We start from the raw sequence: 57,671 nt of genomic DNA on the forward strand, positions 1-57,671 counted from the left end.
AATGGTTTAGCGCGCTAATGCGGCCGTCAGCGCAGGCAGGATCTTCAGCGCATCGCCAACGATGCCAAAGTCGGCGTACTGGAAAATCGGGGCATTCTTATCTTTATTGATGGCAAAAATCGTCTGTGCGCCGTTCGCGCCAACCATGTGCTGGATCTGCCCGGAGATCCCCACCGCCAGATACAGGTCGGGCTTGAGCATCAAGTTGGAGATCCCAACGTAGCGTTCGTGCTCCATCCACTTCTCGTTTTCAGCCACCGGACGGGAGCAAGCCAGCTCAGCGCCCATGGCCTGGCACAGCGCTTCCGCCAGCGAGATATTCTCTTTGCTGCCAATACCGCGTCCCACGCTGACTACCAGTCGCGCTTTGTCGAGATCGACGCTGTTGCTCTTGCGCGCTTGCGTGGCGGTACGGGTGACCGCGACGGCCGGAGCCTGCCACTGCACCTCATGCTTCTCACCGATACGGGATGCCTCTGGCTGCATCGCGTCAAACGTTCCGCTGCTGAGCGTGATCACCGCAAATGGCGAGGCGATGGTTTCCGCCCCCATTGCCAGACCGCCATACACCATATGTTTGACCGCCACATTGCCGTCCTGCAACGTCACCGAGCTTGCATCGTTAGACACCGCAGCCGACAAACGAAAGCCCAGCTTTGCTGCCAGCAGTTTGCCGCGACGAGTATTCGGCAGCAGTACCGCGCCACCTTCACTGTGCTGACGAATGGTCTGGGCCATCACATCCGCATAATCTTCGATCATACGGTCATCGGGTTTACCGCTGAGCAGCCAGACATGGTTGGCGCCCAGCTGGATTGCTGCCGCACTGTCAGCCTCGCTCAGTACGAACGTGTTGATTGACTCACCTAAAGCCTGCGCACCCTTCATCAGCTCCGGCAGACGAGAAGGGGTATCGCTGAATACCCAGACACTGGAAAACTTGTTCATAACATCCCCTGATAATTAAATGATTTTGCGCAGGTTCTCGACAAACGCGGCAATCTGTTCTTCACCGTCACCTTCAATCACAACGCGCTGACGCTCGCGTTGCTTCGGTGCAGCAACCTGTTGGGCGGAATACACATCCACGTTATTTAGCGCAATATCCGCTGGCGACCAGACCTGAACCGGTTTTTTCGCCGCGCCAAGAATGGCTTTCATGGAAGGGATTTGTGGGGTGTTGATGTCGGTAGAGACCGCAATCACCGCTGGCAGCGGGATGCTCAGAGTTTCAATTTCATCTTCCAGCTCACGTTCTACCGTGAGGGTGTTATCCGCCAGTGAGAGGATCTTGCTCACACCGTTAATCGCCGGGATATTCAATGCTTCGCCCACCAGCAGCCCGACCTGCTGGGCATAAAGATCGGAAGATCCATCACCGCAGATAATCAGATCAAAACCGGATTTTTGTGCCGCGGCAGCCAGTGCTGTCGCCGTCTGCTGAGGCAGCGCCTGTTCGAATTGATCGTCAATCACCACGATCAGCTCATCCGGACCGCGAGAAAGCACATCTTTGCGCCCTTTAGCATTGGTCAACGCTTTGCCACCCACGCTCAGTGCAACAACCTGAGCCTCTCCCAGCTGCTGTTTTAACTGGCAAGCAGCCTCAATCGCATTCAGGTCGTACTGACTGATTTTGGCATCAGCCTTGCTGAGATCCAGCGAACCATCAGCATTATTAATCGCAATATCCTGTTCGTCAGGCACGCATTTGTAGCAAGTAATTATCTTCATTGCATCTCCAGAAATCATGAAGGAAACGTTATTCATATCGGCTGTGTTAAATACAGATATCACGCTCTTTAATTCGGAAATAAAACATTAATCACCAATATTGAAAATGTCACACATTCATATTCGTAACTTTCAATAGTGTTATGCATCTCAACAATATTGAAAATCACCTGTCAAACATGAAAGTTTTCAATATTGTTTGCTGGTTCAACAATATTGAAAGACAACGACTTATAAAACTTAAAAAACAAACATCAAGATACTGATTTAAAACAATAAATAACAAAAAATCCAACAAAACAGCCAGCATAAAAAAGTGTGACACACATAACAGAACCACCGCTAACGAATACCCATTATGAGTTACTCACAGAGGCGCCCCAGAGGTTAAATAGTTATCAACAAATTATTAATAATAAATATACAAAACAGCACAATCGGGAACGCTAAATAAATTTCGTTTTCACACTGGAATTCACTTATGAAAAATGAAAAGAAGAAATCTGGAATAGAACCAAAGGTTTTTTTCCCGCCATTAATAATTGTCGGAATACTTTGTTGGCTAACAGTAAGAGATCTTGATGCCGCGAATGTGGTTATTAATGCGGTATTCAGTTACGTCACCAATGTCTGGGGCTGGGCATTTGAATGGTACATGGTGATCATGCTGTTCGGCTGGTTCTGGTTGGTCTTTGGCCCGTATGCCAAAAAGAAATTAGGTGATGAAAAACCGGAGTTTAGCACCACCAGCTGGATATTTATGATGTTCGCCTCCTGTACATCGGCTGCCGTGCTGTTCTGGGGTTCAATAGAGATTTACTACTATATCTCCACCCCACCCTTTGCTCTCGCGCCTAACTCCACCGGCGCGAAAGAACTCGGTCTGGCGTACAGCCTGTTCCACTGGGGGCCGCTGCCGTGGGCAACCTATAGCTTCCTTTCTGTGGCCTTCGCCTACTTCTTCTTTGTGCGCAAGATGGACGTCATCCGTCCCAGCTCCACACTGGTACCGTTAGTTGGCGAGAAACACGCTAAAGGGTTATTCGGCACCATCGTCGATAACTTCTATCTGGTCGCGCTGATCTTCGCGATGGGGACCAGCCTCGGTCTGGCTACACCGCTGGTGACCGAGTGTATCCAGTATCTGTTCGGCATTCCGCATACCCTGCAATTAGACGCCATCATCATTACCTGCTGGATCATTCTGAACGCCATTTGCGTGGCCTGTGGTCTGCAAAAAGGGGTGAAGATCGCCAGCGACATTCGTAGCTACCTGAGTTTCCTGATGCTGGGCTGGGTGTTTATCGTCAGCGGTGCCAGCTTCATCATGAACTACTTCACCGACTCCGTCGGCATGCTGATGATGTATTTACCGCGCATGCTGTTCTATACCGACGCTATCGGTAAAGGCGGCTTCCCGCAGGGCTGGACTGTCTTCTACTGGGCATGGTGGGTGATTTACGCCATCCAGATGAGCATCTTCCTCGCCCGTATTTCTCGCGGCCGTACCGTACGTGAACTGTGCTTCGGCATGGTACTGGGTCTGACTGCTTCCACCTGGATCCTGTGGACGGTCCTTGGCAGCAACACGCTGCTGTTGATGGATAAAAATATTGTCAACATCCCACAACTGATTGAGCAACACGGCGTGGCGCGCGCCATCATCGAAACCTGGGCCGCATTGCCGTTCAGCACCGCCACCATGTGGGGATTCTTTATCCTCTGCTTTATTGCCACCGTCACGTTGATTAACGCCTGCTCTTACACCCTGGCGATGTCCACCTGCCGCGAAGTTCGCGACGGTGAAGAACCGCCGCTGTTAATCCGTATCGGCTGGTCGGTACTGGTCGGCGTCATCGGTATTGTTCTGCTGGCGCTGGGCGGACTGAAGCCCATCCAGACGGCGATTATTGCCGGAGGATGCCCGCTGTTCTTCGTCAACATTATGGTCACGCTGTCCTTTATTAAAGACGCCAAAGTGCACTGGAAAGACAAGTAAGTTTAATTAACCCATTACTGAAGAGGCTTGAAGATGGATTTCAATTTGAATGACGAGCAGGAACTGTTTGTCGCAGGTATTCGTGAACTGATGGCCAGTGAGAACTGGGAAGCTTACTTTGCCGAGTGCGATCGTGACAGCGTCTACCCAGAACGTTTTGTAAAAGCGCTGGCGGATATGGGCATCGACAGCCTGCTGATCCCGGAAGAACACGGCGGTCTGGAAGCCGGTTTCGTCACCGTTGCCGCGGTGTGGATGGAATTAGGTCGCCTTGGCGCACCGACTTACGTGCTGTATCAATTGCCGGGAGGTTTTAACACTTTCCTGCGTGAAGGCACCCAGGAACAAATTGATAAAATCATGGCGTTCCAGGGCACCGGTAAGCAGATGTGGAACTCCGCTATCACAGAACCGGGAGCTGGATCGGATGTTGGCAGTCTGAAAACCACTTATACACGCAAAGATGGTAAGGTTTATCTTAATGGCAGTAAGTGCTTTATCACCAGTAGCGCCTATACCCCGTATATCGTGGTGATGGCTCGTGATGGTGCATCGCCGGATAAACCGATTTACACCGAGTGGTTTGTTGACATGACGAAAGCCGGTATCAAAGTCAATAAGCTAGAGAAACTCGGCCTGCGCATGGACAGTTGCTGTGAAATTACCTTTGATGACGTCGAACTGGATGAAAAAGACATGTTCGGTCGGGAAGGTAATGGCTTTAACCGCGTGAAAGAAGAGTTTGACCACGAACGTTTCCTCGTCGCCCTGACCAACTACGGTACAGCAATGTGCGCCTTTGAAGATGCGGCGCGCTACGCCAATCAACGCGTCCAGTTTGGCGAAGCAATTGGTCGTTTCCAGCTCATTCAGGAGAAGTTTGCGCATATGGCGATCAAACTGAACTCCATGAAAAACATGCTGCTGGAAGCCGCGTGGAAAGCAGATAACGGCACCATTACCTCGGGTGATGCAGCAATGTGCAAATACTTCTGCGCTAACGCCGCGTTTGAGGTCGTGGACACCTCCATGCAGGTACTCGGCGGTGTGGGTATTGCGGGCAATCATCGCATCACGCGCTTCTGGCGTGACCTGCGTGTTGACCGTGTTTCCGGTGGCTCTGATGAAATGCAGATCCTGACGTTGGGTCGTGCGGTACTCAAGCAATACCGCTAAGTGGGATGCCGGATGGCGCTTCGCCTATCCGGCCTACAACTAACTGCCAGGAGTTACATTATGGACCATTTACCAATGCCTGCATTTGGGCCGCTTGCCGGCGTACGCGTTGTCTTTTCAGGAATCGAAATCGCCGGACCGTTCGCCGGACAGATGTTTGCCGAATGGGGCGCTGAGGTTATCTGGATTGAAAACGTCGCCTGGGCCGATACCATCCGCGTGCAACCCAACTACCCGCAGCTGTCACGCCGCAACCTGCACGCCCTGTCACTCAATATTTTCAAAGATGAAGGCCGGGAAGCGTTTCTGAAGCTCATGGAAACCACCGACATTTTCATTGAAGCCAGTAAAGGTCCGGCCTTTGCCCGCCGCGGTATTACCGATGAGGTTTTATGGGAGCATAACCCGAAGCTGGTTATCGCTCACCTCTCCGGCTTCGGCCAGTATGGCACCGATGAGTACACCAACCTCCCGGCGTACAATACCATCGCCCAGGCGTTCAGCGGTTATCTGATTCAAAACGGCGACGTTGACCAGCCGATGCCAGCCTTCCCGTACACCGCCGATTACTTCTCCGGCATGACAGCCACCACGGCAGCCCTGGCTGCTCTGTATAAAGTGCGCGAAACGGGTAAAGGCGAAAGTATCGATATTGCCATGTACGAAGTCATGCTGCGTATGGGCCAGTACTTCATGATGGATTACTTCAACGGCGGTGAAGTTTGCCCGCGCATGACCAAAGGTAAAGACCCCTACTACGCCGGTTGCGGCCTGTATAAATGCGCCGACGGCTACATCGTGATGGAGCTGGTTGGCATTACGCAAATCAACGAATGCTTTAAGGATATTGGTCTGGCGCACATTCTCGGAACGCCAGAAGTTCCGGAAGGCACACAGCTCATCCATCGTGTTGAGTGTCCGTACGGCCCGTTAGTCGAAGAGAAACTGGATGCCTGGCTGGCAGAACACACTATTGCAGACGTTCAGGCGCGCTTTGCCGAACTGAATATCGCCTGCGCGAAAGTACTGACGATCCCGGAACTGGAAGACAACCCGCAGTACGTAGCCCGTGAATCTATTACCCAGTGGCAAACGATGGACGGTCGCACCTGTAAAGGCCCCAACATCATGCCGAAATTCAAAAATAACCCAGGGAAAATCTGGCGTGGCATGCCGTCACACGGCATGGATACCGCCGCCATTCTGAAAAATATCGGTTACAGCGAAGCAGACATTAATGAGCTGGTCGGCAAAGGCCTGGCCAGGGTTGAGGATTAAACGCGATGCGCTGACCGGCTTTGCGGGTTAGCGCTCACGCCTGATTTCAGTGGATAAGGTAAAATGGATATCGTTGGCAGACAAAACTTACGTCAGATGTGGGACGACCTGGCCGGGGTGTACGGAGATAAAGCAGCACTTATTTTCGAATCCTGCGAAGGAAACGTTCGGCAGTTTAGCTATGCCTCACTTAATGAAGAGATTAACCGTACGGCGAACCTTTTTCATTCATTGGGCATACGCAAAGGCGATAAGGTCGCATTACATCTGGATAACTGCCCGGAGTTCATTTTTTGCTGGTTTGGGCTGGCAAAAATTGGCGCCGTGATGGTACCGATTAACGCCCGCTTGCTGGGGGAAGAAAGCGCCTGGATCCTGCAAAACAGCCAGGTCAGCCTGCTGGTCACCAGCGCTCAGTTTTATCCAATGTACCGCCAGATAAAACGGGAAAATACCACCCCGCTTAATCACATTTGTCTTATCGGAGAACAGGTTCCGGCTGACGATGGCGTGAGCCATTTTTCTCAGCTCAAGGACCAGCAGCCGACAACGCTGTGCTATACACCACCGTTATCCACTGATGACACGGCAGAAATTCTGTTTACCTCAGGCACCACCTCGCGTCCCAAAGGGGTGGTGATTACCCACTATAACCTGCGTTTTGCCGGTTACTACTCCGCCTGGCAGTGCGCCCTGCGCGATGACGACGTCTACCTGACGGTCATGCCCGCTTTCCATATTGACTGCCAGTGTACGGCAGCCATGGCGGCTTTTTCCGCAGGCAGTACCTTTGTGCTGATAGAGAAATACAGCGCCCGGGCCTTCTGGGACCAGGTACGCAAATATCAGGCAACGGTGACGGAATGCATTCCGATGATGATCCGCACCCTGATGGTACAGCCCGCAAGCCCGACTGACAGGCAGCACAAGCTGCGCGAAGTGATGTTCTACCTCAATTTGTCGGTGCAGGAAAAAGATGATTTTATCACGCGCTTTGGCGTTAGGCTGCTGACCTCCTACGGCATGACGGAAACCATCGTCGGTATTATTGGTGACCGCCCCGGTGACCAACGGCGCTGGCCTTCCATTGGCCGCGTGGGCTTTAGCTATGAAGCCGAAATCCGCGACGATCATAATCAGCCGTTACCTGCCGGAGAGATTGGCGAAATCTGCATTAAAGGCGTGCCGGGTAAAACGATATTTAAAGAGTACTACGCACAGCCACAGGCCACGGCCAACGCGCTGGAGCCGGACGGCTGGTTGCATACCGGTGATTCCGGCTACCGGGATGAAGACGGCTTTTTCTATTTCGTTGACCGGCGCTGCAACATGATTAAACGCGGTGGGGAAAATGTTTCCTGCGTCGAGCTGGAAAATATAATCGCTGCTCACCCTAAAATTCAGGACATTGTCATTGTCGGTATTAAAGACGCTATCCGCGATGAGGCGATTAAAGCCTTTATCGTATTGAATGAGGGGGAAACATTAAGCGAAGCGGAATTTTTCAGTTTCTGCGAAGGCAATATGGCGAAGTTTAAGGTTCCCTCGTTTTTGGAGATAAGAACCGACCTGCCGCGTAATTGTTCCGGAAAAATAATCAAAAAAAATCTGAAATAAATCCTCCGCCAGGAATGCCTCCTGTCGGCAAATCTATTTTTTGGAGATGAGCTATGAGTGAATCATTACATCTGACCCGTAACGGCCCGATTCTGGAAATTACATTAGACAGGCCCAAAGCGAATGCCATTGACGCCAAAACCAGTTTTGCTATGGGTGAGGCTTTTCTTCATTTCCGCGATGACCCGGAATTGCGCGTGGCGATTATCACCGGCGGCGGCGAGAAATTCTTTTCTGCGGGCTGGGACCTAAAAGCGGCAGCAGAAGGTGAAGCGCCGGATGCCGATTTTGGTCCCGGCGGTTTTGCCGGTTTAACGGAAATATTTGATCTCGACAAGCCGGTCATCGCCGCAGTAAACGGCTATGCCTTCGGCGGCGGATTCGAGCTAGCGCTGGCGGCAGATTTTATCATCTGTGCGGAAAACGCCAGCTTTGCGCTACCGGAAGCCAAGCTTGGTATCGTGCCAGACAGCGGCGGCGTGCTGCGTCTGCCGAAGCTGCTGCCGCCTGCTATCGTCAACGAAATGGTGATGACCGGCAGACGAATGAGCGCCGAAGAAGCACTGCGCTGGGGGATTGTGAACCGCGTCGTCAGCCAGGTTGAACTGATGGACAGCGCCCGCGAACTGGCGCAGCAGCTGGTGAATAGCGCCCCGTTGGCAATCGCCGCGCTGAAAGAGATTTACCGCGCGACCAGCGAAATGCCGGTAGAAGAAGGCTACCGCTACATCCGCAGCGGCGTGCTGAAGCATTACCCATCCGTACTGCACTCTGAGGATGCGCTCGAAGGACCGCAGGCATTTGCTGAAAAACGCGATCCGGTGTGGAAAGGTCGTTAATGTGCTGAGGCCGGATGGCGCTTTGCTTATCCGGCCTACAAAAAATGCACACTCGTAGGCCGCGTTATCCGGCAAAAACAACTGAGGAATATCGTGAGTTATTATGCGTTTGAAGGCCTGATCCCGGTGGTACACCCACAGGCGTATGTCCATCCTAGCGCAGTGCTGATTGGCGATGTGATCGTCGGTGCTGGCGTATATATCGGTCCTCTTGCCTCGCTGCGCGGCGACTATGGCCGCCTGATCCTTGAAGCAGGCTCGAATCTTCAGGATGGTTGCATCATGCACGGCTACTGTGACACCGACACCATCGTGCATGAGAATGGACACATCGGACATGGTGCAATCCTGCACGGCTGCGTCATTGGCCGGGACGCGCTGGTTGGCATGAACAGCGTCATAATGGACGGCGCAACAATTGGCGAAGAGAGCATTGTCGCCGCCATGAGCTTTGTTAAAGCCGGATTTACCGGCGAGGCAAGGCAAATGCTGGTCGGTTCACCTGCCCGCGTGCTGCGAGAGGTGACAGACCAGGAGCTGCACTGGAAGCGGCTGAACACCAAAGAGTATCAGGATCTCGCGGTTCGCTGTCGGGCAGGGTTACGCGAAACACAGCCGTTAACGCAGATTGATAAAAACCGCCCGCGTCTGAAAGGCACAACGGATGTGAAGCCCAAATCAGCACAGTAATTGATGCCGGATGCGCTCACGCTTATCCGGCCTACGAGTCAATTACCGTTTATGCCGCCATCAGGCAAACTTACAATTAGCGACGCATACTTTTTGACAGCATCATCTGCCATTTCTGCTCGCGATTAAGCTCTGTTGGCGGTACAGCCGACATACGCGGCATTTTCCCTACGCTCACTTTTTTATCCTGCAAATTGTGATTCAATCTGCTGTAGAGATGAGAATCAATACTCACGACTTTCACCAGACGCTGGCACTGACAGCCCCGGCCTGCAATCTGGTTAGGGATCATCTTAACTTCACAAACAATTTCTCCTACTTCAGACAGAATATAGGAGAGCGTATTAATTGCTTTGCAGTGTTCAATATTAAAATGGAGGGAGATTTCTTTTGCCGTGACCCAACGATCTTCAGCCCTGATCCAATCGGCAATTAACAAATAAAGCGGTCTTTCAACATATTCTTCACACATAAGCACACCATTTCACAAATTAAAAATCTGGCTACGGCCTGTCTGGATAAATAAAAACAAAGCCCTATTAAAATTGTGTATATGAGAGATAGTATGCGACTTGAATGTTGATTAGTGTGAGCAACATCTTGCTTATTACATTGAAAATGTGGTTATCACAGCGCTATTTGCCTGTAATGACCTTAATAGATAAAAAAACGGTTTCTTTACAGAAACCGTTTCTTATTAAATTGCAGACCCGACCCGCTCAGAAGCGGGTGGGTCATTGTCGATTACTTCGCGATCTGTGCGTGCATTTCCTGAACGGAGGTCACCTTCTCGGTAGCATCCGCATTCAGCGCCATCGCCGTGGCGAAACCGCCGTTTAGCGTGGTGTCATAATGAACTTTGTACTGCAGCGCGCTGCGGCGAATCAGCTTGGAGTCTTCAATCGCCTGACGACCTTCAGTGGTGTTGATGATATAGGTATATTCGCCATTCTTGATACGGTCCTGAATATGCGGACGACCTTCATGCACCTTGTTTACCAGACGCGGGTTGATACCGGCTTCCCCCAGTGCAATTGCCGTACCGTGGGTGGCGTCCAGCTCGAAACCAAACTTCAGCAGCTTCGCCGCCAGGTCAACGACGCGCTCTTTATCGCCTTCACGCACGGAGAGCAATGCGCGGCCCTGTTTCTTCATGGTGGAGCTGCTGCCCAGCTGCGCCTTGGCGAATGCTTCCGCAAAGGTGCGGCCTACGCCCATCACTTCGCCGGTAGAGCGCATTTCTGGCCCTAACAGGGGGTCAACGCCCGGGAACTTGTTGAACGGCAGCACCACTTCCTTCACCGAGTAGTACGGCGGGATAATTTCCTTGGTGACGCCCTGCTGTGCCAGTGTTTGACCGACCATCACGCGCGCCGCCACTTTTGCAAGCGCAACACCGGTGGCTTTGGAGACAAACGGTACGGTACGCGCCGCACGCGGGTTGACTTCAATCAGGTAAACTTCGTTGTTCTTCACCGCAAACTGGACGTTCATCAAACCACGAACCTGCAGTTCGAAGGCCAGTTTCTGCACCTGCTGGCGCATCACGTCCTGAATTTCCTGGCTCAGCGTGTAGGCTGGCAGGGAACACGCGGAGTCACCGGAGTGAACGCCCGCCTGCTCAATGTGCTCCATGATGCCGCCAATCAGCACCCTTTCGCCGTCGCAGATAGCGTCTACGTCCACTTCTACTGCGTCATCCAGGAAGCGGTCCAGCAGCACCGGCGCGTCGTTGGAGACGCTGACCGCGGTCTGGAAGTAGCGACGCAGGTCGGCTTCGTCGTACACAATTTCCATTGCCCGACCGCCAAGCACGTAGGACGGGCGCACCACCAGCGGGTAGCCAATCTCTTTTGCCTTCTCGACCGCCATTTCAATGGCGGTAACGGTGGCGTTGGCCGGTTGTTTTAGCTTCAGACGGTCAACCGCCTGCTGGAAACGCTCACGGTCTTCAGCGCGGTCAATCGCGTCCGGGCTGGTGCCGATAACTGGCACACCTGCGGCTTCCAGCGCACGCGCCAGCTTCAGCGGAGTCTGCCCGCCGTACTGCACGATAACGCCTTTCGGCTTCTCGATACGCACGATTTCCAGCACGTCTTCGAACGTTACCGGTTCAAAGTACAGACGGTCGGAGGTGTCGTAGTCGGTAGAAACCGTTTCCGGGTTACAGTTGACCATAATGGTCTCGTAACCGTCTTCGCGCAGCGCCAGCGACGCATGTACGCAGCAGTAATCGAATTCGATACCCTGACCGATACGGTTCGGACCACCGCCCAGCACCATAATTTTGTCGCGATCCTGAGTCGGGTTCGCTTCGCACTCTTCTTCATAGGTGGAGTACATGTAGGCAGTGTCGGTGGAGAATTCTGCGGCGCAGGTATCCACACGCTTATAAACCGGGTGCAGCTTATACTGTTCGCGCAGTTTGCGGATTTCCGCTTCGCGCACGCCAGCCAGTTTTGCCAGACGCGCATCGGCAAAGCCTTTACGCTTGAGCTGGCGCAGGAAATCAGCGTCGAGGCCGTTAATCCCCAGCTCTGCAACTTTTTCTTCCAGACGCACCAGTTCTTCAATCTGTACCAGGAACCAGCGGTCAATGTTGGTCAGGTTGAAGACGCCATCAACGGACAGACCAGCACGGAACGCATCGGCGATGTACCAGATACGCTCAGCGCCTGCATCTTTCAGCTCGCGACGAATTTTGGTCAGCGCTTCCGGGTCATCCAGGCTCACTTTCGGGTCGAAACCGGTGGCGCCCACTTCCAGACCGCGCAGCGCTTTTTGCAGCGATTCCTGCTGTGTGCGGCCAATCGCCATCACTTCGCCGACGGACTTCATCTGCGTCGTCAGACGGTCGTTAGCACCGGCAAACTTCTCGAAGTTAAAGCGCGGGATCTTAGTCACAACGTAGTCGATAGACGGTTCGAACGACGCCGGAGTACGTCCGCCGGTGATGTCGTTCATCAGCTCATCGAGGGTATAACCGACCGCCAGTTTCGCCGCCACTTTGGCAATCGGGAAACCGGTCGCTTTCGAGGCCAGCGCCGAGGAGCGGGAAACGCGTGGGTTCATTTCAATAACAATCAGGCGGCCGTTTTTCGGGTTCACCGCAAACTGCACGTTAGACCCGCCGGTTTCTACGCCGATTTCACGCAGTACCGCCATCGAGGCGTTACGCATGATTTGATATTCTTTGTCGGTCAGCGTCTGGGCAGGTGCCACAGTGATGGAGTCACCGGTATGAATGCCCATGGCGTCGAAGTTTTCGATGGAGCAGACAATAATGCAGTTATCATTTTTGTCACGTACCACTTCCATCTCGTACTCTTTCCAGCCAATCAGCGATTCATCAATCAGCAGCTCTTTCGTTGGGGAAAGATCCAGACCGCGTTCGCAAATCTCTTCAAACTCTTCGCGGTTATAGGCAATACCGCCGCCGGTACCGCCCATGGTGAAGGACGGGCGGATGATGCACGGGAAGCCGACGTCAGCGGCAACCGCCAGCGCTTCTTCCATGGTGTGCGCGATACCAGAACGCGCGGTGTCGAGACCGATTTTCTTCATTGCGATGTCGAAGCGACGGCGATCTTCTGCTTTATCAATCGCATCGGCGGTGGCACCAATCATGGTCACACCGAACTCTTCAAGTACGCCCTGACGCTCAAGCTCCAGCGCGCAGTTCAGCGCCGTCTGGCCGCCCATGGTCGGCAGTACCGCATCCGGGCGCTCTTTTTCGATAATTTTGCGTACCACTTCCCAGTGAATTGGCTCGATGTAGGTGGCATCGGCCATTTCCGGGTCGGTCATGATGGTCGCCGGGTTGGAGTTGACCAGAATAACGCGGTAACCCTCTTCACGCAGGGCTTTACACGCCTGCGCGCCGGAATAGTCAAACTCACACGCCTGGCCGATAACAATCGGACCCGCGCCCAGAATCAGGATACTTTTTATGTCTGTACGTTTTGGCATGGCTCTTTTAACTCCTGATTATTTCGCGGACTGACGGTATTGCTCAATTAACTCGATAAAGTGGTCGAACAGCGGCGCAGCATCGTGCGGCCCCGGGCTCGCTTCAGGGTGGCCCTGGAAGCTAAACGCCGGTTTGTCGGTGCGATGGATACCCTGCAGGGTGCCATCGAACAGTGATTTGTGTGTGACGCGCAAGGTAGCAGGCATCGAGGCTTCATCCACCGCAAAACCGTGGTTCTGCGCGGTAATCATCACGGTGTTGTTATCGATATCTTTCACCGGATGGTTGCCGCCGTGGTGGCCAAACTTCATCTTGATGGTCTTCGCACCGCTCGCCAGCGCCAGCAGCTGATGGCCGAGACAGATGCCAAACACCGGAATATCGGTTTCGAGGAATTTCTGAATCGCGGCAATCGCGTAGTCACACGGTGCCGGGTCGCCAGGACCGTTGGACAGGAAGATACCGTCCGGACTCATCTTTAATACGTCTTCTGCGGAGGTCTGCGCAGGCACAACCGTCAGGCGGCAGCCGCGATCCACCAGCATACGCAGAATGTTGCGTTTCGCGCCGAAATCGTAGGCAACCACGTGGAACGGGAGTTCTTCAGCGGATTTTGCTTCCGGCAGGTCGCCTTCCAGCGTCCAGCTTCCCTGGGTCCAGCCATACGGTTCTGCCGTAGTGACTTCTTTCGCCAGATCCATGCCGTTCAGGCCCGGGAAGGCTTTCGCTTTTTCCAGCGCCAGCTGTGCATCCAGGTTATCCCCTGCGATGATGCAGCCGTTCTGAGCGCCTTTCTCGCGCAGCAGACGGGTCAGCTTACGGGTATCAATATCGGCAATCGCCACGATGTTATGGCGCTTCAGGTAAGAAGAGAGGTCTTCGGTATTGCGGTAATTGCTGGCAATCAGCGGCAGGTCGCGGATGACCAGACCTTGCGCATGTACCTGAGAAGATTCTGCATCGGCTTCATTGGTGCCGACATTGCCGATATGAGGATAAGTAAGGGTGACGATTTGGCGGGAATAGGAAGGATCAGTGAGGATTTCTTGATAACCGGTCATTGAAGTATTGAAAACGACTTCCCCAACCGCCGAACCTGTTGCCCCTATGGCCCGACCGTGAAACTGGGTTCCGTCTTCCAGAACCAATAGCGCTGACTTAATCAAAACACCCTCCAGAGAATATTCACTCACTTTATTTGCATATTAATTCATTAACACAGTATGAATCAATGCAAATTTGCTTACCTATGGATTTCTGGCAAACGGCGGCATTCTAGAGACAGCCCGGGGAAAAGTCTACCCAAAAGGGGATTTTTTATTATTATTTTACGCCACTGGGACAAATCATGTGATTTAACAGGCAAAAAGATCAGCTAAGTAACGGTAGAAAACGCTTGCGGGAGGTCAAGAATGTAAAAATGAATCATGACAGACAAAAAAGTGGACCATTTGGTCAAAATTTACATTGAGGCAACAAAAACACATTACAAAACATCTTAAAATAAGTATTTTAATTGAAAATTATAAAAACAATGGAAAAATAAAAGGGCAATAAAATATTGCCCTATGTAATCAATAAATTATGATTACCATAACCACATCACGAAGGGTAATAAAACCTTATAAACTGCCTAAATCAAGCACATCTTTCATATCAAAAAGACCGTTTGATTTACCTTTCAACCACATCGCCGATCTTACCGCACCGTTGGCAAACGTCATACGGCTGGACGCTTTGTGCGTAATCTCGATACGTTCGCCAATATCGGCGAACATCGCCGTATGTTCCCCGACGATGTCACCAGCACGCACCGTGGCAAAACCGATAGTGCCAGGCACACGTTCACCGGTGTAACCTTCACGCGAGTAGACAGCACAGTCCTTTAAATCTTTGTCCAGCGCCCCGGCAATCGCCTCCCCCATCGCCAGCGCCGTCCCTGACGGTGCGTCGACTTTATGACGGTGGTGCGCTTCAATAATTTCGATGTCGGTGTAGTCGCCCATCACCTTCGCCGCTTTCTCCAGCAGTTTAAGCATCACGTTCACGCCGACGCTAAAGTTGGCGGCAAACACAATGGCAATATCCTGCGAGGCATCGCGAATGGTCTGCTTACCGGCATCATCAAACCCGGTCGTGCCAATCACCATGCCTTTTGCATGCTGCCGACAAAATGCCAGATGCGTCAGCGTGCCTTCCGGGCGGGTAAAATCGATAAAGACATCGAAATCGTCTTTTACCGCTTCGAGGCTGCTCTGAACGGTTACGCCAGATTTTCCAACGCCCGCCAGCTCACCAGCATCGCTGCCCAGTAAAGAGGAGCCATCACGCTCTAGTGCCGCCCCCAGTTGTACCCCTTCCATCGCCATCGTGGCCTGAATTAACTGCCGTCCCATGCGGCCACCGGCGCCTGCAATGGCGACGCGGATTTGTGCATCATGCATAGCTATTCTCTTTTGTTAAAATTGCGTAAATCGTTTTCAGAGTAACCAGCCCGCGACAGGGTCGCCAGCCGAAAACGTCCATAATTAGAAATTAATGATAAACAGAGAGGAATATCAGTAAAAGACATGATTCACCCCGCAGGATGAATCATTGCCGCAGTCGGGGAAAGAAGTCAAACTCGCTCAGAATGGCGACAGACGATAAGAAAAGCACTTTAAAACCCAACGGTAGGTAGCCAATTCGCGTGACCGTTTCTGCCAGCCCATTTTCAGGCCGCTAGAGTATAGCTCACCACCATCTGCCCTTTTTTCAGCTTAACCTGTGTAATGATCACCTCACCCAGCTCGGATAAACGGGCCACGTGCGTACCGCCACAAGGATATCCCGGTAGGTCACCAAAACCGACCTGGCGTAAGCCGCCGTCAAAGGTAATTCGGCGCGCAAGATTGTCGGTCTGCCATTGGCCAATTTTCGCCATCAGTTGTGTCGCTTCCGGCAAAGTGCTGCCCTCACCTATCGCAAAAGTAATGCGCCCTTCATTCGGCCAATGGTGCGCTTTAACCGGTCGCCAACCAAATATTTCACCGGCCTGACCAATCATGTGCCCGGCTGAGTGCAGACGGGCGTGAAGATGGCGGACAGCAGCATCAATATGCAGCGTCGTTTCGCCAGGCGGCAGCGGTTGCGCCACAATATGCACCACCTCTTCACCGCGCGTCATCACGCCTTCAACCGGGACGCCACCGATCGCGCCACTGTCCGAGGGTTGTCCGCCGCCCTGTGGATGAAACAGCGTGCTATCGAGCGTAATCGCATAGCGCCCATCGGGTTCTGCCGTGCAGTGTGTGATCGTCGCATGGCCTCGGGTGTCATCGCTGGTGTAATAAAGACGTTCAGTCATGGTTGTTCTCCTCTTGATGAGCAGAGTATATTCACTTTACCAGCACCGATAATCCCATCAACATTCAATGCATCTTTGCCCGGTACGCACAAATGAATCCCAACCTGCTTCCTGACCTTGCCACCTTTGTGTTGATTGTCGACCAGGGGAGTTTCTCCGCCGCCGCCAAAATATCCGGCGCAACGCCTTCCGCTATCAGCCGCAGCGTCTCGCGGCTTGAGCAGGCATTAGGCAGCAAACTGCTGCACCGCACCACCCGTAAGCTGGCGCTAAGCGAGACCGGGAAGATGGTTTATGAACACGCGCAAGAGATGCTAAACGCCGCGCAAATGGCGGTAGACTCCGGCAGCAGCCGCCAGACCATTGCCCAGGGGAAGCTAACGGTCAGCGTGCCAAAGGCGGTCGGGCGTTTTGTTATTCACCCTTTAATGGCGGAGTTTTTCACCCGCTTCCCGGACGTGGATGTCTGTCTGAGGCTGGAAGACCGCTATATGGACTTGATTGATGATGGCGTGGATCTGGCACTGCGCATCAGTCAGTCGCCGTCGCCGGGTTTGTACGGCAAGCCGCTGATGCCGGTCAGTCACGTTATCTGCGCCACGCCGGAATATTTGCGCCAGCACGGTACGCCCGATACCCCACAAGCCCTGCGCGATCATAGCTGTATTAGCCTTGGCGAAACGCCCGCTGATTCGCGCTGGAAGTTTCGCCGTGGGGATAAAATTGAAACTCTGCAAACTCATGGGCGTTATGCTGCCAACCATACCGGCGTGCGGCTGGACGCGGTAAAGCATCATCTGGGGATTGGCAGCCTGCCGCTGTTTACCGCCCGTGAAACGCTTGCCAGCGGCGAGATTGTCCAGGTATTACCGGAGTGGGAGTTTATCAGCGATTACAGCGGCGATCTGTGGCTCTTATGGACACGCAACCGACATATGCCCGCCAGAATGCGGGCCATGATTGATTACCTTAGCGAGAAATTGCCTCAATCTGGCCGTTGATTATGGCGCGCGTGACAGCACCTCAGCGACCCACTGGCGGAAGCCGTCAACATCCAGCGCCAGCGCGACCTGCGCGTTGGCGGGCTGCCCAAGGCGACCCTCGATATCCACTACCGTCGTTCCCGAGGTGTATTCCCCCTGGGTTTCCACCGCCACAAAGCAGGGCTGGAGCGTGAACAGATCCGGGCGGACCAGCCAGGCAATGGCGCAGAGATCGTGCATACGCAGACCGGTATTCATGCTGCCGCTACGATAATGACTGAACAGCGCATGCAGCATTTTCCCCGTCTGATTACGTGCGGGTAATGTTGCCAGGTACTCTGGTGCCAGCATGGCCTGGTTGGTGACATCCAGCCCGCACATGACTATCTCCAGCCCACTGCGAAAGACCTTCGCCGCCGCTTCGGGATCGACAGCAATATTAAACTCCGCATTGGGCGTAAAGTTACCGCGCCCGGCTGAACCGCCCATCATCACCAGGCGGCGAATATTGAATACGCATTCAGGATAGTGGGTAAGCAACAGAGCAATATTGGTCAACGGGCCAATTGCCACCAGCGTAACGGGCTGCGGGGCATGCATCAGCGCATCTCGAATTGCCTGGAAGGCGGGTTTCGCCAGCGGCTGCCGATTGTGTTCGACAAAATCATACCCTGCCATACCAGACTCACCGTGCACTGAAGCCGCATCACGCAGCGGCCGTACCAGCGGCATAGCTGCCCCCTGCGCCAACGGAATATCCGCATTCCAAAAGTGCAGCAACTGCAACGCATTACGGGTCGTTTTTTCCACCGACACGTTGCCTGCCACCGTCGTCATCAGTTGCAGATCCAGCTCGGGGGAAAACAGTACAGCGGCAATCGCCGCCGCATCATCAATGCCGGGATCAGTATCAAGAATGATCGGTAAGCGCATGGTTTCTCCAAAAAAAATGCCAGACGTTAAGTCTGGCATCTTCTCATAATCATGACGCGAAAGAGTTACTCTACTTCACGAACATCCACACGCAGCTCTTTCGGCACTTCGAAAACGATGTTCTCTTCACGGCCTTCCAGTGGGATAGCATCCCCACCACCGAGCTCCTGCAGACGGACAATCACGTTCTGTACCAGAATATCCGGCGCAGAAGCACCGGCCGTCACGCCGACGCACGCCGCATCTTTCACCCAGGCTTCCTGGATATCGGTCGCATCGTCAATCAGATACGCGGCCTTGCCCATACGCTGGGCCAGTTCTGCCAGGCGGTTGGAGTTCGACGAGTTTTTCGAGCCGACAACCAGTACCACATCCGCTTGCTCCGCCAACGCACGAACCGCTTCCTGACGGTTGGTGGTGGCATAGCAGATATCGTCTTTGCGCGGCCCAACAATTTTTGGGAAGCGTTGACGCAGGGCATCGATCACATCAGAGGTGTCATCAACCGAGAGCGTAGTCTGGGTCATGAAGGAGAGCTTACCTTCATTTTTGACATTCAACGTCAGGACGTCTTCCGGCGATTCCACCAGGTACATCCCCCCCTGCGGGTTGCTGTACTGGCCCATCGTACCCTCAACCTCCGGGTGTCCGGCGTGACCAATCAGAATCGACTCTTCGCCACGACGGCTGGCGCGCGCGACTTCCATATGCACTTTGGTCACCAGCGGGCAGGTGGCATCAAAGACCGTCAGATCGCGGCCTTTGGCTTCGTTACGCACGGCCTGAGACACGCCGTGGGCGGAGAAAATCAGGATCGCACCGTCCGGTACTTCACTGATTTGCTCAATAAAAATAGCACCGCGCTCGCGCAGGCTATCCACCACATAGCGGTTATGCACCACTTCATGACGGACATAAATCGGCGCGCCGTAGATAGCCAGCGCGTTTTCCACAATGCTGATAGCGCGGTCTACGCCAGCGCAAAATCCGCGCGGGTTAGCCAACAGGATCTGCATTTTACGCCTCCAGTGCCGGTTCGACTTCCAGCACTTCAATATCAAAATGAACGGTATGCCCAGCCAGCGGATGGTTGAAGTCAACCGTGATGGAATCACCGTTGATTTCGCGGATCACGCCAGGCATCTCACTGCCGTCCATTGCGGTAAAGAGCATGATAGCGCCAATTTCTGGCTCACCCGCGTCCATAAACTCCCGACGCGAGAAATACTGAATGAGGTCCGGGCTTGATACGCCAAAAGCAGCATCCGGCTCCAGAGCAAAAGTGGTTTTATCGCCCTCTTTTAACCCCAGCAGGTGTTGTTCCAGTCCTTCAGACAGAGAACCGTCGCCCAGGCGAAACAGCGCAGGCTTGCCGTTACTGCGGGTTGACTCTGCGGTGGAGCCATCGTCGAGCTTTAAGGTGAAGTGCACCAGCACCGCACTGTTACTCTGTACTGATTTAGACATGCAGGTTGCTCTTTAAAAGTGCTGCCGCCTGTTTGCCCGGTGGCGCTACGCTTACCGGGCCTACAAGATTCGCAGTAGAATGTAGGCCGGATAAGCATAGCGCCATCCGGCATATTTTTATGCGGCTTTTTTCTCTTTCGCCGGTAAGAAGCCTTCCAGCACAATCAACGCCGCACCGATACAAATCGCCGTATCGGCAAGGTTGAAGGTGGCGAAATGCCAGTCACCTACGTAAAAGTCAATCATATCCACGACGAAGCCGTGCCACAGGCGGTCAAACAGGTTGCCCAGTGCACCGCCAATGATTAACGCATACGCGATGTTATTCAGCTTCTGCGTCGCCTTCGAGCGATACATCATCACCATTAGAATGACGCAAATACCGATCGCGATACCGGCAAAGAACCACCGCTGCCAGCCACCGCTGTCAGCCAGGAAGCTAAACGCCGCGCCATAGTTACGCGCATAGTGCAGATTCAGTGACGGGAACAGCGACACCGTATCCCCCAGAGCAAAATTCTGGAGGATCAGGTACTTGCTGCCCAAATCAATAATCAGCACGACTACCACCAGCCACAGCCAGCGGAGTCCTGTTGAACAAAGAGGCTGACTCATCAGGCAAACTTACGTTGTTCGCCATCACCGGCGATGTTGCTGACACAGCGTCCGCAGATTTCTGCATGTTCCGCCACCTGACCCACGTCGGTCGTGTAATGCCAGCAGCGCGGGCATTTCTCGCCTTCGGCTTTGCTCAGAGCAATTTTCAAGCCTTTGAGCAGTTCGCTCTGCTGAGCATCGGCCGGTGCTGCAGCATAGTCCGCAACAGTCGCACCCGAGGTCAACAGAACAAAGCGTAACTCTTCGCCCAGCGCTGTCAGCTTGGCAGCCAGTTCAGGTTCAGCGTACAGGGTCACTGCCGCTTCCAGAGAACCGCCCACTTTCTTGTCTGCACGTGCCTGCTCGATGACCTTGTTCACTTCGCCACGCACTTTCAGCAGCTCGTTCCAGAACGTATCGTTCATCGCTTCGGTATCGGCCAGGCCAAACAGCCCCTGATACCACTCACCGGTGAAGACATACTTCTCGCGGGAGCCCGGCAGGTAGCCCCAGATTTCATCTGCGGTGAAGGACATGATCGGCGCCATCCAGCGCACCAGTGCTTCAGCAATATGGAACAGCGCGGTCTGGCAGCTACGACGCGCCACGCTGTCCGCTTTCGCGGTGTACTGACGGTCTTTAATGATGTCGAGGTAGAACGAACCCATTTCGACGGAGCAGAAACGCATCAGGCGCTGTACCACTTCGTGGAAGTCATAGGCTTCGTAGGCTTTGAGGATCTCGTCCTGCGCCGCTTGCGCACAGCCCACAGCCCACCGGTCCAGAACAACCATCTCTTCCGGTTTCACCATGTCTTTCACCGGATCAAACCCGTTCAGGTTTGCCAGCAGGAAGCGCGCGGTGTTACGGATACGGCGATAGCTGTCGGCAGCACGTTTCAGGATTTCGTCAGAAACGGCCATTTCACCGGTATAGTCGGTAGACGCCACCCACAGGCGCAGAATATCCGCACCCAGCTTGTTCATCACGTCCTGCGGAGAAACGGTGTTACCGATGGACTTGGACATCTTGCGGCCCTGACCATCAACGGTAAAACCGTGGGTCAGTACCTGACGGTACGGCGCTTTGCCCTTCATCGCAGTGGAGATCATCAGCGAAGACATGAACCAGCCACGATGCTGGTCAGAGCCTTCCAGATACATATCTGCCGCATGCCCCGAAAACTCAGGACGCACGTCGACGACGGATGAGTGGGTAGAACCAGAGTCGAACCATACGTCCAGGGTATCCGGTACTTTGACGTACTGATCGGCTTCATCACCGAGGATATCTTTGGGATCGAGATCCCACCACGCCTGGATACCGTCAACTTCAACGCGTTTAGCCACTTCTTCCATCAGTTCGATGGCGCGCGGATGCAGCTCTTCAGTGTCTTTGTGGACAAACAGAGACATCGGCACACCCCACGTACGCTGACGGGAGATACACCAGTCAGGGCGGTTGGCGACCATCGATTCAATACGCGCCTGGCCCCAATCGGGGATCCACTGCACGCCTTTGATCTCTTTCAGCGACTGCGCACGCAGGCCTTTCTGATCCATGCTGACAAACCACTGCGGGGTGGCACGGAAGATGATCGGTGACTTGTGACGCCAGCAGCACGGATAGCTGTGCTGCATCTTCTCAACGTGCAGCAGTGCACTTTTTTCAGTCAGCAGCGCCACGACAACATCGTTCGCTTTGAAGACGTTAACCCCATCCAGGGTCGGGTACGTACCCGGCAGATAGGTACCATCTGGCCCTACCGGGTTTGCGACTTCCAGGCCGTATTTCTGACCAATCACATAGTCATCCGGACCGTGGCCAGGCGCGGTGTGTACCGCACCGGTACCGGCATCCAGCGTCACGTGATCGCCCAGGATCGCCGGAACATCAAAGCCCATGAACGGATGGGTAAAGCGCAGCAATTCCAGCTCAGCGCCTTTTACCGTGCCCAGAATGGTGTAATCCGCCGCGCCGAGGCGCTGCATCACACTTTCGACCAGGTCTTTTGCCAGAATCACGGCCTGACCGTCAATCTGCACCAGTGCATAGTCAAAATCAGGGGCCAGAGAAATCGCACGGTTAGCCGGCAGGGTCCACGGGGTGGTGGTCCAGATAACCAGAGAGATCGGGCCATTCACGTCAGAAACGCCAAATTTCGCTTTCACCACATCCTGATCGGCGGCGTGGAACGCAACGTCGATAGACGGGGAGGTTTTGTCGTAATACTCAACTTCCGCTTCCGCCAGCGCGGAACGGCAGTCTACACACCAGTGCACCGGCTTCGCGCCTTTATGCAGGTGGCCGTTGCCGATGATTTTGCCCAGCGCGCGAATGATGTTGGCTTCGGTTTTGAAGTCCATCGTCAGGTACGGCTTCTGCCAGTCACCCAGCACGCCCAGACGGATAAAGTCTTTACGCTGACCGTCAACCTGCGTTGCGGCGTATTCGCGGCACTTGGCGCGGAACTCTGCGGCAGTGAACTTTTCACCCGGCTTGCCGAACTCCTGCTCTACTTTCAGTTCGATAGGCAGGCCGTGGCAGTCCCAGCCAGGGATATAAGGGGAGTCGTAACCGGAAAGCCCTTTGGACTTCACGATAATGTCTTTCAGAATCTTGTTAACGGAGTGACCAATATGAATGCTGCCATTCGCATAAGGAGGGCCATCATGCAGAATAAAGGTTTTTTTGCCTTTTTTAGCCGCACGAATGATGCCGTACAGGTCATCATCGGTCCAACGCGCCAGCATTCCCGGTTCACGCTTGGCGAGATCGCCGCGCATCGGGAACCCTGTTTCCGGCAAATTCAGGGTTGATTTAAAGTCACTCATCAGATTCTCGGTTCCGTATTTAAAACTCGTATAGGCGTTAAGCCGGTTTTGATAGCCCAAAAAATTCGCGGGCAGTTAACTCATCACGCGCAATCTGCGCTTTTAGTTCATCCAGCGAGGCAAATCGCTGCTCGTTGCGTATTTTTTTACGCAGCACGACATCTATATGGCGACCGTAGAGGTCCATTACAACATCCAGTAGATGCACTTCTAACTGCTGGCGTACACCGGCCACCGTTGGGCGGGTTCCGATATTCGCGACACCGGGTAAAGGCGTTTCGCCCAAGCCCATCACCTCAACCGCGTACACCCCTTTAACTGGAGAAACCTGGCGACGAAGCGGTAAATTCGCCGTGGGGAACCCGATGGTCCGCCCTAACTCGTCGCCGTGTACCACCCGTCCTGAAATGGTAAACGGATGGCCCAGTAAGCTTTCGGCTAACAGCAGATTATCTTCTGCTAGCGCCTGGCGCACAGCAGTGCTGCTGATTCGCACCCCGCCCTCACAGAAGGTCTGGGTGCTGGTGATATCAAAGCCATACTCCGCGCCCGCTTCCTGTAATAACAAGAAATCGCCCGCGCGGCTAGCGCCAAAGCGGAAATCATCACCTACGGCAAGAAATTGTACGCCAAGGCGCTTCACCAACAGGTCGCTGATAAAGTTCTGCGCCGTTAATGCGGCAAAACGCCGGTCAAAACGCACGCACAGCACGTAATCAACACCACATTCCGCCAGATAACGCAGCTTTTCCCGCAGGCGGGTCAGTCGCGCAGGTGACTTTTCAGTCGCAAACAGCTCCAGCGGCTGCGGCTCGAAAATCATCACCATGACCGGTAAATTTCGTTTGCGCCCTTCTTCCTGTAAGCCCTGCAACAACGCGCGATGACCACGGTGCACGCCGTCGAAATTACCAATAGTCAGCACACACCCATGCGGGGCCTGACTGAGATTATGTATGCCTCGTATCAGCTTCATGTCTGGCTCAAAACAGTGAAAATCGTGAAAGTATACCCTGTACAGCGGTCAAGGTTAACCGGCGATTGGTTCTGCGAAACAGAAAGAAGATTGTTTTCATTGTTATGAAACAAAATGCGGTCCTCCGCTGACCAATCAATTCAACTTTTCTCGTGGAAAAGCTGTATTCACAGCACGCAAGCTGGTAGAATCCTGCGCCATCACTACGCAACGAGTGCTGCAATTTAAACGGCGCTTATTTGCACAAATCCATTGACAAAAGAAGGCTAAAAGGGCATATTCCTCGGCCTTTGAATTGTCCATATAGAACACATTTGGGAGTTGGACCTTGGCTAATATCAAATCAGCTAAGAAGCGCGCCGTTCAGTCTGAAAAGGCCCGCAAGCACAACGCTAGCCGTCGCTCTATGATGCGTACTTTCATCAAGAAAGTATACGCAGCTATTGAAGCTGGCGACAAAGCTACTGCACTGAAAGCATTTAACGAAATGCAACCAATCGTGGATCGTCAGGCTGCTAAAGGTCTGATCCACAAAAACAAAGCTGCACGTCATAAAGCAAACCTGACTGCACAGATCAACAAACTGGCTTAATCGCCTGCTTGCTGTCGCTTTGTGAAAAAACCCGCGTAAGCGGGTTTTTTTATGTCTGTTTACTTACTCCCCGGCGCAAACAATGCCGAGTAGTTAGCATTGCAAATACGCTGCACCGCCGGATGCTGGATCATCCTCTCCGCAAAAATGGCATGGTACTCCTCCATCACATTCTCCACGCGTCCAATCTCAATGATGGAATCATCAGCGTAGAAATTGTTCGAATAGAGCGTAGGGGCGACGAAAATAGCATTGTGCGTAGCGCCAAAGGCTTTCATCAAGGCGGCATCGTCAAACTCCCCGAGGATCTCAACGTTCAGTCCCTGCGAGTTAATCCAGTTCAGCAGCTTGCGCCCGAGCATTGAGCGACGTCCTGGTATCAGCAGGCGACGCTCCTCAAGGCAGGCTGGAAACGGCTTCTCCGGCAGCGGATTGGTGCACCAGAAACTCACGCAACACTCGCCGATTTTTACCGAGAACAGCCCTTCCTGCTGCGTTGAGTCGATTGGGCAGTCGGAGATAATCATATCCAGCTTGTGCTGGCTGAGCTGCTCCAGCAGCATCTCATGCGTGGATTCAAAGCAGCGTAGATGGATTTGTTCATCGTCAACGACGGCAGCGTCGAGCACGCTACTGACCAGCTGTTTAGATAACGCATCCGCCACGCCCACATCGAACAGCAAGTTAGACTCTTTGCGGTAGTTCACGATATCCAGCATCTCCTGGCTTAAAGTGAACATTTTGTCCGCATAACGAAAAACTAATTCGCCTAGCTCACTAGGCTCCAGCCCTCGCCCCTTACGCTTAAACAACTTCCCCTGTAAGCGTTCCTCCAGCGCTTTGATCTGCCCGGTAATGGTTTGCGGTGTCAGATAAAGCGCTTCTGCGGCCCCCACCACCGAACCTTCTTTATACACATGCCAGAAGTAATACAGGTGGTTGTAATTTATATGAGACATACTCTCTCCCTGAAAATTGTCACCAAAGGGTTATCGGCTCAGGCTGACGCGTTTAACCGGGTACGCAGCCAGCTATAACCGATCACCGCCGATAGCAGAGAACCAATCAGGATCCCCAGTTTCGCCCAGTTAATCAGCTCCGGATCAACGTTACCAAACGCCAGGCTGGCGATGAAAATAGACATCGTAAAGCCAATCCCGCACAGAATACCCACCGCCATGATTTGCTGGAAGTTCGTGCCTTCAGGCAGCTGCGCCACCTTGAGGCGTAACGCCAGCCAGCAGAACAGGCTAATCCCCAGCGGTTTACCGATAAGCAGGCCGGCGATAATCCCCAGCGGCAGGATGGAGGTCAATCCGTCCATCGTCACACCCTGCAGTGGAACCCCCGCATTGGCGAAGGCAAACAACGGCAGAATCAAATAGGCCACCCACGGATGTAGCACATGCTCCAGACGTTTCGCCGGAGAACGGCCATGCTTTTCCTTCAACGGGATAAAGAAACCGACAATCACACCCGCCAGCGTCGCATGCACCCCTGACTTCAGCACTGCGGTCCATAGCACGACGCCCACCAGGATATAAATACCGGTACGTCTGACACCACACAGGTTCAACGCCGCCAGAATAAGAATCGCTAATGCGGCAACCCCCAACGACAGCAGAGAGAGATCGCTGGTATAGAACAGTGCGATGATCACAATCGCGCCAAGATCGTCAATAATCGCCAACGCCATGAGAAAGATTTTCAGCGCCAGCGGAACACGGCTACCCAGCAGCGCCAGTACGCCGAGCGCAAAAGCGATATCCGTTGCCGCCGGGATCGCCCATCCTTCACGTGTGATGGGGTCGGCATAGTTGAATGCCAGATACAACAGCGCCGGGACAATCATCCCGCCAATCGCGGCAATCACCGGAAACGCAGCCTGGCGTAAACTGGCCAGCGATCCCTGCATCAGCTCACGCTTAACTTCCAGACCAATCAGCAGGAAAAACACCGCCATTAAGGCGTCGTTGATCCACAGCAGCATATTTTTATTGATCTCAAGCGCGCCGACCCGCAGTTGAACCGGGGTCTCCAGAAAGTCGTGGTACCATCCACTGGTTACGCCGATATTGGCCATCAACATTGCTACTACCGCAGCGATGATCAAAATAATGCCTCCCGAGGCATCGCTACTAAAAAAACGATGTAGATGTTTCACTTTTATTCTCTCTATTGGGTGAATACTTCGTAATTACTATCTTACTCCGCATGACTCATCGTTAATATTAGATTATTCATGATAAATAGATCGGTTTTTACGATCTAACAATCTGGGGATTGTTTCGTTCCTGTTCAGGACGGATCCGAAAAAATAAAAAAGCCTGAGACTCTTCAGTCCCAGGCTTTTTATCAAATTTATGGCGGTAAATTAACGCGTCAGGTCGTCAAAGAATTTCTTCACGCCGTCGAAGAAGCTTTTAGAACGCGGGCTGTTTTGTTCCCCCGTCGGGCCACCAAAACTGTCCTGCAGATCTTTCAGCAACTGTTTCTGCTTGTCGTTCAAACCAACCGGGGTTTCAACCACCACGCGACACAGCAGATCGCCCTGAGCACCACCGCGTACCGACTTAACGCCTTTACCACGCATACGGAAAAGTTTACCGGTTTGCGTTTCGCCAGGGACTTTTAACTTCACCCGGCCATCCAGCGTCGGGACTTCAATCTCGCCGCCCAGCGCAGCCATCGCAAAGTTGATCGGCACTTCACAGTACAGGTTATTTCCTTCACGTTCGAAAATCGGGTGCTGTTTCACCTGCACCTGAACGTACAAATCGCCTGACGGTGCGCCATGCTCACCCGCTTCGCCTTCACCAGATAAACGAATACGGTCACCGGTATCAACCCCTGCCGGGATTTTAACGGACAGTGTTTTGCTCTTCTCTACGCGGCCATGCCCGTGACATTTGTTGCACGGATCTTTAATCAGCGTACCGCGGCCCTGACAGTGTGGACAGGTCTGCTGTACGGCAAAGAAACCCTGACGCATCTGCACCTGACCGGAACCGTGACAGGTCGGACAGGTCTGCGGCTGAGTCCCGGATTTCGCGCCGCTGCCGTGGCAAACGTCACACTCTTCCAGCGTAGGAATACGGATCTCTTTGGTGACGCCACGCACGGCTTCTTCCAGAGTGAGATCCATGTTGTAACGTAAATCCGCACCACGTGAGGCGCGCTGACGGCCACGACCACCGCCAAAGATATCGCCAAACACGTCACCAAAGATATCGCTGAAGTCAGCACCGCCGCCGAAACCGCCACCGCCGCCCATACCGCCTTGCTCAAACGCAGCATGACCGTACTGATCGTAAGCCGCGCGTTTTTGCGCGTCGGTCAGGATCTCGTAGGCTTCTTTGATCTCTTTGAATTTGGCTTCGGCCTCTTTATCACCCTGGTTACGGTCCGGGTGAAATTTCATGGCCAGGCGCTTATAGGCCTTTTTGATTTCACGCTCTTCCGCTGTTTTGGAAACGCCCAAAATCTCGTAATAGTCTTGCTTAGCCATCTCTTTTTATCTGCCCCTAACATGCGTGCACGGGCGGAGAGGAAACCTCTTCGCCCGTGCCAGTGTTTTACCCGTTCAAAGGGCGATTATTTTTTGTCTTTCACTTCTTCAAACTCAGCGTCGACAACATCGTCATCTTTCGCGTTGTTCGCGGAAGCATCAGCTGAACCCGCCTGCTGCTGTGCATGCTGCTGCTGAGCGATTTCCATCAGTTTCTGGGAAACCTGTGCCAGCGCCTGCATTTTCGCTTCGATATCTGCTTTGTCTTCGCCTTTCAAAGACGTTTCCAGCGCAGTCAGAGCGGACTCGATAGCAGTTTTGTCGTCAGCCGGCAGTTTATCGCCTGCTTCTTCAACCTGCTTGCGAGTGCTGTGCAGCAGATGGTCACCCTGGTTGCGGGTCTGGACCAGCTCTTCAAACTTACGGTCAGATTCTGCGTTCGCTTCTGCTTCGCGAACCATTTTCTGAATTTCTTCTTCGTTCAGACCAGAAGACGCCTTGATGGTGATCTTCTGCTCTTTACCGCTGTTTTTATCTTTCGCAGAAACGTGCAGGATACCGTCAGCATCGATATCGAAGGTCACTTCGATCTGCGGCATACCGCGCGGTGCCGGGCTGATACCATCCAGGTTAAACTGACCCAGATCTTTGTTATCAGCAGCACGTTTACGTTCACCCTGCAGCACATGGATGGTTACCGCAGACTGGTTGTCTTCAGCGGTAGAGAACACCTGGCTGTGCTTGGTCGGGATAGTGGTGTTTTTCGCGATCAGCGGAGTCATCACGCCGCCCATGGTTTCGATACCCAGAGACAGCGGGGTAACGTCCAGCAGCAGTACGTCTTTAACATCACCGGTCAATACACCACCCTGAACAGCAGCACCGATTGCTACAGCTTCGTCCGGGTTAACGTCTTTACGCGGTTCTTTACCGAAGAACTCAGCAACTTTCTTCTGTACCATCGGCATACGAGTCTGACCACCGACCAGGATAACATCCTGAACGTCAGAAACAGACAGACCAGCATCCTGCAGAGCAACTTTCAGCGGCTCGATAGAACGGTTAACCAGGTCTTCTACCAGGCTTTCCAGTTTCGCACGAGTCACTTTGATGTTCATGTGTTTCGGACCAGACGCATCTGCAGTGATGTACGGCAGGTTAACGTCGGTCTGCTGCGCAGAAGACAGCTCAATTTTCGCTTTCTCTGCGGCTTCTTTCAGGCGCTGCATTGCCAGCGGGTCGTTACGCAGGTCAATGCCCTGATCTTTCTTAAATTCATCAACGAGATAGTTGATCATGCGGCTATCGAAGTCTTCACCACCGAGGTGGGTATCACCGTTGGTTGCCAGAACTTCGAAGGTTTTTTCACCGTCAACTTCGTCGATTTCGATAATAGAGATATCGAAAGTACCACCACCGAGGTCGTAGACCGCGATAGTACGGTTGCCGACTTCTTTGTCCAGACCGTAAGCCAGTGCAGCAGCGGTCGGTTCGTTGATGATACGTTTGACTTCCAGACCTGCGATACGGCCGGCGTCTTTCGTTGCCTGACGCTGAGCATCGTTGAAGTATGCAGGTACGGTGATAACCGCTTCAGTTACCGGTTCGCCCAGGTAATCTTCAGCCGTTTTCTTCATTTTTTTCAGCACTTCAGCAGAGATCTGCGGCGGTGCCAGTTTCTGACCTTTTACGTCAATCCATGCATCACCGTTGTCAGCACCGATGATTTTGTACGGCATGATGGCTTCATCACGCTGTACTTCTTCGTCCTGGAAGCGGCGGCCAATCAGGCGTTTAATCGCAAACAGGGTGTTTTGCGGGTTTGTCACTGCCTGACGTTTAGCCGGCTGACCAACCAGAGTTTCACCATCCTGGGTATAAGCAATGATAGAAGGCGTGGTGCGATCGCCCTCGGCGTTCTCCAGCACACGTGCAGTAGTGCCATCCATAATCGCTACACAAGAGTTGGTAGTACCCAGGTCGATACCAATAATTTTACCCATCTAAACGTCTCCACTAAAAATTCTGTCATCAGGTGGTTGTGAATCTGTAATAAGGGCGAAACGTGCGGTTTCAACTACCCTGAATCGTTTTTTTTCAGACTCACCACTGCGGTTGTCTACAAGATGGGGTCGTAACCCACGTCATCAAGGGGGGCATGCAAATTTTTTTTAGCCCGATCGCAATAAAATGAGAGATAACGGGCAGAAAAACAGGAAAGTAAATAATCACCACCCCAAAATAATTCATAAAACCAATATTAAAAATACCAGTCATTCACTTGAAAATTGTAATAAAAAGAAAAGATTACCTGCATGAACCGTTTTTCCAACGGCGGTATTATGGTCACTCGTCACTCACTTTTGAACCCGTCAAAGAGAAATTTCATGAAATCCCTGTTTACCCTTCCCGCCAGCCTGTTGATAGGTCTGCTGCTGAGCAGCACTGCACAGGCTAACGATCATAAAGTTCTGGGAATGATTGCCATGCCCAGAAATGCAACCAACGATCTCACGCTAAGAATCCCTGTTTGTCGTGTCGTGAAGCGTATTCAACTGACGGCAGACCGTGGTGATATCACACTAAATGGCGCTTCCGTTTATTTTAAAGCCGCGCGCATGTCCAGCCAGAGCCTGAATGTTCCTTCCTCCATCAAAGAGGGGAAAACCACCAACTGGATTAACATCAATAGCGACAACGACAACAAACGCTGTGTGTCTAAAATCACCTTCTCTGGCCAGTCAGTAAACTCCTCCGATATGGCGACCTTAAAAGTCATTGGTGATGACTAACCCCCTGACTTCTCGGCCATGATATTCAGTACTGGGGAAAAAAATTCATTTTCCCCTCATCAGATCATAGACAGCCCCCTCTCCCCTGATTATCATGCCGCGCCCCGAAGTCCGTGATCGTTTTTCGGGGAAATTATTTCACCATTCAATCAATGATGATTTTGAGGAATTATGGGCAACACTAAGTTGGCTAATCCGGCACCGCTGGGCCTGATGGGCTTTGGCATGACCACCATTTTGCTTAACCTGCATAATGCGGGTTTCTTCGCCCTTGACGGTATTATCCTGGCGATGGGACTGTTCTACGGCGGTATCGCGCAAATTTTTGCCGGTCTGCTGGAGTACAAAAAAGGCAATACCTTCGGCTTAACCGCCTTCACCTCTTACGGCTCGTTCTGGCTGACGCTGGTCGCGATCCTGTTAATGCCGAAAATGGGCCTGACAGAAGCACCGAACGTGCAGTTCCTCGGCGTGTATTTGGGTCTGTGGGGCGTGTTCACCCTGTTCATGTTCTTCGGCACACTGAAAGCAAACCGCGCGCTGCAGTTTGTCTTCCTGAGCCTGACCGTGCTGTTCGCCCTGCTGGCTGTGGGCAATATTGCAGGTAACGAAGCGATTATTCATGTTGCTGGCTGGATTGGCTTAGTGTGTGGCGCAAGCGCCATTTACCTGGCGATGGGTGAAGTGCTGAACGAACAGTTTGGCCGCACCATCCTGCCAATTGGTGAAATGCACTAATTCTGTCTGTATCCCCCCGCAAGGGGGGATAATCCTTACAGACGCTGTAATTCTCCCTCAGCATCCGTATCACGATGATAAATATCCTGCCGTAGCCAAATCCCCAGCCCTAAACCCACCAGCGAAAGCGCCAGCACATACCAGGCCGGAGCCATCGGCGACACACTCATCAACATCGTGACCGCGATTGGCGTCAAACCACCGAAAATGGCATACGAGACGTTATAGGAAAAAGAAATACCGGTAAAACGGACTTCCGCCGGGAACGCCCGTACCATCACGTAAGGCACCGCGCCAACCACGCCAACGCACAGCCCAACCAGACCGTACAACAGGAACAGGTGCTCAGGATGACTGCCGGTCAGGTGATAGAAAAACCAGCTGGAACAGGCCAGCAGCAGGCTACCGACAATAAAGGTTTTGCTGGCACCCACTCTGTCGACCACGAATCCCGCCAGCAAGCACCCGATGCACAGCATAATGGTGGCCACGCTGTTGGCCTGTAACGTCAGCGCAGGTGCAAAACCATACTGTTTTTGCATCCAGACGGGCGACATCAGGATCACCACCACAATCCCAGCTGAGAGCAGCCAGGTCAGTAGCATCGACACCGCCACTGCTTTTTTATGCTTGCTGACGACCGACTTCACCGGCAGTTCCTGCGCCAACGCTTTGCGCTGCTGCATCTCGAGAAAGATCGGCGTCTCCTGCAACCAGCGGCGCAAATACATTGCCACCAGCCCAAACGCACCTCCCAGCAAGAAAGGTATACGCCAGCCGTACTCATGTACCGCCTGCTGCGTCAGGCTGGTATTCACCAACGTGGCCACCACCGAGCCCAGAAGGATCCCCACCGTTAACCCGGCAGTCAGCGTTCCACAGGCAATGCCGATACGGCGCTCCGGCACGTGTTCGGCAACAAACACCCAGGCCCCCGGCACTTCTCCTCCAATGGCGGCACCTTGCAGAATACGCATCAGCAACAGCAACAGCGGGGCCAGGATCCCCATCGAGGAATACGTCGGCAGCAGACCTATCGCCAGCGTCGGTATCGCCATCAGTAAAATGCTCAGAGTGAACATTTTTTTGCGCCCGACCAGATCGCCAAAATGCGCCATGATGATGCCGCCTAACGGGCGCGCCAGATAGCCCGCGGCAAAAATACCGAAGGTTTGTACCTGACGTAGCCATTCGGGAATGTCCGCGGGGAAGAACAGCTCACCCACAACGGCGGCAAAGAAGACAAAGATAATAAAATCATAAAACTCGAGCGCCCCACCGAGAGCAGCGAGCGAAAGGGTTTTATAATCCTGGCGATTCAGCGGTCGAGAATGTTGTGACATAGCAAACCATGCGTCAGTGGAGTGATTGAAGGTGTTTAGCGATACGTGTAAATCAAAAATTACTATATCGTAAACAATTCAATACTCCACCGGCATTACGCTTTATGTCACGAAAAGGCTACTTTCAGGCATTTGTATCGCGTATCGCGCTTTTAGGCCGAAAAGATGCTACCACTTCCGGGGCGGTTTCCACATACGGCCCATCCAGCAGCTGTATACAATATGGTACACTTGCAAAAATACCCGCCACAATAACGTTACCGTCGGCGTCTTTCACCCCTTCCAGCGTTTCTTTGATCGATTTCGGCTGGCCAGGCAGGTTGAGGATCAGTGCCTGCTTGCGAATAACCCCAACCTGACGGGAGAGGATCGCCGTCGGCACAAAGTGCAGGCTAATCTGGCGCATTTGTTCACCAAAGCCGGGCATCTGCCTGTCGGCTACCGCCATCGTAGCATCTGGGGTTACATCACGACGCGCCGGGCCGGTGCCGCCGGTGGTCAGCACCAGGTGACAGCCCATTTCATCAACCAGTTCACACAATGTTTGTTCAATGATCGCCTGCTCATCCGGGATCAACCGGGTTTGCAGTTCAAAAGGCGTTGTCAGGGCGGACGCTAGCCACTCTTCAAGTGCGGGAATACCCCTATCCTGATAAACACCGCTGGAGGCACGGTCAGAAATAGAAACTAAGCCAATGCGTAAAGTATTCATGATTATTCCGTTTAAACAGTCTCGTTAAACAGAATGATACACTGCGAAGGGAAGGACAGACAGATTTCAGAAGAGGTAGCGTGACCCCCGTCAGGGCCACGCGCAAATGATTACAGCAGATCGCCGATCATTTTTTCCAGTTTGCCCTGGTCTACAGCAAACTTACGGATACCGTCCGCCAGTTTGTCTACAGCCATCGGGTCCTGGTTGTGCTGCCACAGGAACTCAGCTTCAGTGATACGTGCAGGACGCGCTTTCACTTCGCCAGAGAAGGACAGTTTACGTTCGAGCGCGCCTTCGCTTTCAGCCAGCTCTTTCAGCAGTGCCGGGGCAATAGTCAGACGATCGCAGCCCGCCAGCTCAATGATTTCGCCAATGTTACGGAAGCTCGCGCCCATCACCACGGTTTCGTAACCGTGCTGTTTGTAGTACTCATAGATTTCCGTGACGGAAACCACACCCGGATCTTCTGTCGGTGCGTACTCTTTCTTATCGGTGTTGGCTTTGTACCAGTCCAGAATACGGCCAACGAACGGAGAAATCAGGTAAACGCCTGCTTCTGCACATGCACGCGCCTGCGCGAAGGAGAACAGCAGAGTCAGGTTACAGTTGATGCCTTCTTTTTCCAGCTGCTCCGCGGCACGGATACCCTGCCAGGTAGAAGCCAGTTTGATCAGAATGCGATCGTTGCTGATGCCAGCATCGTTGTACATTTTGATCAGACGTTTCGCTTTCGCGATAGACGCTTCGGTGTCGTAGGACAGGCGCGCGTCAACTTCAGTAGAGATACGACCCGGGACCAGTTTCAGGATCTCCAGACCGATGTTTACCGCCAGTTTGTCCGTCGCGTCGACGACCTGCTGCGCGCGGTCGCTGCTCTGCTGCTTAGCCCAGGCCACAGCGTCATCAATCAGCTTGCGGTATTCCGGGATCTGCGCTGCGTTAAGAATGAGAGAAGGGTTAGTTGTGGCATCCTGAGGCTGATACAGCTTCATTGCCGCGATGTCTCCGGTGTCGGCCACTACAGTGGTGAACTGACGAAGGGAGGTCAATTTGTCCGTCATGATAGCGTTTCTCTTTAAACAGCGTGTTAGGGGGATGTAACCGATCTTTCCTGATGATAGCACGACGCACTCTCAGCGCAACCGCCGGGAGTGCCTCACCTGCCGTTCAGCCCTGATTACGCATCTCAGAGCCTATAGTGCGCAATTAAAGAGTCGACCTGATGTTATGGTAAACTCCCGCTATCAATCTCATTACAAGGTTTATATTGTTCGATAATTGGTAGCGCTTACATCAGGATATTAGCGCGTGCCGGCATCAACAAGAGGGATGTTAATGCCTGATTTTTTCGCATTTATTAATGAAATACTGTGGGGCTCGGTGATGATCTATCTCCTGCTGGGCGCAGGATTTTGGTTCACTTACCGTACCGGTTTCGTCCAGTTCCGCTACGTTCGCCAGTTTGGCAAAAGTCTTAAAAATAGCATCAACCCACAACCTGGGGGTTTAACCTCATTTCAGGCTCTGTGTACCAGCCTCGCCGCCCGTATCGGCAGCGGGAACCTGGCAGGCGTAGCCCTGGCTATCGCGGCTGGGGGGGCGGGTGCCGTCTTCTGGATGTGGGTCTCGGCGGTGATCGGCATGGCAACTTCATTTGCCGAATGCTCACTCGCCCAACTGTATAAAGAACGCGACAGTAAAGGCCAGTTTCGCGGCGGACCCGCGTGGTATATGGCGCGCGGGCTGGGCATGCGCTGGATGGGCGTTCTGTTCGCCATCTTTTTACTCATTGCCTATGGCTTAGTTTTTAACAGCGTCCAGGCGAACTCGGTCTCGCGTGCGCTGGAGTTTGCTTTCGACATCCCGCCCCTCGTATCCGGGATCTCGCTGGCAGTGCTGTCTTTGCTCGTCATCGTCGGCGGTATTAAAGGCGTTGCCCGCCTGATGCAATGGATCGTGCCCTTAATGGCCCTGCTGTGGGTCGGCTGCAGCATCGTCATCTGCCTGTGGCATATCGGACAGATCCCTGAGGTCATCGTCACTATTGTGAAAAGCGCGTTTGGCTGGCAGGAAGCCGCCGCCGGCGCCGCCGGGTATACGCTAAGCCAGGCCATTGCCAGCGGCTTTCAACGCGGTATGTTTTCTAATGAAGCGGGCCTGGGTTCAACGCCTAACGCCGCGGCCGCGGCCGCGTCATGGCCTCCGCATCCCGCCGCACAAGGCATTGTGCAGATGATTGGCGTGCTGGGCGATACGTTGGTTATCTGTACGGCCAGCGCAATGATTATTCTACTGGCAGGCAATGGCACCACGTACGTTCCAATGGAAGGTATTCAACTGGTCCAGAAGGCCATGGTAACGCTCACGGGGGAATGGGGTGCCGGGTTCGTTGCGCTGATTGTGGTTCTGTTCGCCTTCAGCTCTATTGTCGCTAACTACATTTATGCAGAAAATAATCTGATCTTTCTGAAACTGGACACCATTCGCATCATCTGGATTTTGCGTATTACCACCGTCTGCACCGTGATCGGCGGAACACTACTCCACTTTCCGCTGGTGTGGCAGCTCGCCGACATTATTATGGCCTGCATGGCCATCACGAATCTGACGGCGATTTTGCTGCTTTCCCCGGTTGTTCATACTCTTGCCAGCGACTACCTGCGCCAGCGAAAACTCGGCGTGCGACCGGAATTTGATCCGCAGCGTTATCCTGATATCAGACAACAGCTTGCACCTGATACCTGGGATGAGCCGCCGCGCAGCTAGCGCGGCAATCGCAACCATCGATCAATTCTGTCGTTTTTTTTGCTACAGTCGCAGTAAATCTCCCGCAAGGACTGGATATGCTGATTCTGATTTCACCTGCAAAAACGCTCGACTACCAAAGTCCACTGGCCACCACGCGCCATACGCTGCCCGAGCTGCTGGACCATTCCCAGCAGCTTATCCACGAAGCGCGTCAGCTGTCTGCACCGCAAATAGGTAAGCTGATGGGGATAAGCGACAAGCTGGCGGACCTGAACGCCACCCGTTTCCACGACTGGCAGCCTGACTTCACGCCCGATAATGCGCGTCAGGCCATCCTGGCGTTTAAAGGCGACGTCTACACTGGGCTGCAGGCAGACACCTTCAGCGAGGCCGATTTTGATTTCGCCCAACGGCATTTACGCATGTTGTCCGGGTTGTACGGCGTGCTGCGCCCGCTGGATCTGATGCAGCCTTACCGCCTCGAGATGGGCATTCGCCTTGCCAACACCAAAGGCAAAGATCTCTACCAGTTCTGGGGGGACATCATCACTGACAAGCTGAACGAAGCGCTGGAAGCACAAGGCGACAACGTGGTGATTAACCTCGCCTCGGATGAGTATTTTAAGTCCGTGAAACCGAAAAAACTGAACGCGGAGCTGATCAAACCGGTCTTCCTCGACGAGAAAAATGGCAAATTCAAAGTGATCAGTTTCTATGCTAAAAAAGCGCGCGGTCTGATGAGCCGCTATATCATTGAAAACCGCTTAACCCAGCCAGAACAGCTGACCGCCTTTAACAGCGAGGGCTATTTCTTTGATGAAGAAGCTTCCGGTAAAGGCGAGTTGGTGTTTAAACGTCACGAGCACTAGTGTACATGCCGGATGGCGGCTAACGCCTTATCCGGCCTACGACACAAAACGAATGCCCGTAGGCCGGATAAGACGCGCTAGCGTCACCATCCGGCACAACAATTATCCGCGGGTCATCATCAGTTGACGCAGCGCGGCAAAATCAGCCGGTAGATGATGCGACAGCAGCGGCAAGTCCGCACGCTCCGCCAGCTCTTTTGGTAGATCCAGCGTCACATCAAGGATCTGTTCAACGCTTTCTTTAAACTTCGCCGGGTGCGCGGTCCCAAGGAACAGGCCATATTCGCCTGGGTTCAGTTGATCACGCAGCGCGCGGTACGCCACCGCCGCGTGCGGCTCTGAGGTGTAGCCAATCGCCTGCAGCTCACGCATCGTTTCCTCAGTGGTCGCATCGTCAACGGCCGCATAGCCCAGTTCGTTCAGACGCCAGATTTTACGACGGAACAGCTCTTCCACGCGCGGCCAGTTGTTCGGCTGGCTGACATCCATGGCATTCGATAAGGTCGCCTGGGTGGCTTTCGGCGCCCACTCGCCTTCTTCAAGGAAACGCGGAACCGTATCGTTGACATTGGTTGCCGCGATAAAACGCTTCACCGGCAAACCGAGTGATTTTGCCAGCAGTCCAGCGGTCAGATCGCCAAAGTTGCCGCTCGGTACAGAAACCACCAGCTGATTGCGCGCCTCCTGCGGCAGTTGCGCCACGGCCTCAAAGTAGTAGCAGATTTGCGCCAGCAACCGGCTGATGTTGATCGAGTTAGCCGAATTTAATCCCAGCGCCACCTTCAGTTCTTCGTCATCAAACGCCTGTTTCACCAGCGCCTGGCAGGCATCAAAATCACCGTCAATGGCGACAGTTTCAATGTTTCCACCCAGCGTACAGAACAGTTTTTCCTGTAACGGGCTGATCTTACCGTTAGGATAGAGGATCACCACGCGCACATTTTTCAGGCCATAAAAGGCATGCGCGACCGCCGCCCCGGTATCGCCGGACGTGGCCGTCAGGATGGTTACCGGCTTGTCGCCGCTGATGCGCGTCAGCATCTGCGCCATAAAGCGCCCGCCAAAGTCTTTAAAGGCCAGCGTCGGGCCGTGGAACAGCTCCAGACAACCGACATCCCCCGTCACCTGAGCAACCGGCGCAGGGAATGCAAACGCCGCGCGCACGCGATCTGCGATGACGTCATTCGCTATTTCATCACCAATAAAGGCGGACAGGATCTTTGCGCTACGGCTGACAAAATCCAACTTCAGCATTTCATCGATTTCGGTCAGGCTAAATTCCGGCAGATCGTGCGGAAAAAATAACCCCTGTTTTCTACCCAACCCTTGGGTGACGGCCTGCGCGAAACTGACCTGCTCGTTATGATCTTTTAGATTGTAGAGTTTCATTTATTTTCCCAGTACCCGTGCGCCCGCCGTGTCCAGCCGGCAAATATGAACAAAGCCTTCCTGATTTTGCAGGTAATTTTTACCCAGCCAGTCTGCAACCCGCTGCGCCGTCTCCGGTTTATCGCACAGAGCAAACAGCGTCGGTCCAGAACCGGAAATACCACTGGCCACCGCGCCGATTTCCGCCACCGCCTGACGCGCCTGGCTGAAGCCTGGCAGCAAGCGGGTGCGATATGGCTCGGCAATCACATCTTTCATCAGCTTTGCCGCTAACCCTGGCTGACGGGAATAGCAGGCATGAATGAAGCCCGCCAGATGTCGCCCGTGGGCGATGCAGTCCTGGCGACGGTATTGCGCCGGTAAAATCGCCCGCGCTTCAGCCGTTGAAACCTTAATTCCCGGATAGGCCAGCACCCACAACCACTCATCAAAGCCTGGCACCTGTTGGCTGATAATGCCGTTTTCCTCAATCATCAACTGCATACCGCCCAAAAAGCACGGTGCCACATTATCGTAGTGAACACTGCCGGAGATACGCCCTTCCAGCTCACCCATGATCGCCAGCAGGCGGGTGTCGTTGAGCGGTTTACCGCAGTGCTCATTCATTGCCACCAGCGCGGCCACAACAGAACAGGCGCTGGAGCCTAAGCCGGAGCCAATCGGCATATTTTTTTCCAGCGTCATCGTCACCGGAACGGCTTTCCCCAGCTCCTGACAAAATCGCTCCCAGCACTGGTAGACGATATTTTCCCGCGGCTCTGACGGCAGTTTGCTCGCAAAGCGCCCCAGATTGTTGAGGCTAAAGCTGTCAGCGGCTTCCACAGAGACAACATCACCTAACAAAGAACCATCAACGGGCGTAACCGCCGCCCCGAGCACATCAAACCCGACGCTCATATTGGCACTGGAAGCCGGGGCATAAACTCTCACCATGTTAAACTCCTAACTTCCATGAAAGGGTACGAAGCAGATCGGCAAAGACGCCCGCCGCCGTGACATCATTACCTGCACCGTAACCACGCAGTACCAGCGGTAATGGCTGGTAGTAGTGACTGTAGAACGCCAGCGCGTTTTCGCCATTTTTCACTTTATACAGCGGATCGTTGCCATCCACTTCGGCGATTTTCACCCGACACACACCGTCTTCTTCGATATTGCCAACATAGCGCATGACTTTCCCCTCATCACGGGCTTTCGCCACGCGCGCGGCAAACGCATCATCAAGCTGCGACAGCTTAGCCATAAACGCAGAGACATCGCCAGAATCATCAAAATCTTGCGGTAACACCGGCTCAATAACGATATCGCTAAGCTCCAGCTCGCGACCGGTTTCGCGGGCGAGGATCAGCAGTTTGCGCGCCACATCCGTCCCGGAAAGGTCATCGCGTGGATCGGGCTCGGTATAGCCCATTTCGCGTGCCAGCGTGGTGGCTTGCGAGAAGCTCATGCCTTCATCCAGCTTGCCAAAAATAAACGACAGCGAACCGGACAGAATCCCCGAGAAGCGTTGCAGTTCATCACCTGCACTGAGCAGGTTTTGCAGGTTTTCGATAACCGGTAATCCCGCGCCAACGTTGGTGTCATAGAGGAATTTACGTCGGGACTTCGCGGCGGCAAAACGTAGCTGATGGTAGTAATCCATCGACGAGGTATTCGCCTTTTTATTCGGCGTCACGACGTGGAAGCCTTCGCGCAGGAAGTCCGCATACTGATCTGCCACGGCCTGACTTGACGTACAGTCCACAATCACCGGGTTAAGCAGATGGTATTCTTTCACCAGGCGAATTAAGCGACCGAGGTTGAAAGGCTCCTTAGCTTCCGCCAGCTCCGCCTGCCAGTTTTCCAGATTCAGACCGTGAACATGGGTCAGCAGGGCCTTCGAATTCGCCACCCCACAAACGCGTAAATCAATATGCTTGCTCTTCAGCCAGGTTTGTTGCCGCTTAAGCTGTTCAAGCAGCGCAGACCCGACGCCACCGACGCCTATGACAAAGACTTCTATCACCTGATCGGTATTGAACAGCATCTGATGCGTCACGCGCACGCCGGTGGTGGCATCATCATTGTTCACCACCACCGAAATAGAGCGCTCAGACGAGCCCTGGGCGATAGCCACGATATTGATGTTGGCACGGGCCAGCGCGGCAAAGAATTTCGCGGAGATACCGCGCAGCGTACGCATACCGTCGCCAACTACTGAGATGATCGCCAGGCGCTCAGTGACCGCCAGCGGCTCCAGCAGCCCTTCTTTCAACTCGAGGTAGAATTCATCCTGCATCGCACGCTGTGCACGCGCACAGTCGCCCTGCGGGACGCAGAAGCTGATGCTGTATTCAGAAGACGACTGGGTGATCAGTACCACCGAAATCCCTGCGCGAGACATCGCGGCAAACACGCGGGCCGCCATGCCGACCATCCCTTTCATTCCAGGACCCGACACGCTGAACATCGCCATATTGTTGAGATTCGAAATGCCTTTTACCGGCAGATCATCTTCATCGCGGCTGGCGCCAATCAGCGCACCCGGCGCTTGCGGGTTACCGGTATTTTTAATCAGGCAAGGGATCTGGAACTGGGCAATCGGGGTAATGGTGCGCGGGTGAAGCACTTTGGCGCCGAAATAAGACAGCTCCATCGCTTCCTGATAAGACATTGACTTCAGCAGTCTGGCATCGGGGACCTGACGCGGGTCGCAGGTATACACGCCGTCAACGTCCGTCCAGATCTCACAGCAGTCTGCACGCAAACAGGCAGCCAGCACGGCGGCGGAGTAATCAGAGCCGTTACGTCCCAGCACCACCAGCTCACCTTTTTCATTCCCGGCGGTAAAGCCTGCCATCAACACCATATGGTCTGCCGGAATACGGCTGGCGGCAATTCGACGCGTAGACTCGGTAATATCAACGGTCGATTCGAGGTAATGACCCACCGCTAACAGTTTCTCAACCGGATCAATAACCGTCACTTTGTGGCCACGTGCTTCCAGCAGCCCGGCCATAATTGCGATCGACATTTTTTCACCACGGCAGATAAGCGCGGCGTTGATGCTGTCCGGGCACTGTCCCAGCAGGCTGATGCCGTGCAGGACATGCTTAATTTGGGCAAATTCTTGTTCAACAAAGGCTTTGAGTTGCGCCAGCGGGAAACCGGGCTGAACCGCGGCAAGACCGACCAAAAGCTCAGAGAAAATACGTTCGGCGTCGCTGATATTGGCTAAAGCATCCTGGCCACCGATGGTCTTCTCAATCATCGCCACCAGATGGTTAGTGATTTTTGCCGGGGCAGAGAGGACGGTCGCAACCTGCCCCTGCCTGGCATTGCTTTCCAGAATATCGGCAACCCGCAGAAAGCGCTCTGCATTTGCCACTGATGTACCGCCAAACTTCAACACTCGCATGGTTTACCTCGTTGCCTCTGGTCGAAAAAAAAGCCCGCACTGTTTAGGTGCGGGCTTTTTTCTGTGTTTCCTGTACGCGTCAGCCCGCACCGTTACCTGTGGTAATGGTGATGGTTGTAGTAATGGTGGTGCCGATGCGTTTCATGATGTTGTGTGCTCTGTAATTATTATCTGTCTGTGCTCTATTCTTTTAGGGTTAAAGTATCTCGTGACCTAAGTCAATAAATTTCTAAATTGATCACGTTCCGAAACTTGTTCACGAGTCACTGCTTACCGTTTTACTTTCAACCAATACGGCGCGTCAGGCACGCTTGAAGTCAGAATAAAAAACCCACAAAGAATAGATTGGCAATATTTTATTTTGTGATATTTTTTTCAATATCATGTAAAAAACGGTGCAACATTGCCGTGTCTCGCTGTCCTAACAGGCCCATTCGTTGTTGCAACCAGTCCGTGAGTTTGATGTCATCGGCAACATCCAGCGTGGTCAATAAACGTAAAACACGCGTCCGTAATGCCTGGAGCTGAAGCTCATCCGTCACCTCAGCGGTTTTAGCGGGCTGTTGTATTAAACCGGCTAATTGATAGCAATACACCATCACCGCCTGCCCCAAATTCAGTGAAGGATAGTCAGCCACCATCGGTACGCCGGTCAACACGTCTGCCAGCGCCAGTTCTTCATTCGTCAGGCCAGAATCCTCACGGCCAAAAACCAGCGCAGCGTGATCCATCCACGCCGATTTTTCCTCCAGCAACGGAACCAATTCGACCGGAGTAGCGTAATAATGAAACTTTGCGCGACTGCGCGCCGTGGTAGCAACGGTAAAATCCACGTCGTGCAGCGCCTCGGCTAACGTTGTAAAAACGTTAATATTATCAATAATGTCACCCGAACCGTGGGCCACCCAGCGCGTGGCCGGTTCCAGGTGTGCCTGACTGTCAACGATCCGCAACTCGGTGAATCCCATGGTTTTCATCGCACGGGCTGCCGCACCAATATTTTCCGCTCTGGCAGGGGCCACCAGAATAATTGTTAAACGCATTTTGCTACTCTTTTTGGTCAGTTTGCCGATAATAATGTGATGCACATCAACATATTACGCAGCGCGAATTTACATATTTTTAACAGAGATCACTGAAAAAGCATTTTACATTAAGTAAAAAATGCTAAACTGTTTCGTACCTGTACTATTGCTTTTTATGTTAACAGAAGTTGCATATCCTTCTGTTTATTCATGATAATTTAATTTAAAATGGATCTCATTCGTAGGATTCATTACATTTATTAGTTAGCACGTGCAACTAGTTGTATTATTGCAATTTTGTGATGAAAGCTAACATTTGGATACGATGATTTCATCAAACTGTTAACGTGCTACAATTGAACTTGATATATGTCAACGAAGCGTAGTTTTATTGGGTGTCCGGTACGTCTTAGCCTGTTATGTTGCTGTTAAAATGGTTAGGATGACAGCCGTTTTTGACACTGTCGGGTCCAGAGGGAAAGTGCCCACGACCAAGCTAATGATGTTGTTGACGTTGATGGAAAGTGCATCAAGAACGCAATTACGTACTTTAGTCATGTTACGCCGATCATGTTAATTTACGACATGCATCAGGCAGGTCAGGGACTTTTGTACTTCCTGTTTCGATTTAGTTGGCAATTTAGGTAGCAAACATGCAGACCCCGCACATTCTTATCGTTGAAGACGAGTTAGTAACACGTAACACGTTGAAAAGCATTTTCGAAGCGGAAGGCTATGATGTATTCGAGGCGACAGATGGCGCGGAAATGCATCAGATCCTCTCTGAATATGACATCAACCTTGTGATTATGGATATCAATCTGCCAGGTAAAAACGGTCTTCTGTTAGCGCGCGAACTCCGCGAACAAGCTAACGTTGCGCTGATGTTCCTGACGGGCCGCGATAACGAAGTCGATAAAATTCTCGGCCTCGAAATCGGCGCGGATGATTACATCACCAAACCGTTTAACCCGCGTGAACTGACTATCCGTGCTCGTAACTTGCTGTCCCGTACCATGAACCTGGGCACGGTCAGCGAAGAACGTCGTAGCGTCGAAAGCTACAAGTTCAATGGTTGGGAACTGGACATCAACAGCCGTTCTCTGATCGGTCCTGACGGCGAGCAGTATAAACTGCCACGCAGCGAATTCCGTGCCATGCTTCACTTCTGTGAGAATCCGGGCAAGATCCAGTCTCGCGCAGAACTGCTGAAAAAAATGACCGGTCGCGAACTGAAGCCGCATGACCGTACCGTTGACGTGACTATCCGTCGTATTCGTAAGCATTTCGAATCTACGCCGGATACGCCAGAAATCATCGCCACCATTCACGGTGAAGGCTATCGTTTCTGCGGCGACCTGCAGGATTAATCTCATCCTTGCGGGAACAAAAACGGCGCGTAAAGCGCCGTTTTTCATTTTATCTCCACCCTACTTCCACAAACGAAATTCATCGTTTTCCACGGGTTGCGTCTCTTTTGCTTTGGGCCGAGCCAGTGCGTGCCAGTCAAGATGACGCGTCAGGAACATAATCCCGCACAGTGCCAATAACAGCACGCCGGTTCCCAGTAGCAAAGAACTGTCCTGCGAACGCAGTAACACCCACATCACCCCGTCCAGTGCCAACAGCGCCAAGGTGAACAGAATACTGTTACGCCACCCTTGTAATACCGCCTGTAAATACACGCCGTTCATCAGGGCACCAATCAGGCTGGCAATAATCCACGCCGCGGTAAAACCAATATGTTCTGACAGTGCCAGCAACAGCAGATAAAACATCACCAGCGATAACCCTACCAACAGATACTGCATGGGGTGCAGGCGCAGACTGGTCATACTCTCAAGCACAAAGAAAGACATAAAAGTCAGTACGATCAGTAAGATGGCATACTTCGTTGCTCTGTCGGTCAGCTGATATTGATCGGCCGGTGTAGCTACCGCCACGCTAAACGCTGGCATTCCCTGCCAGCCAATTTTTTCCCCATCAAAACGATCACCGAGGTTATTGGCAAACCAGCTGCTTTGCCATTGGGCCGTAAACCCTGATGCACTAACTTCACGCTTCGTGGGCAAAAAATCCCCCAGAAAATTGGGATGCGGCCAGTTACTGGTTAGGGTCATTTCGCTGTTACGTCCAATGGGGACAACGGAAAAATCCCCGGTACCGTTCAGATTAAGCGACAGCGCCAGACTAAGGTTTTGCTTCGTCCATTCCGCATCCGGCAGAGGAATGTGGATCCCCTGCGCACGCCCATCAAGCCCCGTTCCCGGCTCAACGGCCAGCGACGTCCCGTTAATCTGCGGCACTTTCACCACGCCAATCCCGCGTGCGTCGCCGACGCCAACCACAATAAACGGTTTCCCTAACGTTATATTAGGGTGATGCAATTCACTCAGCCGTTCCGCATTGAACTCCGCGTTCAACGACACATCGTTATGCCAGACCTGGCCCTCATAAATGCCGACTTTACGTCCTTCAACATTTTGATTGCCCTCAACCATCAACGACTCCGGCAGCCAGAAATGGATATAGCTGCGCTTTTGCGAGACTTCTTTACCGTCTTCCAGCGAGGTATAAAGTTCGGTCACGGGGATAGCAATTAGCGGCCCAACTAACTTCTGCGGCCCACTGGTACTCTGCCGGATAGCATCTTCGACCTCATTACGGTAATCCGATCGCTCAACGATTATCTGCCTGACCATCGTCAGAGGAATTAACAGCAACAGCATGGCGCCACCTAAGGTGACGATTTTCCAGAACAGGGGGGATTTCAACATAGCGTTCTCCTTTGCAATGACGACAAGGTAGAACGGCTATGTGCGCAGAATTTGAAGTTATGTGAAGTGACGGTGAAGTGTGAACGACGCCTGTACCCCGCCTTCGGGGCGATTACTCAGCGTCACATCGCCGTCAAACAGACGGGCGACTTCGCTGACAAACGCCAGCCCCAGACCGCTGCTCTTGTGACCATTCTTGCGGGGCAGTGAATAAAATCGTTCAAAAATGCGCGGTAACGCAAAATCAGGGATCCCGCTGCCGCAGTCCGTCACCTGCAATGAGACCTTTTCTCCTTGCTGCTGCGCACTCAGGACAATGGTCCCCTGTTCAGGGGTAAAGTCGATGGCGTTATCCAGCAGATTACCCATGGCCTGCTCCAGCAGCGCAGGTTCAGCCGCAACCACCCATGATGAGGGCACAATGTTGAGCGTGATATGTTTAGCAGACAACTGGACGCTACGCGACTCGCGCAACTGGGCAAACAGTGCATCAACCGCAACGGGCGTAAACGCAACATCCTGCCGGTTTTCCAGCCGCGCCTGGCGCAACAGGGTTTCGACCAGTGCCTGCATACGCGCATTTTGCGTCAGAATATTTTCGGTAAAACGTGCCACCACGTCAGGTGGCGGCCCTTCACGTAAAATCTCCGCCGCGCCACGAATAGCCGCCAGCGGGCTTTTCAGTTCATGGGTTAAGGCATACACATACTGCTCAATGTAATTCTTACCCTCCAGCTTCAGGCGCATACTTTCCAGCGCCTGCGCCAGTTTTCGCAATTCACTGCTGCCTAAATCCGGTAACGCGACGGGCCGATTCTCCGTCACCGAGTCAGCATAGCGCGCCAGCCGGGCAATAGAGCGGTTGATCCACCATACCATTCCCACGCCAATCACTAATGCGATCCCCAGCAACACCGCGCTCGCCCACAGCATCCGCCGCTCGCTGCGTTTAATTACCGGTGCCATTGCCGCATTGGGCTTCCCGACGCTAAGCACCCCAATAATGCGCTCACCGTCGATAATCGGTGCCGCAACGTACATCACCGAGCTTTCCGGGTCAGCCGGATTTTGCAGCGTACTGCGCGCGCCATATTGCCCGCGCAGCGTTAACCACACGTCGTTCCAACGGGAATAATCTTCCCCTACTGCTTTATTGGCGGAATCAAACAACACCTTGCCCTGAGCATCTGTCATGTAGACGTGATACTCATTGCGCACTTTGTTAATGCCGCTGATGTTGGCACGAAAAGGGCGGTTATGCAGTTGCGAGAAGGCCTGCGCCAACTTACCGTTGGCAGCAGAGCCAGAGAGTACGTCGTCGCGTGCCAGCGCCGCTAACAGCGTGGCGGTGTCAATCAGCGTGCCTTCGGTGGCCCGGCGTACGCCAGGTTTAATCTCCTGCACAAAAATAGACAGAACAAACCAGGCGGCAACGGCGACAATCAAAAAGTAGCCCAGCAGCAGTCGCATGCCAATGCGCATCAGGCGTTCCTCAGGCTGTATCCCATCCCGCGATGCGTGTTAATCGGCGAGAGATCCGGATTAATAGCCCGCAGTTTGGCGCGCAGTGTTTTGATGTGCGTGTCCACCGTTCTGTCGTAGGTATCCTGCGCATCGGCCCAAACTAAATCCATCAGTTGCTGGCGCGAGTAGATACGCCCCGGCGACATCAGCAAGGTTTTCAGCAACAGGAACTCATAGCGCGTCAGGTTTAACGGACAGCCAAACCACGCAATCTGCGCGGCGGGTTCATTGAGTTCAAAATTGCCAAAACGCGCTGCCAATGGCGGTGCTGCAAATTTCCTCACCCGCCGCAGCAGCGTGCGCACTCGGGCGCACACCTCGCGCGGCGAGAAGGGTTTGGCGACGTAATCATCCGCGCCAATCTCCAGACCTAACAGGCGGTCCACTTCATCGCTGCGGGCGGTCAGAAAAAGAACCGGCAGCGCCGGGTGGCGCTCCAGCAGGCGACGGCACAGTTCAAAACCGCTGATATCAGGCAGTCCGACGTCGAGGATTATCGCATCCGGGCATCGCTGACGCGCGCTTTCCAGCACCGGCAGTCCACGCTCAAACGCTTCCACGCTAAAACCTTCCTGTTGCAGCATGTAGATAAGCGTATCCGCGATACCCTGCTCATCCTCAACCAACCAGATCAACGCCTGTTGCATTTTGCTTCCTTGTTACTGCCGCCACGGCATGATGGGCACCGCGCTGATGGCATTTTTCGGCGAACCGTCGACAACCTTGTCGGAATAGGCCAGATACGCCAGCGTGTTGCGTTTTTCATCATAAAAACGCACCACCTGTAATGATTTAAACACCAGCGACGTCCGTTTCTTAAAGACGACTTCGCCCTGCGCTTTACCGTTCTTGATTCTGTCGCTCAGCTCAACCGGCCCCACCTGCTGGCAGGAAATGGCGGCATCGGAGGTATCTTCAGCCAGCCCTAACCCGCCCTTAATGCCGCCGGTTTTTGCGCGGCTAACATAGCAGGTCACGTTGGTTACATCGGGATCGTCAAACGCTTCGACGACGATTTTATGATCCGGTCCAAACATTTTAAATACCGTATCGACAGAACCAATCTGCTCCGCATGGGCCACCTGCGCCAACAACAGCAAAATTGAGGAAATGACTAAGCTCTTATATTTCATATTGTTACCATTTTTAAAAGTTGCCCTGAGCAATTATTCAACATTCTAAAATAAAATGTATACAGATCACAGGATTACAATAATCACGCTTTCGTATGTCCGAAAACAGCATTTATGAGCAAAAAAAACACTGAATGCTAAAACAGCAAAAAATGCTATTATCCTCTTACCTGACGTCAGGTACTCGCTGTTGAAAGGATGAGGATATTTTATGGATCAGGCTGGCATTATTCGCGACCTATTAATCTGGCTGGAAGGTCATCTGGATCAGCCTCTGTCGCTTGACAATGTGGCGGCAAAAGCAGGCTATTCCAAGTGGCATCTGCAGAGAATGTTTAAGGACGTGACGGGCCACGCTATTGGTGCCTACATCCGCGCCCGTCGTTTATCGAAGTCCGCTGTGGCGCTACGCCTGACTGCGCGTCCGATTCTGGATATTGCCCTGCAATACCGTTTTGACTCTCAACAGACGTTTACCCGTGCGTTCAAAAAACAATTCGCTCAGACGCCTGCACTGTACCGCCGCTCGCCGGAATGGAGCGCTTTTGGTATTCGCCCACCGATGCGACTCGGGGAATTTGCGATGCCGGCACATCAGTTCGTGACGCTGGAAGACACGCAGTTGCTCGGCACCACGCAAAGCTACTCTTGTTCGCTGGAACAAATTTCCGACTTCCGTCATGAAATGCGTATTCAGTTCTGGCGCGACTTCCTGAGCCAGGCTCCTGCCATTCCGCCGGTGCTGTACGGACTCAACGAAACGCGTCCGAGTTTTGAAAAAGATGACGAACAGGAAGTCTTCTATACCACCGCACTCACGCCGGAACAGGCCAGCGGCTATGTACCGTCCGCGCAGCCAATCCTGTTGCAGGGCGGCGAATATGTCATGTTTACCTATGAAGGCCTGGGAACGGGCGTGCAGGAATTTATTCTGACAGTGTATGGCACCTGTATGCCAATGCTGAACCTGACCCGTCGTAAAGGTCAGGATATAGAGCGATACTACCCGGCAGAAGATGCCAAAGCAGGCGATCGCCCTATTAACCTACGCTGCGAATTCCTGATTCCTATTCGCCGTTAGCGCTGTAGCTCATCCAACGCAGGGGCGTCCAGATGCGAGATGTCCCCTGCCGTTTCGACCACCCAACCCGGCGCAAGCCATAAACTTTCCTGATAATCGACGCGGGAAATCGAGCAGTTGCGCAGACGCAGCCGACGCTCAGCCCAGGCGGGCAGTCCCAGAATCGTACTCACCAGGCAACCCAGCGCAATACCGTGGCTTACCAGCAATGGGCGGCTCCCTTGCGGCAGTTCCAGACAAGATGCCAGCGCGGCGTTAACACGATCGGCCAGTTCCTGCATGGATTCCCCATCCGGAATACGACCATCAACCGTGCCGTTGACTAACTGGCGACGCCAGCCCTCTTCCTCTGGCGTCAGAGAGTCGATGTGGCGCTTTTCCAGCACCCCCATATTCAGCTCGCGCAGGCGGGCGTCGAAGGTGATATCACAGCCACACGCCTGGGCGATGATTTCTGCGGTGCGTCGTGTACGACCTAAATCGCTACTGATGACGTGAGTAATGCCAAGCGAGCGGGCGCGTTCGCCAACCTGCATAGCTTGCTGTTCACCTTTAGCGGTCAGCGGGCTGTCTGACTGGCCTTGAATACGTCGCTCGGCGTTCCACTGCGTTTCACCGTGGCGAACAAGGTATACCTGTAACATGCGTTTTTTCCGTTATACTGCGATGCGATGAATTTTCAAACTGAGCTTAATTATGCACAAGGTTATCTCTGCGACCACCAATCCTGCCAAAATTCAGGCAATTCTTCGGGCATTTGAAGAGATTTTCGGTGAAGGATCCTGCCATATTGAACCCGTCGCCGTCGAGAGCGGTGTGCCGGAACAACCTTTTGGAAGTCAGGAAACGCGCACTGGCGCACGAAATCGCATAGATAACGCACGCCGCCTGCATCCGCAGGCCGATTTCTGGGTGGCCATTGAAGCCGGCATTGACGATGACGCGACCTTCAGCTGGGTGGTGATTGATAATGGCGTTCAGCGCGGTGAAGCGCGTTCCGCTACGCTGCCGCTGCCGGCGGTGATTCTCGACAGAGTCCGTCAGGGAGAAGCGCTCGGTCCGGTGATGTCACAGTACACTGGCATTGACGAGATAGGCCGTAAAGAAGGGGCGATTGGCGTGTTTACCGCCGGGAAGTTAACCCGTGCCAGCGTCTATCACCAGGCGGTGATCCTGGCGCTCAGCCCGTTCCATAACGCGGTGTATCGGTAATTATTTGCGCTACGTTGTAGGCCTGATAAGCACAGCGCCATCAGGCAATTCAATCTTTTCCGAGCAGCACCTGTTCCAGCCACTGACGCAGCTCGACCGGCGCAGTTTTGAGGCTATTGGACCCACGCGTGATGGTCGCAATACCGGCCCCAAGCTCGTTTTTCAACTCGCGTTGGCTCATCTCGCCGCGCAGCAGTTCTTCAATAATGCGCACGCGAGTCCCCAGCGCTTCGCGCTCATCAGGCGTTAACATCAAATTGAGCAATGGCTGGTGTAAATCTTGCTCATAAGCGTGTTTAAGCAGGTCGACAAAACGTAACCACTCCTGGTGACGCTGTTCTGCCATCTCTGCTGAATAGGGTGATTGCTGAGTCATAAGATATCGCCATCGTTGCGGGGGAGGCGCGATTGCCTCCCCCTTTGTACTCTTTAACGAGTACGATAGCATAACACACTCACCACGATCAGTAACGGCGTTGCCATTCTGCGTCGTTCATCAATTCCGGCTTATCACCGAGGAAGTAACGATAGTAGGCATCGTAAGCCAGCACGTTTTTCACGTACCCACGGGTCTCGGAGAACGGGATACTTTCTACAAAGGCCACCGCGTCAATGCGCCCTGCACTGTTGCCAAGCCAGGTACGAACGCGACCCGGTCCGGCGTTATAGGCTGCTGAAGCAAAGATGCGGTTATTGCCAAACTGTTGATACACATACTGTAAATAGCTGGTGCCGATGTTGATATTGGTCTCAGGATCCAACAGCTGATTAGGACTGCTGTAACCCGGAATCGAGAACATCTTCACTGTATGCGTCGCCGTACCCGGCATAATTTGCATCAACCCGCTGGCACCCACCGGCGATTTTACCTTCGGGTTCCAGGCACTTTCCTGACGGGCAATGGCCATCGCGTAGCTTGGCTGAATGTCTTTCCCGCTGGTGTAACGGGTAAACAGATCTTTGTAGGCCAGCGGGAAACGCTCTTCCAGATGATCCCAGAGTTTGCCAGCGATCGTGGCCTGCACGCTCAGATCCCACCAATGGTTGTTAAACGCATAACGCGCCAGCTGCGCCTGCTCAGACTTGGTGCGGCTGGTGACCAGATTCGCCCACTCGCTGCGCGCGGTGTTGTCCATGTTCCAGTACATCAACTCACGTACGCGCGCCATCTCCGGTCCCTGCGTCAGGGCAGCGTCAACATCCGCAGGCGCTTTGTCTATTTTCAGCGTGTATTCTTCACCAAGGCGCTGTGCTGCCACCATCGGATAGAAGCCACGCTGCTGCATCAGCGCATGCAGGATCTCTTTCGCTTCGGCGTCACGTCCGCGCTCCAGCAGCAGATCCGCCTGCCAGTAACGCCATTCATCTTTTTCCTTCGCGTCCATCGGCAGACGCGCCAGCCAGGTATTCAGCCCTCGACGATCGCCAGTTCCCAGCGCCATCCGCACGCGGCGCTCCACAAGCGTGGTGGATTGTGAGCGCATAATCGCGTCATCGCGCCATTTGGCCTGCTCGTCAGTAACGTCGTTGCCCATCAGACGCCAGGCGACGATATCGCGCAGCTCCTGAGTTTGATCGTCATTTAACTGCTGCGCCTGCGCCAATGAAGGGATCATCAAACGTGCATTTTCCGCGTCCTGACGCGCTACGCTGGCAAACGCCACCGCCGCCATCTGACGGGTAAAATCCGTAGCACCGGTGGTGCGCGCAAACGTCATCACCGAGTTAGGGTTGTTTGCCAGTGCAATAATCGCTGAAGCAATGGTCTGATAATCCGCTGGCATTTGTCCGGCCAGCGCGGTAACCAGTCCGGTATTACCCGCCTTCATCGCCAGGCGAATACGTTCAAGATACGCTAACGGATCCTGAGTCCCCGATGCCCGCCATACGCCGAATAATTTGTCACAGGCGTTGGGCTGACTCTTCCCGGTCAGCCAAAGATCTTTTGCACCTTGCCAGGCTTCTTCGGCCTGCCCGGTACTCCATTTCGCATAGTAGTAATTACATTGCGCTTCGGTGGTGCCGGGCTTATCCGGGCTGAATGCTAACAACCCTCGCCAGTCTTCCCGACGTGCCAATTCGTTCACGAAGCGCGATTGCAACGTGCGAGCAGGCGGCAGCGTTGGATTAGCGCGCACAAAATTGGTGACGGTAACGGTGGGCTGATTCATCAGATCGTCAGTAATCTGGCGATATTCAAGGTAGGGATACAGAGGGTAGCTTTTCAGGCCCGGCATCATCTGCTCGACGACGTCCATCTGCCGGTTATCCCAGGCCTGCTTAATTTGTGCATAGCGATTGCGCTGTTCATCCAGAGAATCCGCTCGCGCCACTTGACTGACCGTCAGCAGACATACGCTGGCTGCCAGCAGGCGCCAGGCTACGTGTTTGGCTTTGTCCACAAGCTCTTCCTCTTATCGTGTTACGACTGTGCAGCATCATGCCGCTTAATAGATTCATGCTAATCAGACATTGCAGAAAGTGCCACGTTCCGGACACTTTTTTACTTTTGTTGCGAGTGAGATCTGCTGGCTGGGATTGAGCAATGAAAAAGGCTACACTTCGCCTTTGATAACTATTCATCACCCTACTCAAAATCATTCTGGCTGCATCAAGGCGGCAAGAGAGAAAATCCCTGCGAGCATAGATGGCTATGTGACCAGGGTTTTCGAATGCAGCCAACACAGAGGCAGCCTGAAGGATGAAGAGTATATAAAAGAGGCGAAGTCCAACGTGGCTCAATTCGTTTATACCATGCATCGTGTCGGCAAAGTCGTTCCGCCGAAACGTCATATTCTTAAAAACATCTCTCTGAGCTTCTTCCCGGGTGCCAAAATCGGTGTACTCGGTCTGAACGGCGCGGGTAAATCCACCCTGCTGCGCATCATGGCCGGTATTGATACCGACATCGAGGGCGAAGCTCGTCCACAGCCGGGCCTCAAGATCGGTTACCTGCCTCAGGAGCCGAAGCTGAATCCGGAACATACCGTGCGTGAGTCCGTTGAAGAAGCGGTCGCCGACGTGGTTAACGCCCTGAAAGGCCTGGATGAAGTGTACGCGAAGTACGCCGAGCCGGATGCCGACTTCGATAAGCTTGCCGCACAGCAGGGTAAATTCGAAGAAATTATTCAGGCACACGACGGCCACAACCTGAACGTGCAGCTGGAGCGCGCCGCTGACGCACTCCGTCTGCCGGACTGGGATGCCAAAATTGAGAAGCTGTCCGGGGGTGAACGCCGCCGCGTCGCACTGTGCCGCCTGCTGCTGGAAAAACCAGACATGCTGCTGCTCGACGAACCGACCAACCACCTGGATGCAGAATCCGTGGCATGGCTGGAACGCTTCCTGCACGACTTCGAAGGGACCGTGGTGGCAATTACCCACGACCGTTACTTCCTCGATAACGTGGCTGGCTGGATCCTGGAGCTTGACCGCGGTGAAGGTATTCCGTGGGAAGGTAACTACTCTTCCTGGCTGGAGCAGAAAGATCAGCGTCTGGCGCAGGAAGCCTCTCAGGAAGCGGCTCGCCGTAAATCCATTGAGAAAGAGCTGGAGTGGGTACGCCAGGGTGCAAAAGGCCGTCAGTCGAAGGGTAAAGCCCGTCTGGCACGCTTTGAAGAGCTCAACAATACCGAATACCAGAAGCGTAACGAAACCAACGAACTGTTTATCCCACCAGGACCTCGTCTGGGCGATAAAGTCGTTGAGGTTACCAACCTGCGTAAATCCTACGGCGACCGCGTCCTGATCGACGACCTGAGCTTCTCGGTACCGAAAGGCGCTATCGTCGGGATCATCGGTCCGAACGGCGCGGGTAAATCCACCCTGTTCCGCATGCTCTCCGGTGAAGAACAGCCAGATAGCGGCACCATTGAACTGGGTGAAACCGTGAAACTGGCCTCCGTTGACCAGTTCCGTGACGCAATGGATAACAGCAAAACCGTGTGGGAAGAAGTATCCGGCGGGCTGGATATCATGAAGATCGGTAACACCGAAATGCCAAGCCGCGCTTACGTAGGCCGCTTCAACTTCAAAGGTGTTGATCAGGGTAAACGCGTCGGCGAACTGTCCGGTGGTGAGCGTGGTCGTCTGCACCTGGCGAAGCTGCTGCAGGTTGGCGGCAACATGCTGCTGCTCGATGAACCGACCAACGACCTGGATATCGAAACCCTGCGCGCGCTGGAAAACGCCCTGCTGGAGTTCCCGGGCTGCGCAATGGTTATCTCGCACGACCGTTGGTTCCTCGACCGTATTGCCACCCACATTCTGGATTACCAGGATGAAGGCAAAGTCGAGTTCTTCGAAGGTAACTTTACTGAATACGAAGAGTACAAGAAACGCACGCTGGGCGCAGATGCGCTGGAACCGAAGCGTATCAAGTACAAGCGTATTTCTAAGTAATTGCCGTTAAGTGCCGGATGGCGCTGTGCGTGTCCGGCCTACGAGGTGAGTGCAACTTGTAGGCCGGACAAAGCGTTTACGCCGCCATCCGGCATTAAAATCTATCCCTGCTCACCCATCAATTCTTTCACCAGCTCCACGCAGCGCAGGAAGCGGCCGTCATAGTCAGGCTCCTCGACGTGGACAAAATCGATGTTATTTTCCTGCAGCATTTCCACCAGCAGCGACTGAAACGCCTTACGGTCAACCGAGCTGCCCAGACTGCGTAGCCCATCTGCCACCCACGGCGTGTTATTTTCCAGCAGAATCACCAGGTCAAAGCGGTACTCGTCGATCAGCGCCTGCACAAACGGGTGCTCACGCCCTTCGTACTTTTTACAGAACGCCTGCGTCGTGACAAAGTCGGTGTCGATAAATGCCACTTTACTGGCATATTTAACTGCAAAATCAATGTATTGTGCTTGTCCAAGCGCGATTTTATCGTAATCGGAATACTGCAGCGCCATCTCATCGCCGCCCAAATGGGAGAAGACGTAATCACGGCCATATTCCCACGCACTGGTGGTGTTGAAGATATTGGCGAGTTTGTTCACCAGCGTCGATTTTCCGCTCGACTCACCGCCAAGGATCGCCACGGTGCGCACGAAAAACGGTTTCACCTCGGTGGGAATATACTCCCAGTAGCGAAACGGGTTTTCACGGATTTGTCCGCCGCTGATGCTCATGAATGTGCGCTTGGGATCGACCAGCACCGTTTCGATTCCCAGATGTTCCAGATACTGCGGCGCATCGGCTTCTTCAGAGGTGTAGATCCAGTTTGGCTGGATCCCTTTCTCCTGCATAAACGTTTTTATGCCGTTACTCCAGACATCCCAGCCGTGCGGATAAGGTTCCATGCCTTCTTCATTAAAGGCATGAATACGGATATTTTTCTGATATTTGAAGGTTTGCAGCAGCCAGCGAAGACGGTCAGAAACTGTGGGCTGCTGTGACATGGCGCTGTCTTCAAACAGGCTACGGTCGCGCGTTTCGTCATAGCCCATGATGATATGCAGCTCGTCAACCTGGCTACAGGCGCGCTGGATCAGATAGATATGCCCGGTATGCAGCGGATAAAACTTACCGAATACCACACCGATATTTTTCTGCTGACGGGGAAACTCAAGCCCGAGAAAACGGTGCAGCGCCTCCAGCTTTTGCGCGCTGGGGCTTTTGATTTTGGCATTCAGCAGTTGGCTTAAATATCCCTTGGTCATACCACTGGCATCCGCCACCTGTTGCAAGGTACAGCCCTTTTGCTTAATGGCGGTTTTGAGATAGTCGAACGATGACACAAGAGCCTCCTGCTGGAAAAATCGCGTAACACTGCCTGATGGCGCTTCGCTTATCAGGCCTACAAGGTGAAACAAATAATTACCCTATGGATTTCTGGTGGCAGCCAACACACCTGCCGACAGAAAGACGACGGGTAATGAATTATAAGTCGTCAAACACGTTTAACGCATCCGCGAGCTTTTTAACGCCAAAAACCTGCATTCCTTCCGGCACCTTTTTCGGCACATTGGCGGCAGGGACAATCGCCCGACGGAAACCGTGCTTCGCCGCTTCAGAAATTCGCTCCTGGCCGCTGGGAACCGGGCGAATCTCCCCCGCCAACCCCACTTCGCCAAAGACCACGAGATCGTGCGGTAGCGGCCTGTCGCGCAGGCTGGAAACCATCGCCAGCAGTAACGCAAGATCGGCGCTGGTTTCGGTGACTTTGACGCCGCCAACCACGTTAACGAACACGTCCTGGTCAGACATTTGCAGGCCGCCGTGACGGTGCAACACTGCCAGCAAGATCGCCAAACGGTTTTGTTCCAATCCGACTGCTACACGCCGAGGATTCGCCATCATCGAGTGATCGACCAGCGCCTGAATCTCCACCAGCAGTGGACGCGTCCCTTCCCAGACCACCATCACCGAGCTGCCGGAGGTCACTTCATCGC

At 53.4% G+C, this 57,671-nt stretch carries 52 protein-coding genes and 1 other annotated feature (1 of these 53 running past the window's edge); of the genes, 16 read left to right on the forward strand and 36 right to left on the reverse strand.

Annotated elements, in window-relative coordinates; all coding sequences use genetic code 11:
• Positions 1 to 6: 6 nt before the first annotated feature.
• Together FDW95_RS19515 and FDW95_RS19520 are read right to left on the reverse strand one after the other, a co-directional pair.
• The gene (locus FDW95_RS19515; RefSeq protein ID WP_115259489.1) at positions 7 to 948 is read right to left on the reverse strand and encodes an electron transfer flavoprotein subunit alpha/FixB family protein; all 942 of its coding nucleotides are present in this window, start codon (positions 946 to 948) and stop codon (positions 7 to 9) included.
• A 15-nt stretch (positions 949 to 963) separates the two neighbouring features.
• Positions 964 to 1,734: an electron transfer flavoprotein FixA gene (locus FDW95_RS19520; protein ID WP_115259490.1), complete on the reverse strand. Its 771-nt coding sequence runs from the start codon at positions 1,732 to 1,734 to the stop codon at positions 964 to 966.
• Positions 1,735 to 2,215: 481 nt separating this feature from the next.
• Here FDW95_RS19520 and caiT point away from each other — a divergent pair, with 481 nt between their 5' ends.
• From caiT to caiE, 6 genes are all read left to right on the forward strand, one after another.
• Entirely contained in the window at positions 2,216 to 3,733 is a 1,518-nt protein-coding gene (gene caiT, locus FDW95_RS19525) for an L-carnitine/gamma-butyrobetaine antiporter (protein ID WP_096758349.1), read from the forward strand.
• A gap of 33 nt (positions 3,734 to 3,766) precedes the next feature.
• Complete coding sequence (gene caiA, locus FDW95_RS19530; RefSeq protein WP_096758350.1) at positions 3,767 to 4,909, forward strand: crotonobetainyl-CoA dehydrogenase; 1,143 nt, start codon at positions 3,767 to 3,769, stop codon at positions 4,907 to 4,909.
• A gap of 60 nt (positions 4,910 to 4,969) precedes the next feature.
• On the forward strand, positions 4,970 to 6,187 hold the full coding sequence (caiB, locus tag FDW95_RS19535) for an L-carnitine CoA-transferase (protein WP_115259491.1): 1,218 nt from the start codon (positions 4,970 to 4,972) through the stop codon (positions 6,185 to 6,187).
• A 63-nt stretch (positions 6,188 to 6,250) separates the two neighbouring features.
• Positions 6,251 to 7,804 (forward strand): crotonobetaine/carnitine-CoA ligase, encoded by a 1,554-nt coding sequence (gene caiC, locus FDW95_RS19540; protein ID WP_115259492.1) that lies wholly within the window; start codon positions 6,251 to 6,253, stop codon positions 7,802 to 7,804.
• A gap of 53 nt (positions 7,805 to 7,857) precedes the next feature.
• Positions 7,858 to 8,643: a crotonobetainyl-CoA hydratase gene (gene caiD, locus FDW95_RS19545; protein WP_115259493.1), complete on the forward strand. Its 786-nt coding sequence runs from the start codon at positions 7,858 to 7,860 to the stop codon at positions 8,641 to 8,643.
• A gap of 93 nt (positions 8,644 to 8,736) precedes the next feature.
• Positions 8,737 to 9,333 (forward strand): carnitine operon protein CaiE, encoded by a 597-nt coding sequence (gene caiE, locus FDW95_RS19550; RefSeq protein WP_096758354.1) that lies wholly within the window; start codon positions 8,737 to 8,739, stop codon positions 9,331 to 9,333.
• 76 nt (positions 9,334 to 9,409) lie between these two features.
• Here the strand turns inward: caiE and caiF are convergent, their stop codons facing one another.
• The 5 genes from caiF to FDW95_RS19575 form a co-directional block, all read right to left on the reverse strand.
• The gene (caiF, locus tag FDW95_RS19555; RefSeq protein WP_096758355.1) at positions 9,410 to 9,805 is read right to left on the reverse strand and encodes a carnitine metabolism transcriptional regulator CaiF; all 396 of its coding nucleotides are present in this window, start codon (positions 9,803 to 9,805) and stop codon (positions 9,410 to 9,412) included.
• A gap of 272 nt (positions 9,806 to 10,077) precedes the next feature.
• On the reverse strand, positions 10,078 to 13,302 hold the full coding sequence (gene carB / locus FDW95_RS19560; RefSeq protein ID WP_115259494.1) for a carbamoyl-phosphate synthase large subunit: 3,225 nt from the start codon (positions 13,300 to 13,302) through the stop codon (positions 10,078 to 10,080).
• An 18-nt stretch (positions 13,303 to 13,320) separates the two neighbouring features.
• Complete coding sequence (gene carA / locus FDW95_RS19565) at positions 13,321 to 14,469, reverse strand: glutamine-hydrolyzing carbamoyl-phosphate synthase small subunit (protein WP_115259495.1); 1,149 nt, start codon at positions 14,467 to 14,469, stop codon at positions 13,321 to 13,323.
• A gap of 456 nt (positions 14,470 to 14,925) precedes the next feature.
• Positions 14,926 to 15,747 carry a 4-hydroxy-tetrahydrodipicolinate reductase gene (gene dapB, locus FDW95_RS19570; protein ID WP_115259496.1) on the reverse strand — a complete coding sequence of 274 codons (822 nt, stop codon included), beginning with the start codon at positions 15,745 to 15,747 and terminating at the stop codon, positions 14,926 to 14,928.
• A gap of 269 nt (positions 15,748 to 16,016) precedes the next feature.
• Complete coding sequence (locus FDW95_RS19575; protein WP_115259497.1) at positions 16,017 to 16,649, reverse strand: alanyl-tRNA editing protein; 633 nt, start codon at positions 16,647 to 16,649, stop codon at positions 16,017 to 16,019.
• 92 nt (positions 16,650 to 16,741) lie between these two features.
• Here FDW95_RS19575 and FDW95_RS19580 point away from each other — a divergent pair, with 92 nt between their 5' ends.
• Entirely contained in the window at positions 16,742 to 17,650 is a 909-nt protein-coding gene (locus FDW95_RS19580) for a LysR family transcriptional regulator (RefSeq protein WP_115259498.1), read from the forward strand.
• On the opposite strand, the gene rihC is transcribed toward FDW95_RS19580, so the two are convergent.
• The 7 genes from rihC to FDW95_RS24045 form a co-directional block, all read right to left on the reverse strand.
• On the reverse strand, positions 17,651 to 18,565 hold the full coding sequence (rihC, locus tag FDW95_RS19585) for a ribonucleoside hydrolase RihC (protein WP_115259997.1): 915 nt from the start codon (positions 18,563 to 18,565) through the stop codon (positions 17,651 to 17,653).
• A gap of 65 nt (positions 18,566 to 18,630) precedes the next feature.
• Positions 18,631 to 19,581 carry a 4-hydroxy-3-methylbut-2-enyl diphosphate reductase gene (gene ispH / locus FDW95_RS19590; RefSeq protein ID WP_115259499.1) on the reverse strand — a complete coding sequence of 317 codons (951 nt, stop codon included), beginning with the start codon at positions 19,579 to 19,581 and terminating at the stop codon, positions 18,631 to 18,633.
• A 1-nt stretch (position 19,582) separates the two neighbouring features.
• On the reverse strand, positions 19,583 to 20,032 hold the full coding sequence (fkpB, locus tag FDW95_RS19595; RefSeq protein WP_115259500.1) for an FKBP-type peptidyl-prolyl cis-trans isomerase: 450 nt from the start codon (positions 20,030 to 20,032) through the stop codon (positions 19,583 to 19,585).
• A gap of 117 nt (positions 20,033 to 20,149) precedes the next feature.
• Positions 20,150 to 20,647, reverse strand: a complete 498-nt coding sequence (gene lspA / locus FDW95_RS19600) for a signal peptidase II (protein ID WP_096758363.1) — start codon at positions 20,645 to 20,647, stop codon at positions 20,150 to 20,152.
• Positions 20,647 to 23,463, reverse strand: coding sequence for an isoleucine--tRNA ligase (ileS, locus tag FDW95_RS19605; RefSeq protein ID WP_137363588.1), 2,817 nt, complete (start codon positions 23,461 to 23,463; stop codon positions 20,647 to 20,649). The genes lspA and ileS overlap by 1 nt, the downstream gene beginning before the upstream one ends.
• Before the next feature lie 37 nt (positions 23,464 to 23,500).
• Positions 23,501 to 24,439 (reverse strand): bifunctional riboflavin kinase/FAD synthetase, encoded by a 939-nt coding sequence (ribF, locus tag FDW95_RS19610; protein WP_115259502.1) that lies wholly within the window; start codon positions 24,437 to 24,439, stop codon positions 23,501 to 23,503.
• A gap of 7 nt (positions 24,440 to 24,446) precedes the next feature.
• On the reverse strand, positions 24,447 to 24,662 hold the full coding sequence (locus tag FDW95_RS24045; RefSeq protein ID WP_096758366.1) for a DUF2575 family protein: 216 nt from the start codon (positions 24,660 to 24,662) through the stop codon (positions 24,447 to 24,449).
• A 105-nt stretch (positions 24,663 to 24,767) separates the two neighbouring features.
• Between FDW95_RS24045 and rpsT the strand changes: the two genes are divergently transcribed.
• Positions 24,768 to 25,031, forward strand: coding sequence for a 30S ribosomal protein S20 (gene rpsT / locus FDW95_RS19620; RefSeq protein WP_003018940.1), 264 nt, complete (start codon positions 24,768 to 24,770; stop codon positions 25,029 to 25,031).
• 59 nt (positions 25,032 to 25,090) lie between these two features.
• Here rpsT and nhaR read toward each other — a convergent pair whose 3' ends face one another.
• From nhaR to dnaK, 4 genes are all read right to left on the reverse strand, one after another.
• Positions 25,091 to 25,990, reverse strand: coding sequence for a transcriptional activator NhaR (nhaR, locus tag FDW95_RS19625; RefSeq protein WP_115259503.1), 900 nt, complete (start codon positions 25,988 to 25,990; stop codon positions 25,091 to 25,093).
• A 38-nt stretch (positions 25,991 to 26,028) separates the two neighbouring features.
• Entirely contained in the window at positions 26,029 to 27,195 is a 1,167-nt protein-coding gene (gene nhaA / locus FDW95_RS19630) for a Na+/H+ antiporter NhaA (RefSeq protein ID WP_115259504.1), read from the reverse strand.
• A gap of 210 nt (positions 27,196 to 27,405) precedes the next feature.
• Positions 27,406 to 28,539: a molecular chaperone DnaJ gene (dnaJ, locus tag FDW95_RS19635; protein WP_115259505.1), complete on the reverse strand. Its 1,134-nt coding sequence runs from the start codon at positions 28,537 to 28,539 to the stop codon at positions 27,406 to 27,408.
• 86 nt (positions 28,540 to 28,625) lie between these two features.
• On the reverse strand, positions 28,626 to 30,542 hold the full coding sequence (dnaK, locus tag FDW95_RS19640) for a molecular chaperone DnaK (RefSeq protein ID WP_096758373.1): 1,917 nt from the start codon (positions 30,540 to 30,542) through the stop codon (positions 28,626 to 28,628).
• A gap of 384 nt (positions 30,543 to 30,926) precedes the next feature.
• On the opposite strand from dnaK, the gene FDW95_RS19645 reads away from it, so the two are divergent.
• Positions 30,927 to 31,331 (forward strand): DUF2541 family protein, encoded by a 405-nt coding sequence (locus FDW95_RS19645; protein WP_115259506.1) that lies wholly within the window; start codon positions 30,927 to 30,929, stop codon positions 31,329 to 31,331.
• Between the two features lie 171 nt (positions 31,332 to 31,502).
• Positions 31,503 to 32,069 (forward strand): acetate uptake transporter, encoded by a 567-nt coding sequence (gene satP / locus FDW95_RS19650; RefSeq protein WP_096758375.1) that lies wholly within the window; start codon positions 31,503 to 31,505, stop codon positions 32,067 to 32,069.
• Between the two features lie 35 nt (positions 32,070 to 32,104).
• Here satP and FDW95_RS19655 read toward each other — a convergent pair whose 3' ends face one another.
• From FDW95_RS19655 to tal, 3 genes are all read right to left on the reverse strand, one after another.
• Positions 32,105 to 33,412 (reverse strand): MFS transporter, encoded by a 1,308-nt coding sequence (locus tag FDW95_RS19655; protein WP_115259507.1) that lies wholly within the window; start codon positions 33,410 to 33,412, stop codon positions 32,105 to 32,107.
• A gap of 124 nt (positions 33,413 to 33,536) precedes the next feature.
• Positions 33,537 to 34,124 (reverse strand): molybdopterin adenylyltransferase, encoded by a 588-nt coding sequence (mog, locus tag FDW95_RS19660; protein WP_115259508.1) that lies wholly within the window; start codon positions 34,122 to 34,124, stop codon positions 33,537 to 33,539.
• A gap of 110 nt (positions 34,125 to 34,234) precedes the next feature.
• Positions 34,235 to 35,188, reverse strand: coding sequence for a transaldolase (gene tal / locus FDW95_RS19665; RefSeq protein WP_115259509.1), 954 nt, complete (start codon positions 35,186 to 35,188; stop codon positions 34,235 to 34,237).
• A 274-nt stretch (positions 35,189 to 35,462) separates the two neighbouring features.
• Between tal and FDW95_RS19670 the strand changes: the two genes are divergently transcribed.
• Together FDW95_RS19670 and yaaA are read left to right on the forward strand one after the other, a co-directional pair.
• Entirely contained in the window at positions 35,463 to 36,893 is a 1,431-nt protein-coding gene (locus tag FDW95_RS19670; RefSeq protein ID WP_115259510.1) for a sodium:alanine symporter family protein, read from the forward strand.
• Positions 36,894 to 36,970: 77 nt separating this feature from the next.
• Positions 36,971 to 37,744: a peroxide stress protein YaaA gene (gene yaaA, locus FDW95_RS19675; protein ID WP_115259511.1), complete on the forward strand. Its 774-nt coding sequence runs from the start codon at positions 36,971 to 36,973 to the stop codon at positions 37,742 to 37,744.
• Between the two features lie 102 nt (positions 37,745 to 37,846).
• On the opposite strand, the gene thrC is transcribed toward yaaA, so the two are convergent.
• The 6 genes from thrC to yjjY form a co-directional block, all read right to left on the reverse strand.
• Positions 37,847 to 39,133 (reverse strand): threonine synthase, encoded by a 1,287-nt coding sequence (gene thrC, locus FDW95_RS19680; RefSeq protein WP_115259512.1) that lies wholly within the window; start codon positions 39,131 to 39,133, stop codon positions 37,847 to 37,849.
• The gene (thrB, locus tag FDW95_RS19685) at positions 39,134 to 40,066 is read right to left on the reverse strand and encodes a homoserine kinase (RefSeq protein WP_096758382.1); all 933 of its coding nucleotides are present in this window, start codon (positions 40,064 to 40,066) and stop codon (positions 39,134 to 39,136) included. It lies immediately after the preceding gene.
• Between the two features lies 1 nt (position 40,067).
• Entirely contained in the window at positions 40,068 to 42,530 is a 2,463-nt protein-coding gene (gene thrA / locus FDW95_RS19690) for a bifunctional aspartate kinase/homoserine dehydrogenase I (RefSeq protein ID WP_115259513.1), read from the reverse strand.
• A gap of 23 nt (positions 42,531 to 42,553) precedes the next feature.
• Positions 42,554 to 42,680, reverse strand: a sequence feature (Thr leader region).
• Positions 42,610 to 42,675, reverse strand: a complete 66-nt coding sequence (gene thrL, locus FDW95_RS19695; RefSeq protein WP_096759473.1) for a thr operon leader peptide — start codon at positions 42,673 to 42,675, stop codon at positions 42,610 to 42,612. Its footprint overlaps the feature before it by 66 nt.
• 206 nt (positions 42,681 to 42,886) lie before the next feature.
• Complete coding sequence (locus FDW95_RS19700) at positions 42,887 to 43,573, reverse strand: tRNA/rRNA methyltransferase (RefSeq protein WP_115259514.1); 687 nt, start codon at positions 43,571 to 43,573, stop codon at positions 42,887 to 42,889.
• 399 nt (positions 43,574 to 43,972) lie between these two features.
• Positions 43,973 to 44,113 carry a protein YjjY gene (yjjY, locus tag FDW95_RS19705; protein ID WP_001541509.1) on the reverse strand — a complete coding sequence of 47 codons (141 nt, stop codon included), beginning with the start codon at positions 44,111 to 44,113 and terminating at the stop codon, positions 43,973 to 43,975.
• Between the two features lie 95 nt (positions 44,114 to 44,208).
• Between yjjY and arcA the strand changes: the two genes are divergently transcribed.
• A complete protein-coding gene (arcA, locus tag FDW95_RS19710) occupies positions 44,209 to 44,925 on the forward strand; it encodes a two-component system response regulator ArcA (RefSeq protein WP_001194359.1) in 717 nt (238 codons plus the stop codon).
• 60 nt (positions 44,926 to 44,985) lie between these two features.
• Here arcA and creD read toward each other — a convergent pair whose 3' ends face one another.
• From creD to creA, 4 genes are read right to left on the reverse strand one after another with little or no spacing between them, the layout of a single operon-like run.
• Positions 44,986 to 46,332 (reverse strand): cell envelope integrity protein CreD, encoded by a 1,347-nt coding sequence (creD, locus tag FDW95_RS19715; RefSeq protein ID WP_115259515.1) that lies wholly within the window; start codon positions 46,330 to 46,332, stop codon positions 44,986 to 44,988.
• Between the two features lie 57 nt (positions 46,333 to 46,389).
• Positions 46,390 to 47,814, reverse strand: coding sequence for a two-component system sensor histidine kinase CreC (gene creC, locus FDW95_RS19720; RefSeq protein ID WP_115259516.1), 1,425 nt, complete (start codon positions 47,812 to 47,814; stop codon positions 46,390 to 46,392).
• The gene (gene creB / locus FDW95_RS19725) at positions 47,814 to 48,503 is read right to left on the reverse strand and encodes a two-component system response regulator CreB (RefSeq protein WP_115259517.1); all 690 of its coding nucleotides are present in this window, start codon (positions 48,501 to 48,503) and stop codon (positions 47,814 to 47,816) included. The genes creC and creB overlap by 1 nt, the downstream gene beginning before the upstream one ends.
• Before the next feature lie 12 nt (positions 48,504 to 48,515).
• Positions 48,516 to 48,989: a protein CreA gene (creA, locus tag FDW95_RS19730; RefSeq protein ID WP_096758388.1), complete on the reverse strand. Its 474-nt coding sequence runs from the start codon at positions 48,987 to 48,989 to the stop codon at positions 48,516 to 48,518.
• A gap of 211 nt (positions 48,990 to 49,200) precedes the next feature.
• Here creA and robA point away from each other — a divergent pair, with 211 nt between their 5' ends.
• Positions 49,201 to 50,070, forward strand: coding sequence for an MDR efflux pump AcrAB transcriptional activator RobA (gene robA / locus FDW95_RS19735; protein WP_096758389.1), 870 nt, complete (start codon positions 49,201 to 49,203; stop codon positions 50,068 to 50,070).
• Here the strand turns inward: robA and gpmB are convergent.
• The gene (gene gpmB / locus FDW95_RS19740) at positions 50,067 to 50,714 is read right to left on the reverse strand and encodes a 2,3-diphosphoglycerate-dependent phosphoglycerate mutase GpmB (protein ID WP_096758390.1); all 648 of its coding nucleotides are present in this window, start codon (positions 50,712 to 50,714) and stop codon (positions 50,067 to 50,069) included. The genes robA and gpmB overlap by 4 nt on opposite strands.
• Positions 50,715 to 50,766: 52 nt before the next feature.
• On the opposite strand from gpmB, the gene yjjX reads away from it, so the two are divergent.
• Positions 50,767 to 51,282 (forward strand): inosine/xanthosine triphosphatase, encoded by a 516-nt coding sequence (yjjX, locus tag FDW95_RS19745; protein ID WP_096758391.1) that lies wholly within the window; start codon positions 50,767 to 50,769, stop codon positions 51,280 to 51,282.
• A gap of 49 nt (positions 51,283 to 51,331) precedes the next feature.
• Here yjjX and trpR read toward each other — a convergent pair whose 3' ends face one another.
• Together trpR and sltY are read right to left on the reverse strand one after the other, a co-directional pair.
• A complete protein-coding gene (gene trpR, locus FDW95_RS19750; RefSeq protein WP_096758392.1) occupies positions 51,332 to 51,658 on the reverse strand; it encodes a trp operon repressor in 327 nt (108 codons plus the stop codon).
• Between the two features lie 88 nt (positions 51,659 to 51,746).
• Complete coding sequence (gene sltY / locus FDW95_RS19755; RefSeq protein WP_115259518.1) at positions 51,747 to 53,684, reverse strand: murein transglycosylase; 1,938 nt, start codon at positions 53,682 to 53,684, stop codon at positions 51,747 to 51,749.
• Positions 53,685 to 54,015: 331 nt separating this feature from the next.
• On the opposite strand from sltY, the gene ettA reads away from it, so the two are divergent.
• The gene (gene ettA, locus FDW95_RS19760; RefSeq protein WP_096758394.1) at positions 54,016 to 55,683 is read left to right on the forward strand and encodes an energy-dependent translational throttle protein EttA; all 1,668 of its coding nucleotides are present in this window, start codon (positions 54,016 to 54,018) and stop codon (positions 55,681 to 55,683) included.
• Positions 55,684 to 55,784: 101 nt separating this feature from the next.
• On the opposite strand, the gene nadR is transcribed toward ettA, so the two are convergent.
• Both nadR and radA read right to left on the reverse strand, forming a co-directional pair.
• Positions 55,785 to 57,017, reverse strand: a complete 1,233-nt coding sequence (gene nadR, locus FDW95_RS19765; RefSeq protein WP_115259520.1) for a multifunctional transcriptional regulator/nicotinamide-nucleotide adenylyltransferase/ribosylnicotinamide kinase NadR — start codon at positions 57,015 to 57,017, stop codon at positions 55,785 to 55,787.
• 142 nt (positions 57,018 to 57,159) lie between these two features.
• Positions 57,160 to 57,671, reverse strand: partial view of a DNA repair protein RadA gene (gene radA, locus FDW95_RS19770; RefSeq protein ID WP_096758396.1) — the end only. It continues 871 nt past the right edge of the window; only the last 512 of its 1,383 coding nucleotides appear in the window; the start codon falls outside the window, past its right edge; the stop codon is at positions 57,160 to 57,162.

Origin of the sequence: Citrobacter sp. wls718 (genome assembly GCF_005280945.1) — a bacterium.
Lineage (GTDB): Bacteria > Pseudomonadota > Gammaproteobacteria > Enterobacterales > Enterobacteriaceae > Citrobacter > Citrobacter gillenii.

What these genes read in the sequence shown, in the direction of transcription:
- trpR (WP_096758392.1), bottom strand. Translation starts at nt 51,658, where the DNA reads ATGACTCAGCAATCACCCTATTCAGCAGAGATGGCAGAACAGCGTCAC.
- dnaK (WP_096758373.1), bottom strand. Translation starts at nt 30,542, where the DNA reads ATGGGTAAAATTATTGGTATCGACCTGGGTACTACCAACTCTTGTGTA.
- caiF (WP_096758355.1), bottom strand. Translation starts at nt 9,805, where the DNA reads ATGTGTGAAGAATATGTTGAAAGACCGCTTTATTTGTTAATTGCCGAT.
- robA (WP_096758389.1), top strand. Translation starts at nt 49,201, where the DNA reads ATGGATCAGGCTGGCATTATTCGCGACCTATTAATCTGGCTGGAAGGT.
- yjjX (WP_096758391.1), top strand. Translation starts at nt 50,767, where the DNA reads ATGCACAAGGTTATCTCTGCGACCACCAATCCTGCCAAAATTCAGGCA.
- caiT (WP_096758349.1), top strand. Translation starts at nt 2,216, where the DNA reads ATGAAAAATGAAAAGAAGAAATCTGGAATAGAACCAAAGGTTTTTTTC.
- FDW95_RS19575 (WP_115259497.1), bottom strand. Translation starts at nt 16,649, where the DNA reads ATGACTGAACGTCTTTATTACACCAGCGATGACACCCGAGGCCATGCG.
- creD (WP_115259515.1), bottom strand. Translation starts at nt 46,332, where the DNA reads ATGTTGAAATCCCCCCTGTTCTGGAAAATCGTCACCTTAGGTGGCGCC.
- ileS (WP_137363588.1), bottom strand. Translation starts at nt 23,463, where the DNA reads ATGAGTGACTTTAAATCAACCCTGAATTTGCCGGAAACAGGGTTCCCG.
- carB (WP_115259494.1), bottom strand. Translation starts at nt 13,302, where the DNA reads ATGCCAAAACGTACAGACATAAAAAGTATCCTGATTCTGGGCGCGGGT.
- gpmB (WP_096758390.1), bottom strand. Translation starts at nt 50,714, where the DNA reads ATGTTACAGGTATACCTTGTTCGCCACGGTGAAACGCAGTGGAACGCC.
- creB (WP_115259517.1), bottom strand. Translation starts at nt 48,503, where the DNA reads ATGCAACAGGCGTTGATCTGGTTGGTTGAGGATGAGCAGGGTATCGCG.
- satP (WP_096758375.1), top strand. Translation starts at nt 31,503, where the DNA reads ATGGGCAACACTAAGTTGGCTAATCCGGCACCGCTGGGCCTGATGGGC.
- rihC (WP_115259997.1), bottom strand. Translation starts at nt 18,565, where the DNA reads ATGCGCTTACCGATCATTCTTGATACTGATCCCGGCATTGATGATGCG.
- arcA (WP_001194359.1), top strand. Translation starts at nt 44,209, where the DNA reads ATGCAGACCCCGCACATTCTTATCGTTGAAGACGAGTTAGTAACACGT.
- thrB (WP_096758382.1), bottom strand. Translation starts at nt 40,066, where the DNA reads ATGGTGAGAGTTTATGCCCCGGCTTCCAGTGCCAATATGAGCGTCGGG.
- FDW95_RS19655 (WP_115259507.1), bottom strand. Translation starts at nt 33,412, where the DNA reads ATGTCACAACATTCTCGACCGCTGAATCGCCAGGATTATAAAACCCTT.
- FDW95_RS19645 (WP_115259506.1), top strand. Translation starts at nt 30,927, where the DNA reads ATGAAATCCCTGTTTACCCTTCCCGCCAGCCTGTTGATAGGTCTGCTG.
- dapB (WP_115259496.1), bottom strand. Translation starts at nt 15,747, where the DNA reads ATGCATGATGCACAAATCCGCGTCGCCATTGCAGGCGCCGGTGGCCGC.
- ribF (WP_115259502.1), bottom strand. Translation starts at nt 24,439, where the DNA reads ATGAAGCTGATACGAGGCATACATAATCTCAGTCAGGCCCCGCATGGG.
- FDW95_RS19700 (WP_115259514.1), bottom strand. Translation starts at nt 43,573, where the DNA reads ATGCGTTTAACAATTATTCTGGTGGCCCCTGCCAGAGCGGAAAATATT.
- FDW95_RS19515 (WP_115259489.1), bottom strand. Translation starts at nt 948, where the DNA reads ATGAACAAGTTTTCCAGTGTCTGGGTATTCAGCGATACCCCTTCTCGT.
- caiC (WP_115259492.1), top strand. Translation starts at nt 6,251, where the DNA reads ATGGATATCGTTGGCAGACAAAACTTACGTCAGATGTGGGACGACCTG.
- thrA (WP_115259513.1), bottom strand. Translation starts at nt 42,530, where the DNA reads ATGCGAGTGTTGAAGTTTGGCGGTACATCAGTGGCAAATGCAGAGCGC.
- creA (WP_096758388.1), bottom strand. Translation starts at nt 48,989, where the DNA reads ATGAAATATAAGAGCTTAGTCATTTCCTCAATTTTGCTGTTGTTGGCG.
- fkpB (WP_115259500.1), bottom strand. Translation starts at nt 20,032, where the DNA reads ATGTCTAAATCAGTACAGAGTAACAGTGCGGTGCTGGTGCACTTCACC.
- ispH (WP_115259499.1), bottom strand. Translation starts at nt 19,581, where the DNA reads ATGCAGATCCTGTTGGCTAACCCGCGCGGATTTTGCGCTGGCGTAGAC.
- FDW95_RS19580 (WP_115259498.1), top strand. Translation starts at nt 16,742, where the DNA reads ATGAATCCCAACCTGCTTCCTGACCTTGCCACCTTTGTGTTGATTGTC.
- caiB (WP_115259491.1), top strand. Translation starts at nt 4,970, where the DNA reads ATGGACCATTTACCAATGCCTGCATTTGGGCCGCTTGCCGGCGTACGC.
- yjjY (WP_001541509.1), bottom strand. Translation starts at nt 44,113, where the DNA reads ATGACTAAAGTACGTAATTGCGTTCTTGATGCACTTTCCATCAACGTC.
- FDW95_RS19670 (WP_115259510.1), top strand. Translation starts at nt 35,463, where the DNA reads ATGCCTGATTTTTTCGCATTTATTAATGAAATACTGTGGGGCTCGGTG.
- FDW95_RS19520 (WP_115259490.1), bottom strand. Translation starts at nt 1,734, where the DNA reads ATGAAGATAATTACTTGCTACAAATGCGTGCCTGACGAACAGGATATT.
- yaaA (WP_115259511.1), top strand. Translation starts at nt 36,971, where the DNA reads ATGCTGATTCTGATTTCACCTGCAAAAACGCTCGACTACCAAAGTCCA.
- tal (WP_115259509.1), bottom strand. Translation starts at nt 35,188, where the DNA reads ATGACGGACAAATTGACCTCCCTTCGTCAGTTCACCACTGTAGTGGCC.
- creC (WP_115259516.1), bottom strand. Translation starts at nt 47,814, where the DNA reads ATGCGCATTGGCATGCGACTGCTGCTGGGCTACTTTTTGATTGTCGCC.
- dnaJ (WP_115259505.1), bottom strand. Translation starts at nt 28,539, where the DNA reads ATGGCTAAGCAAGACTATTACGAGATTTTGGGCGTTTCCAAAACAGCG.
- caiA (WP_096758350.1), top strand. Translation starts at nt 3,767, where the DNA reads ATGGATTTCAATTTGAATGACGAGCAGGAACTGTTTGTCGCAGGTATT.
- caiD (WP_115259493.1), top strand. Translation starts at nt 7,858, where the DNA reads ATGAGTGAATCATTACATCTGACCCGTAACGGCCCGATTCTGGAAATT.
- mog (WP_115259508.1), bottom strand. Translation starts at nt 34,124, where the DNA reads ATGAATACTTTACGCATTGGCTTAGTTTCTATTTCTGACCGTGCCTCC.
- lspA (WP_096758363.1), bottom strand. Translation starts at nt 20,647, where the DNA reads ATGAGTCAGCCTCTTTGTTCAACAGGACTCCGCTGGCTGTGGCTGGTG.
- thrC (WP_115259512.1), bottom strand. Translation starts at nt 39,133, where the DNA reads ATGAAACTCTACAATCTAAAAGATCATAACGAGCAGGTCAGTTTCGCG.
- nhaR (WP_115259503.1), bottom strand. Translation starts at nt 25,990, where the DNA reads ATGTCTCATATAAATTACAACCACCTGTATTACTTCTGGCATGTGTAT.